The 41,475-nt window shown below is 40.3% G+C and carries 33 protein-coding genes, 1 tRNA gene, 1 other RNA gene and 1 pseudogene; 26 read left to right on the top strand and 10 right to left on the bottom strand.

The annotated features are described in order from the left end of the window. Positions 1-390: 390 nt before the first annotated feature. Positions 391-615 (bottom strand): hypothetical protein, encoded by a 225-nt coding sequence (locus A2294_00215; GenBank protein ID OGH85668.1) that lies wholly within the window; start codon positions 613-615, stop codon positions 391-393. After that, entirely contained in the window at positions 585-1,007 is a 423-nt protein-coding gene (locus A2294_00210; protein OGH85667.1) for a hypothetical protein, read from the bottom strand. The genes A2294_00215 and A2294_00210 overlap by 31 nt, the downstream gene beginning before the upstream one ends. Between A2294_00210 and A2294_00205 the strand changes: the two genes are divergently transcribed. The 18 genes from A2294_00205 (at position 987) to A2294_00120 (ending at position 26,472) form a co-directional block, all read left to right on the top strand. After that, positions 987-1,553 (top strand): hypothetical protein, encoded by a 567-nt coding sequence (locus A2294_00205; GenBank protein ID OGH85666.1) that lies wholly within the window; start codon positions 987-989, stop codon positions 1,551-1,553. The genes A2294_00210 and A2294_00205 overlap by 21 nt on opposite strands. A gap of 45 nt (positions 1,554-1,598) precedes the next feature. Then, positions 1,599-2,225, top strand: coding sequence for a signal peptidase I (locus tag A2294_00200; protein OGH85665.1), 627 nt, complete (start codon positions 1,599-1,601; stop codon positions 2,223-2,225). A 101-nt stretch (positions 2,226-2,326) separates the two neighbouring features. Further along, positions 2,327-3,574 carry a histidine--tRNA ligase gene (locus A2294_00195; GenBank protein OGH85669.1) on the top strand — a complete coding sequence of 416 codons (1,248 nt, stop codon included), beginning with the start codon at positions 2,327-2,329 and terminating at the stop codon, positions 3,572-3,574. A 46-nt stretch (positions 3,575-3,620) separates the two neighbouring features. Then, complete coding sequence (locus A2294_00190; GenBank protein OGH85664.1) at positions 3,621-3,869, top strand: hypothetical protein; 249 nt, start codon at positions 3,621-3,623, stop codon at positions 3,867-3,869. A gap of 36 nt (positions 3,870-3,905) precedes the next feature. After that, positions 3,906-4,364 (top strand): hypothetical protein, encoded by a 459-nt coding sequence (locus A2294_00185; protein OGH85663.1) that lies wholly within the window; start codon positions 3,906-3,908, stop codon positions 4,362-4,364. Positions 4,365-4,422: 58 nt separating this feature from the next. Then, positions 4,423-6,396 (top strand): hypothetical protein, encoded by a 1,974-nt coding sequence (locus A2294_00180; GenBank protein ID OGH85662.1) that lies wholly within the window; start codon positions 4,423-4,425, stop codon positions 6,394-6,396. A gap of 7 nt (positions 6,397-6,403) precedes the next feature. Next, complete coding sequence (locus A2294_00175; protein ID OGH85661.1) at positions 6,404-15,190, top strand: hypothetical protein; 8,787 nt, start codon at positions 6,404-6,406, stop codon at positions 15,188-15,190. A 41-nt stretch (positions 15,191-15,231) separates the two neighbouring features. Further along, positions 15,232-15,948, top strand: coding sequence for a hypothetical protein (locus A2294_00170; protein OGH85660.1), 717 nt, complete (start codon positions 15,232-15,234; stop codon positions 15,946-15,948). A gap of 20 nt (positions 15,949-15,968) precedes the next feature. Next, entirely contained in the window at positions 15,969-17,117 is a 1,149-nt protein-coding gene (locus A2294_00165; protein OGH85659.1) for a hypothetical protein, read from the top strand. Position 17,118: 1 nt separating this feature from the next. Beyond that, complete coding sequence (locus A2294_00160; protein OGH85658.1) at positions 17,119-17,544, top strand: rRNA maturation RNase YbeY; 426 nt, start codon at positions 17,119-17,121, stop codon at positions 17,542-17,544. Next, the gene (locus tag A2294_00155) at positions 17,528-17,887 is read left to right on the top strand and encodes a hypothetical protein (protein OGH85657.1); all 360 of its coding nucleotides are present in this window, start codon (positions 17,528-17,530) and stop codon (positions 17,885-17,887) included. Before A2294_00160 ends, A2294_00155 begins: the two co-directional genes overlap by 17 nt. Positions 17,888-17,889: 2 nt before the next feature. Beyond that, positions 17,890-19,155, top strand: a complete 1,266-nt coding sequence (locus tag A2294_00150) for a cell division protein FtsA (protein OGH85656.1) — start codon at positions 17,890-17,892, stop codon at positions 19,153-19,155. A gap of 136 nt (positions 19,156-19,291) precedes the next feature. Beyond that, a complete protein-coding gene (locus A2294_00145) occupies positions 19,292-20,542 on the top strand; it encodes a cell division protein FtsZ (GenBank protein ID OGH85655.1) in 1,251 nt (416 codons plus the stop codon). A 30-nt stretch (positions 20,543-20,572) separates the two neighbouring features. After that, positions 20,573-21,076 (top strand): transcriptional regulator NrdR, encoded by a 504-nt coding sequence (locus tag A2294_00140; GenBank protein OGH85654.1) that lies wholly within the window; start codon positions 20,573-20,575, stop codon positions 21,074-21,076. 49 nt (positions 21,077-21,125) lie between these two features. Then, on the top strand, positions 21,126-22,385 hold the full coding sequence (locus A2294_00135) for a hypothetical protein (GenBank protein OGH85653.1): 1,260 nt from the start codon (positions 21,126-21,128) through the stop codon (positions 22,383-22,385). Between the two features lie 88 nt (positions 22,386-22,473). After that, positions 22,474-23,916, top strand: coding sequence for a pyruvate kinase (locus A2294_00130; GenBank protein OGH85652.1), 1,443 nt, complete (start codon positions 22,474-22,476; stop codon positions 23,914-23,916). A 7-nt stretch (positions 23,917-23,923) separates the two neighbouring features. After that, positions 23,924-26,281, top strand: a complete 2,358-nt coding sequence (locus A2294_00125; GenBank protein OGH85651.1) for a phosphoenolpyruvate synthase — start codon at positions 23,924-23,926, stop codon at positions 26,279-26,281. Positions 26,282-26,394: 113 nt separating this feature from the next. Further along, positions 26,395-26,472 (top strand) — tRNA-Asp (locus A2294_00120). A gap of 142 nt (positions 26,473-26,614) precedes the next feature. On the opposite strand, the gene A2294_00115 is transcribed toward A2294_00120, so the two are convergent. From A2294_00115 to A2294_00095, 5 genes are all read right to left on the bottom strand, one after another. Next, positions 26,615-26,950: a 50S ribosomal protein L20 gene (locus tag A2294_00115; GenBank protein ID OGH85650.1), complete on the bottom strand. Its 336-nt coding sequence runs from the start codon at positions 26,948-26,950 to the stop codon at positions 26,615-26,617. Positions 26,951-26,991: 41 nt separating this feature from the next. Further along, entirely contained in the window at positions 26,992-27,192 is a 201-nt protein-coding gene (locus tag A2294_00110) for a hypothetical protein (protein OGH85649.1), read from the bottom strand. Positions 27,193-27,197: 5 nt separating this feature from the next. After that, positions 27,198-27,761, bottom strand: a complete 564-nt coding sequence (locus A2294_00105) for a translation initiation factor IF-3 (GenBank protein OGH85648.1) — start codon at positions 27,759-27,761, stop codon at positions 27,198-27,200. Positions 27,762-27,776: 15 nt separating this feature from the next. Continuing rightward, positions 27,777-28,179: a transfer-messenger RNA gene (gene ssrA / locus A2294_00100) on the bottom strand. A 21-nt stretch (positions 28,180-28,200) separates the two neighbouring features. After that, complete coding sequence (locus A2294_00095) at positions 28,201-28,641, bottom strand: SsrA-binding protein (GenBank protein ID OGH85647.1); 441 nt, start codon at positions 28,639-28,641, stop codon at positions 28,201-28,203. Positions 28,642-28,712: 71 nt separating this feature from the next. On the opposite strand from A2294_00095, the gene A2294_00090 reads away from it, so the two are divergent. The 6 genes from A2294_00090 (at position 28,713) to A2294_00065 (ending at position 37,516) form a co-directional block, all read left to right on the top strand. Continuing rightward, complete coding sequence (locus A2294_00090) at positions 28,713-29,753, top strand: hypothetical protein (protein ID OGH85646.1); 1,041 nt, start codon at positions 28,713-28,715, stop codon at positions 29,751-29,753. Positions 29,754-29,762: 9 nt separating this feature from the next. Continuing rightward, a complete protein-coding gene (locus A2294_00085; GenBank protein OGH85645.1) occupies positions 29,763-30,521 on the top strand; it encodes a hypothetical protein in 759 nt (252 codons plus the stop codon). 39 nt (positions 30,522-30,560) lie between these two features. Continuing rightward, complete coding sequence (locus tag A2294_00080; protein OGH85644.1) at positions 30,561-31,757, top strand: hypothetical protein; 1,197 nt, start codon at positions 30,561-30,563, stop codon at positions 31,755-31,757. Between the two features lie 16 nt (positions 31,758-31,773). Next, positions 31,774-32,376, top strand: a complete 603-nt coding sequence (locus A2294_00075) for a hypothetical protein (GenBank protein OGH85643.1) — start codon at positions 31,774-31,776, stop codon at positions 32,374-32,376. A gap of 15 nt (positions 32,377-32,391) precedes the next feature. Next, a complete protein-coding gene (locus A2294_00070; GenBank protein ID OGH85642.1) occupies positions 32,392-32,709 on the top strand; it encodes a hypothetical protein in 318 nt (105 codons plus the stop codon). A 97-nt stretch (positions 32,710-32,806) separates the two neighbouring features. Then, a complete protein-coding gene (locus A2294_00065) occupies positions 32,807-37,516 on the top strand; it encodes a hypothetical protein (GenBank protein OGH85641.1) in 4,710 nt (1,569 codons plus the stop codon). A 73-nt stretch (positions 37,517-37,589) separates the two neighbouring features. On the opposite strand, the gene A2294_00060 is transcribed toward A2294_00065, so the two are convergent. After that, positions 37,590-37,988, bottom strand: a complete 399-nt coding sequence (locus A2294_00060) for a hypothetical protein (GenBank protein ID OGH85640.1) — start codon at positions 37,986-37,988, stop codon at positions 37,590-37,592. 436 nt (positions 37,989-38,424) lie between these two features. Next, positions 38,425-38,736 carry a hypothetical protein gene (locus tag A2294_00055; protein ID OGH85639.1) on the bottom strand — a complete coding sequence of 104 codons (312 nt, stop codon included), beginning with the start codon at positions 38,734-38,736 and terminating at the stop codon, positions 38,425-38,427. Positions 38,737-38,802: 66 nt separating this feature from the next. Here A2294_00055 and A2294_00050 point away from each other — a divergent pair, with 66 nt between their 5' ends. Together A2294_00050 and A2294_00045 are read left to right on the top strand one after the other, a co-directional pair. After that, positions 38,803-39,759, top strand: coding sequence for a hypothetical protein (locus A2294_00050; GenBank protein OGH85638.1), 957 nt, complete (start codon positions 38,803-38,805; stop codon positions 39,757-39,759). A 112-nt stretch (positions 39,760-39,871) separates the two neighbouring features. Next, positions 39,872-40,825, top strand: a complete 954-nt coding sequence (locus tag A2294_00045) for a hypothetical protein (protein ID OGH85637.1) — start codon at positions 39,872-39,874, stop codon at positions 40,823-40,825. Positions 40,826-41,017: 192 nt separating this feature from the next. Here the strand turns inward: A2294_00045 and A2294_00040 are convergent. Then, positions 41,018-41,475 (bottom strand): annotated as a pseudogene (locus A2294_00040) (hypothetical protein).

The raw sequence follows: 41,475 nt of genomic DNA, 5'->3' as shown, positions 1-41,475 counted from the left end.
CCCTGGATCCCAGGATACCTGGTTCCTGAACCTTTAACCCTTGCGTAAGTAACCTTACCCCATAGCAGATGAACTTCTGTCTATGGGGATTTTTTAATTGTCAGAGTCGAGCCCAAAAGAAAATTTTTTCTTTTGGGCTCGACGAAATTTCAGGCTTAGCTTATAATATATTTGGATAGTAAACGATACAGTCCACGGCTATGGCTTTGGGCGGTTGAAATCTGGATTATCCAAAAAACCAGAGTAGCATCGGCTACTGGCTTATGCTAGTGTGTGATGGATAAATCCTAAAAATGAAATACTTGGTGCAAGATAGTAGGGAGATAACGTCTCCAAATGCGATTCAACCCTAAGTCAGCTAACCAGTAGAGGCGGACAAGGAGTAGTGTTCTAGAAGCTGTCTTGCATATATGTGGTGGCTCGGTCTGGCGCAACTTCAATGGCAACCTGCATGTCGCCTACCTCAACAGGAACGACTCCAAACGCAACCTCAACCTGAACTGGATCAGCAACAACTGGAACGGCAACTGCCGATTCCTGGCTGTCCGCCAGTCTTTCATTCTCCTTCAATTTTTTGAAGGAGTTTATTTTTGAAGGGTAAAAAATTGTAGCCATTTACCTAATTTTTTTCCAATCTGGTCTAATTTGTCCGAAAGGGTAATGTACTTAGTATTATTGAGGGCTTTTATCTCCCAAAGCAGTTTAAGAAAATATTTTAAAACATCAAATTTTCTGCTGAATTTTTCTAACAGGGGTAGTTTTTCTTTGCCTTTTGTATAACCAGCGTTTAATATTATTTCAATTAAATCAGTAAACAGATTATCTATTCTTGCTCCGATTGTATAACGTGTCATTTTGGGCAAGTGCGCTAAATATTCTTGCCATAACTTGTAGGCCTCGCTAAGTTTACTTAAAATTGGTATTTCCTCTCCAATGCGTAAAAAAAGGGGGGGGGGGGTTAAAGGAAAATTTTTTTGATTTTGATTATGAAAAGTATTTTCCATCATACGTATAATGATATTATTAACTTAGATAATTTATTATATGCTTGGCAGGAGTTTATTGTTGGTAAAAAGATGAAAGAAGATGTTCAAATTTTTGAACGTGATCTGTTAGATAATATTTTATCACTTCAACGTGATTTAGCCAATCATATTTACCATCATGGCGACTATGAAGATTTTTATGTTAATGATCCTAAGCGTCGGCATATTCACAAGGCCTCTGTCCGTGATCGTCTACTCCATCACGCTGTCTATCGTCAGCTTTATCCTTTCTTTGATAAAACCTTTATAGACGATTCTTTTTCTTGTCGTAAAGATAAGGGCACTCATAAGGCTTTAGACAAATTTAAGAGAATGTCCCACAAGGTAAGTCAGAATTATGCCCGCACCTGCTGGGTGCTAAAGTGTGATATACAGAAATTCTTTGCCAGCGTCAACCATAAAATACTTTCAGACATTTTATCTAGTGGAAAATTTAGCTTAAATAAGCTGTATTTATCAGGCCTTGCTTTTTCTCTTAAATTAGACTACAATGTCTTCAGTAAATAAGGCTGCTCAAAAAACACCTAATTTTTCTTTTACCTAATTAAAAACATGAATAAATTTTGGCAAAGATTTAATCCGGCTAATTGGTTTAAAAAACAGCAAGAAGAAACCCTTACTCCTCAAAGCAACATAAAATTATTTATCCTGGAAATAATCAAACTGGGTTTTTTTGCTATCGTGACAATTTTTTTAGTGCGCTATTTTTTGTTCAAACCTTTTTATGTCAAAGGTGCTTCCATGGAACCAAACTTTTTTGATAAGGAATATTTAATCATTGATGAATTAAGCTATCGTTTGCGCACACCGCAAAGGGGGGAAATTGTAGTTTTTCATTATCCAGGCAATAGGAGCGAATATTTTTTAAAACGCATTATTGGCTTGCCTGGCGAAAGAGTAAAAATTAAAGACGGCCAGGTAATTATTTATAATGATCAAAATCCGGACGGCTTGGTTTTAAAAGAAAATTATCTGCCCGCCGGATTACAGAATAAACCCGATGTTATTTATAATTTAGATGCCAATCATTTTTTTGTGTTGGGAGATAATCGCAATTCCAGTTTTGATTCGCGTTTTTTTGGTCCGATTGATCAAAACGAAATTGTGGGCAGAGTTATTTTGCGCGGGCTTCCTTTGAGTCGCGCCCAAATTTTTAACACCCCTTCTTACGGTAATTAATCTTTATCCATATGAAAGAAAAAAAAGTAGAGAAAAATAATAAGGAAGCGACAGCGGAGCCGATTAAAAAAACCATTCAGACTCCGCAACCCTTGCGTGGCATGAAAGATATTTTGCCATCCGATCAAGGTTACTGGTGGCTGGTTTTTGATAAAGTCCGTGCTTTGGCCAAAACCTATGGTTTTGAAAAAATAGATACACCTCTTTTAGAAGAGGCTACACTTTTTTCCCGTTCTATCGGCAAAGAAACAGATATTGTAGAAAAAGAAATGTACATTTTTGAAGATTTGGACGGTCAAAAATTGGCTTTACGTCCAGAAGCTACCGCTTCTATCATGCGCGCCTTTCTAAATCATGGTATGTGGAATTTACCCCAACCTATCAAGGCTTGGTATTGGGGTCCAATGTTTAGACATGAGCGTCCGCAATCTGGTCGCTACCGCCAATTTCATCAATTTGGATTTGAGATTTTAGGAGAAGACGGTCCTGTGGCCGATGCCATGATCATAATGATTGCTTACAATTTTTATGCGGAGATGGGTGTTAATGCTTCTATTCAAATAAATAGTTTGGGCTGTCAAGTTTGTCGTGAAAATTACAAAAATGAATTAGTGCAGTATTATAAAACCCATCGTTCCAAAATTTGCGAGACTTGTAAAAAAAGAATGCAAAAAAATCCCCTGCGTCTTTTAGATTGCAAAGAGCCAGGTTGTATTTCAATTAAAGAAGGCGCTCCCCAGATGATTGATTTTTTATGCGATGATTGCCGCAATCATTTTATGAGCGTTTTGGAGTATTTGGATGAATTGGGCTTGCCTTACTTTTTAAATCATAATTTGGTGCGCGGGTTGGATTATTATACTAGAACGGTTTTTGAAATTTATTCCACGGGTGAAGATGAGGGTTCCCAATCAGCCCTGGGCGGTGGGGGACGTTATGATTTGCTTTCCGAAGCCTTGGGTGGAAAACCTGTGCCGGCTTGCGGTTTTGCTCATGGAGTAGAGCGCGCGGTTAATAAAATAAAAGAAGCCGGTCGCATAGTACCTGAAACTTTTAAAGCCGAAATTTTTATTGCTCAGCTTGGGGAACAGGCTCGTCGCAAAGCTTTTACTTTATTTGAAAAATTCAAGCATTCGGGAATCAAAGTGGCTGAAGCTTTTTGCCGCAACAGTTTAAGAGCTCAATTGGAACAGGCGGATAAATTAGGAGCGCGTTATGCTTTAATTGTGGGGCAAAAAGAAGTACAGGACGGGTCTGTAATTATCCGCGACATGGAGTCGGGCGTTCAGGAAACAATTGATGTTAATAAGGCCGTGGCGGAGATTCAAAAAAAGATGTTGCTAGTTTAGGCAAAATAAGATATAATAAATTAATAATTAAGCTAACACCCGGGAGGTGAATAATGTGTCAGAAGTCAAAAGAAAAAAAGGCGAAAGTTTTGAAGCGTTAATGCGTCGTTTCCAGAATCGCATGAAGGAATCTGGAAAGATTTTGCAAGCCAAAAAAGTCCGTTTTTTTGCCAAGGACTTGAATAAAAATCAGCGCCGTAAATCCGCTTTGGAAAAAAATCGCCGAACAGAGACTCTGGGCTATCTTAAGAAAATCGGCCGTTTAAAAGAAGAAAAGCCTAAGGGTAGAAGATAAAATCAAAAGCTCAAAGGGAGGAGTAAAAGAATAGCCATGAATACCAAAGAAAAAATTGAGCAAGATGCAGTTGTGGCTTTAAAAAATAAAGAAAGTCGTCTTTCTATTTTAAGAATGCTTAAAACTGCCTTGCAGAATGCCATTATAGAAAAAAGGGGTAAGGAAAATAATCCTCAGGTAGAATTGACAGAAGAAGAAGTTTTGTCTATTATTCGTCGTCAAATCAAACAACTTAAAGATGCTTTAGTTGATTTTGCCAAAGCCAATCGAACAGAACTTTTAGAAAAGGCGCAAGAAGAAATAATAGTTTTAGAGCAATACTTGCCTGCTGAGTTAACAGTAGAAGAAGTGGCTAAATTGGTTGATGAAGCAATAAAAGAATTATCTGCTACAGCTAAAGATTTGGGCAAGGTAATGGGTTTGGTAATGAAAAAAGCCGGCGGCCGAGCCGAGGGAAATACAGTAAAGGAATTGGTTTCTAAAAAGTTGGTTTGACGGTGGTCCAAAGGTTTTCCGGCGATAAATTTTCAATATTCACAAGAATATTGATTTTATGGAGGATTTTAAATTTACAATTAGTAAGTTTTTAAAAAGAACCGCCTTAGTTCTTGTGTTTTTGTTGGCGGTTCTTTTTGTTTTTGCCCCTTCTTTTTCTTTGGCGCAAGTTAATACAGGCATAGAATTTGGCGCCTATACCGGATTGGCGCAAACCGATGTTCGGATTATCATTGCTAAAATAATCAGGGTATTTTTTGGAGTTTTGGGAATTATAGCTGTGGGTTTTACTTTGTACGGCGGCTATATGTATATGACCTCCGAGGGCAATGAAAAAAAATTGGAAACCGCCAAAGCGATTTTAAAAAATATGGCTATTGGCCTAGCCATTATTCTTTCGGCCTTGGCCATTGTGCAGTTTGTTCTTAATACGTTGTTAAATGAATATCAGGCCGGTCCAACTGGAGAAACAACGCCGCCAATAGGCGGAGAAACAGTCTGCGCCGATTGCGGATTTTTAGGATCGGTCATAGAAAGCCATTACCCGGGACGAGGAGCCATGGGTATCCCCAGAAATACCAAAATCGTGATTACTTTTAAATATGATATTTTGGCCGGCAGTTTAATCCAAGATAGTAATAACAATGGTCAATTTGGCGATACTTTGGGAGGCGGAAATAATGATCGTCCCTCCGCCGCCTTTAAGATTTATCCCACAACTGGAGGAGAAAGCGCCGCTATGGCACCCAATCAATTTGATGTTTTTTTATCTGTTGATAAAAGGACTTTTATTTTTAAACCCAAAGTTTTACTGGGTTCTGCTTTGCAAGATACCAATTATACCGTTAAATTAACCGATGCTGTTAAATTGGCTGATGGCAGTTCGGCTTTTGGAGCTATCGGTGCTTATTCTTGGGGCTTTACTGTCAGCACGGTTGCGGACTTGACTCCACCGCAAATAGAAAGCATTATTCCCACTCCTTCTTTAGATAAGTACGCTCGCAATATAATGGTACAGATAAATTTTAACGAACCGGTTGATCCTTTATCGGCCAGCGGCTTTTTTGAATTAGCTTCCGGCGATCCAACTAAAAATTTTCAAAATATTAATTTGGCTATTGATGAAGGAACCAAGCCTTTAATTTCCGGTAATTTTAAAATTACTAATCAATATCGTACGGTGGAATTTAAAACAGCTGATGAGTGCGGCCATAATCCTTGCGGTCAAACAATTTATTGTTTGCCTGGAGATAAACAAATTTTGGCTACGGTAAAATCGGCTAGTGTTGATTCTTCTAACAAACCACAAGCCCAAATTACCGCCAATTTTTATGATGGAGTGGTGGATATGGCTGGCAATTCTTTAAATGGCGGCGGCGAGTTAAGAATAAATGGGCAGAATAAAATTGTTTTGGAGCCGGGAGTTAAAACATTAAACCAATGGCAGGCGGCCAGTGGAAAAATCCTGGATGATTTTTCTTGGAGATTTTTAACTTCGGCAATTTTAGATACTACAGCTCCCAAGTTAACCGTTATCACACCTGGTTCTTTGGCGGAAAAAATTGATGTTGCCGCGCCTTTAAATATGGCTTTTGATAAACCAATGGCCATAGGAAGTTTTAAAGAAATTGTCTTAAAGACCAATAAGGATTTTAATATTAACTATACTTATTTTGGGACTTCTTATGATGCTTTGGGCCAAAAAGTGATTTTGCCAACTCAAAAAGCCGTTAGGACAACTGCGGAAATTGCGCATGGTGATTTTTGGCAAAAATCTCCCACTGCCCCGGCTGATACGGAAAGTGCAATTTATTATCCCTTTGCGCCATCTTTATTAAACGATATTTATCAAAATTGTTTTTATCCTGCGGTATTGCAAAATAGTCCCAGGTGCGTGGTTGGGGATATCTCCGAATCCAATAAATTAAATGATAACACCCCCAGCTGTTTTGATTTACAAAATACCAATTATGAAGGTTATTGTTCAATGGGAGAACCCTGTCCTTTGGTTCCCGCGCCTCACAATCCTTAAATAGTCTATGCTTTGGCTAAAGAAAAATAAAAATTTTAAAATAAAACTTTTCGTATTGGGTTTTTTAGCCCTGGGTCTTTTTGTTGCTTTGCCGGCTTTGGCTCAGATTAATACCGGCATAGAATTTGGCCAGTATACCGGTTTGGTTAATACTGATATTAGAATAATTGTGGCCAAAATAATCAGAGTAGCCCTTGGTCTTTTAGGAATTGTGGCCTTGGGCTTTCTTCTTTATGGCGGTTTTATATATATGACCTCGGAAGGCAATGAAAAAAAATTGGAAGAAGCCAAAACAATAATCAAAAATGCCGTAATAGGATTGGTAATAATTTTATCGGCTTTTTCCATCGCCCAATTCGTCATTACCAGATTAACCAATTCCATTATTGATGATTTTTGTACTCAAAATCCAGAGGCCTGTGTTAATTGTTTAACTAATCCGTCAGATCCAATTTGTGCGCCGCCTTTTTGCGCTGATCCAATCATCTGCCCCGTGGGTGGAAATACTTTTTTTGCTTCCGTTATTCCGCAAGGCTCTCTTCCTTTATATAATGTGGTTGTAAATATTGGATTTTTTAATGGTTTTGGCAGTGCGGGAGTAAACAGAACAACCATTAACTCCAGTACCGTTTCCATTGTTAAACAGTTGCCGGACGGAACCTATGATACTGATAATTATCCGGGATTTTTTGAATTTTTAAGTGACAGCTCGGTAGCTTTTCATCCGCAGGGAAATTGCGGATCGGGCAATCCCGCTACTGATTGTTTTGCCACTAATACTCTTTATCGCGTCACTTTAAGCCCCAGTATCAAAAGTTCCGGCGGTGCGGATTTAGATTGTGTTAATCATGTTTGCGTTAGCACTTTTACTACCGGTGATAAATATGATGCCGCGGCGCCAGGTGTGGAAATGGTTTTGCCTGGTCTTTGGGCGATAGTGGGGGACAATCGCGCCACTACAATTAGCGCTAATTACTCTGATGATTCCGGAGTTAAACAACTTGATTTTATCACCAAACAAAATCAAGTTATTAGTACTATTGCCCAACTAACAATTAATCCTTTTGAGGCCAATGGTTCCAGGGAATTTAATTTGTGGATTCCGCATTTAACAAATTTTGAAAAAGCGGAAACAGCCACCTTGGCGGCCAGAGCTTATGATTTAGACAATCATCGCACAACCTCTACCATACAAAATATCAAAATAATTCCCTCTTATTGTTTTAACGGAAATTTAGATACTGATAAAAAAGAGGAAGAGGCGCATAGCGCCGATGGAATAACACCGGATTGCGGATTAAATAGTGAATGCGGCGCCTGCGCGGGACAAAGGTGCTATACCAATTTTAGTTGCGCCGGCGGGTATTGCGATTTAACTACACACCAGTGTTTAATCCGTCCTAAGATTTTAAATGTGGCCCCTCTGCAGGCAGGAGCGGGCAGTTTGATTACTTTAAAAGGCTTAAATTTCGGCTCTTCCGAAGGCCAAATTTTATTAAACAATATTCCGGCGCCGGCGGTGGCCTGTCCCTTAACCGGAAACAACCCAACTTGGAATAATAATTCTGTTGTGGCAAGAGTTCCAATCGGTAATACCAGCGGAATCATTGAAATTAGAACAACCGGTTATAGTGGCGGGGCGGATTTGGGTCATTTTGACAAAACCGATGATACGGATTGGGGGTTTAAAGGAATTTTTTCCGCTACAGCCGAAGTTTTGCCAGGTTTAATTTGTGTAAGCCCTGCTACCGAAGCGCCTTTTAATAATGTAACTTTGGCCGGGGAAAATTTTGGTGTTAAGATTGGTAAAGTAAATTTTTCTTATTTACCTATTAACGGCAATAGCATTGTAGATTGGCAAGCTAACGGACAGAGAATTACAACTAAAGTTCCGCAAATGCCTGGTCAGACGCTTTCTATTTCTGTCAACACCTTTGAAAACAAGGTTAGTAATTCTGTACCCTTTACTATAAAATCCGTAGCGCAAAATTTGGTGCCGCGTATTGATTCAATAGATCCGGAAAATGGTCCTGTTGGTACTTATCTAACTATTTCCGGAGCCAATTTTGGAGAATCCGGTTCGGTTGTTTTTAAGGTTAATCCTGCAGATGAAAACGAGACAAGAATTTTAGCCGATTTGCCGCCAAGTTACTGTTCTAATTCTTGGAAGCCTACTCAAGTGATTGTAAAAGTTCCAGCTGCTCTTTCTTCCGCTATGGACGGGGTAAGTACAGCCGATTATTATGTTCAGGTAAGAACAGGTTCCGGTTCGGCTGTCTTTACCAGCAATTGGCAAAAATTTACAATTAATAAAAATCCTCTTCAGCCCGGTCTTTGTAGTGTCAGCCCTAATAATGGGCCGATAAGTACAATTATTACCTTGCAAGGTGAGGGTTTTGGTCCTGCGGCAAATAATGGAGCGGTGGAGTATTGGCAGAATGTCACCAGTAGTTTTTCCAATGCGGTTTCTCCCAGAATTTGGGAAAATTTAAAAATAATAGATGCTGTTCCTATAGGTGTCAAAACCGGTAAAATCAAAGTCTGGTCTAATGAAAAAAATCTTTATAGCCGTAACTCAATAAACTTTAAAGTTCAAAATTGTAAAGAAGAAATAAGCGCCGGTAAAAAATTAAATGAAATCTGCGGAGATGGACAAAAATGTTGTGACGGTGGTTCCTGTATAGATGCAACCGCAGCTTGTCCGGAAGAAACCGGCCTTAAATCTTCAATGTTTGCCTGGTCTTTTAGCACCGGTCAATTGCCTGTTGTGCCAAGGGTAGTGGAGGAATGTGTAAGCGGCAAAGTTCCCAGCCCCACTCCTTCCCAGCTTTGGGATGATTCTACAAACGTTTGTTTAAATACTCAAATTAAGGTCAGATTTACCAGTTTAATTAAACAAAGCACCATTATTAAAGGCAATTCTTTTATTATTCAAAAATGTACCGGTGGTACTTGCCCTGCTTCCGGATGGGTTGAAGAAATCGGAGGAAATTTGAGTTTTGAACTATCTGATGGAACCTTGGACCCTGGATCTGGTGGATATGATACCATCATCTTTTCTCCGGATAGCGGTCTTTTGAATCAAAATACCTGGTATAGAGTTGTTTTAACCACTCAAATTAAAAGTTTTGTGCCCACAGATTCTCTTTTAGAAAAAGAAATGCTTCCTTCTCCAACCGGAATTTGTCCTACCGTAGGCGGCTCTTCAGCTTCTTATTGTTTTAATTTCAAGACAAAAAATAGTACTGAATTATGTAAATTGGGTAGCGCGGTTGTAATCCCTCATCTTTTTACCGCTAAAGATTTTAACACTCTTTATTATCCAGGCACTAAAATTTTGTACAATGTTTCTGCCGTTGCCTCTGATAACAAATGTTGGTTAATTGACGCCAATGCCTACAATTGGCAATGGAATGCCGGATTTAATGTTGGTGATACTAGCATTTATGCTTCAATTACTAATGACAAATGGCCTGCGGGTGACCCTAATGTTGGCAGAGGAAAACCTAATCAAGATTTAACAACTTTAGACAAAATTACTCCTGTTAGTGGAGAAAAAGTTTGGGTTAAGACAGAGAGCGGTGGAAGCTCTATAAGAGATAATGCCATTTTGTATGTTTTTCCCTCCAAGCCAAAGATAATAAGTTACAAGCCAATTTGTAATACCGCCTGTATTAACAGCTCTATTGAAGTTAAATTTGATATAAGAGTGAAGGGTGTTGAACAGAATCTGCAGATTTATCAATGTCCGGATGAAAATTGTAATGTTCAAACTAATAATCTTTTGGGTAGCGTTGTTAACTCCAGTGACTGTAATCAAGAGGTTGGCGCAAATAAAGCTTGCCGTAATTTTAATATTTCCTTGGCTCCTTTAGGAACTAATTTATTACCAAACACTTATTACCGCATTAAATTAAGCGCTAAAAATAATGTTAAGAGCGAGGGCGGGGTTCCTTTGGCTGATGAAGATTTGAATTATAATTGCGGAGGCGGTAATTATTGCGCTTTTTCTTGGACCTTTCGTACTAAAAATGATTCTAATGTTTGTAGGATTGAAAGAGTTAAAATTTCACCCGCCACCTCCACTGTTTATTGGATTGGTAGCCAAAGCGCTTTGGTAAGCTCTGCTTTCGGTACTCCGGATAATTGTTTGGCTGAAGGCCAGCAATTAAATGCCTTTGCCTATAATTGGTCTTGGCAATCGCAAAATTCTAACGTGGCCTTTGTTTCCAATTATGATTTAGGTGTTAGAAGGGGAGGCAGCTCTGCTTTAACAAATTATTGCGGAGACGGGGCTATTCAAAGCAATGCTTTGGAAACTTGCGATAACAATACGGCCAACTGCTCCACGGATTGTCAAATTTTACCTCGCCTTAAGTTAGGCACCAGTGCGTGTTTCAATAGAACTGATCCTAATTGTTGCGGCAACGGCGGACCTTATAGTACCCCGGAAAAAAATGAAGAATGTGATTTAGGTGCGGAAAACGGTTTGCCTGGTAGTACTTGTACGGCCGGTTGTTTGTTTACTACAGCTAATCCCATTAGTTTGGCGCATTGCGTTGCTACCATTGGCGGTTCTTCTACTACTAAAGAATCAAGGTGTCTTAACCAATATCGCGCTGTTCCTGTTTGCGGCAACGGGGTAATAGAAAATAATGAAGAGTGCGATGGAGGGGCCAACTGCGCCAACAATTGTCTGTTAACTACCGGCTTTGAAACAGCTTTGGGAAACGGCTTAATTGATCCTCTGCAATACGCCACGGCTATTGGGCAAGGCACGCCGGATTCTAATAAACACCAAAAAACTCAAATTTATGCAGATACGGAAGGGAAGAGAGGGGTGGCGGATTTTGTTTTGCAGTGCGGCTACACTCCTGTTGATTCCAGTTGTCCTTTAGGTGATGCAGATAAGGGGGCAGGAAAAAATTCTTGTTGCTATGAACGTCCCGCTGTGGTGGAGGATGTAGATACCTTGCCGCGAAATGGCTTACAAACAAATATTTGCCCTAATGCTCTTTTATCAGTCAAATTTGATCAACCAATGGAAGAGAACAGCTTTACCAGTACTACCTTGGGATATTTTAATATTGCCTTAGCTAAAACCACCAGTACTCCTAATTGTGCGCAAGGCACCTATTTGTTGGGACAAAAAGAAGAAGAACCTCATAATTTTTGGCAAAAGATAAAATTCGCCGCGCGCCGCTTTTTTGGCCGGCCGGTACAGGCAGAGTATTTTTGCGCCGGAGATATTATTTATGATTTAAAAATTCGGGAGATTTCAACTGTAATAGGCGGCGTTAATGCCACTACTACCCAAGCGATTTTAGAATTAAAACAGCCTTTGGCGGAAAATACCAATTACCGGTTGGTTGTTTTTAAGGAATCGCGCAATATTGAAGGAGTGCGAATGCAGAATACTAGAATAATTGATTTTAAAACCGCTGGTAATCTTTGCAAAATTGATCATTTGTCTCTTGATCCTGCCGTTCAAATTTTTACCAGGAAAGATGAAACACATCAATTTAATGCCAAACCGCAGTTTGTTGCTCCGGGGACTTCTTTGGTGCAAGAGCTTATGCCTATGCCCGGTGCTTATAATTGGGAGTATGGTTGGATTGATGGAGATTTTCCGCCCCCCGATATTATAGGTATTACTTCCATTAACGATAGCGCTGATGTTAAAGCTTTGGGCAAAAACGGTGATACTGCTATTGGCGCGTTTACTAGAATTACCGAAGACACCTCCAGGGATACCACGGTAGGACGGGTTTTTAGCGCCACCGGCACCATTTCCGTTTTTCTATGTGAAAATCCCTGGCCGTCTTTTAATCCTTATAGTCCTGGTTTGGGCTTGGGGTATTTTGATGCGTTAGATAACAAAAATGCCATAAGTGAAGGCAACGGCTGGACTAATTTTAAACTTTTATATTGCCGCGACACAGGTAAAAGTAATGATATAGCTGATGATTTGGGCGCTTTAAATTTAAATACCCCTCTTTATCATCAAACCGGCGGACATCAAGATTCTTCCGGTATCTTTAAAGAATTTTTCTTTACTTTTGCCAATTCTGTTAATAGGGACAGTATTGGTCTGCGTGTTTATCCTAATCCTAATTATTTATCTACTAAAGATTGGTATAATTCCCAACCCTGGATTCCTAAGGGATCAACTAATGCCGTTAGAATCGGATCTGATGATCACGTTTATCAAGCCTTGCAAGAAGGCCGAACTTATTATGTTAACGGTTTAAATATCAGTCTGGATAACAAGATTTATTCCAATGTTTATGTTTTTTCTTTCAGTGATAATCCCAGCAGTGAAACTTTAAATGTTGTCACTCAGCTTTTAAATAACTTTACTTTAAATGTTAATTTTACCGGTAAAGCAAGGCTTGCACAGATAAACCGCGATTTTGTCCGTTTTAAAGATTTAAAGGCTGTCAGTGAAAAATTGGCAGGGTATTACGCTACTAAAGGTTTTTTTCCCAAACTTACCGAAAGTACGGAGTATGGTACATTTTTGCCATCTTATACCAATAGTAAATGGAAATCCTGGCAACTTTTAAGCAATTCCTTGGGTTTTGGCATGCCAATCGACCCTCTTAATAATTTTTATGAATGTGGCAACAGTGAGGTGTTTGCTGACGGAGAAAATTTAGGTCCTTATAATGCCGACACTTGTTGGAATGAAGCTAACTCCACCTTTATTTGTCCCGGCGGTTCGCATGTTTATCAGTATCAAACCATTGCCGGAGCCTCTTCGGTTATCAAAGCCGATTTGGAAATTGTCTCCGGATTAACTTGGGCTCGTAATTTAAATGATTTTTTAAATATCAAGCTTTGCAGCTTAAACAAAAATGTTTGCAAAACCGATACGGATTGCCTGCCTGGCGGGGGAAATTGTTCAATAAGCGGCGTTGATTTTCAATTGTACAATTCTTGCAATAATGTGATACAGACAGCCCAAACTCAGTGCGGTGTTTGTACTCCCGGGGAAACTAGATTGGTTTCTTGCTTACCCGTCAATGATCCTTTAACATCAGCGGATGAAAGCAAATACCCTGGGCAGAAACTTGAAAAATGCAAGACTGATTGCCTGGGGTGGGATTCGGATGTTTCCAGTCTAATAGGCCGGTGGACTTTTGATACTGCTGATGTGAGCGGCAACACAATTTTAGATAAAAGCGGTTATGGTAATAATGGTAAGCTAATTAACACAGCTGAGTTTTTACAAGGCAAAATTAGTAACGCAATAAAGTTTCCTGCTCCAGTAAGCAATCCACCCTATATTACCATCCCGGCTAATAATCAGAGCATTAAAGATTTTCAAAATAATGGCAGTTTTACTTTTGCCCTTTGGTTTAATATTAGTAATTATCCCGCTGATAGTACCGCAAAGTTTTTAATCTCTAATTTCCGCGGTGGTTATCCGGGTTCCGGGGTGTATATAGCCATTAGGGGCAAAAAAATTATGGCCAGTATTAGAAATCAGCCAACTGATTCGTCAAAATGCACCGGTTCCGGTAATGCCAGCGGTTGCGCGCCCAACACTGAAATTGGGTTTCCTTCCAGTCAACCGGATCTTAATAAAGATCAGTGGTATCATTTGGCTGTTGCTGGCGATTGGGATGGAATACATTCTTCAACCACTTTGTTTTTAGATGGTCAGAAAATAAGCCAAGTGGTTAATGGTTATAGAGTTAAAGCAAGTGGCGACTCGCTGGCTTTAAATAATTCATTAACAAGTAATCCTGAACACTATTTTGAGGGTCTTTTAGACGACGCCCGTATTTATAATAGGGCTTTAACTGGAGAGGAAATTAGTTTTATTTATACGCACACTTCTTCTCAAACAGGATCTTGCGTATCTGCAGGCTTTTGCGGTGACGGTATTGAAAATGGACCAGAAATTTGTGATGATGGGTTTAATAATGGCAAATATGGATATTGTAAAGCCGATTGTACTTTAAATACCGCCAATAAATGCGGGGATCAATATTTTACAAAAGGAAATGAGGTTTGCGATTCGTCGGCGTTTAAATATGAAATTTTCACTTCAGGTCCTCTTTCTTTTTACTTATGGGCACAAAAAGAAAATAATTTTAGTGAGATAGATTCTTCAAATAAGGGCTGGTGTGATAATGATAATTTATATTTTTGCAGTAGTAGCAATGAATGTCCCACCGGCGGTAATTGTATTAGGAGCGGAGCTAAGTATAATACAGTAAAAGAAGGTTCTTGCGCTTATGATTGCCAAGGCCGCGATTATTGCGGCGACGGATTAATAAATCCCGTTTATGAAGAGTGCGAGGCTAGTGAAACTTGCCAGATAGGCAGTTGTAGCGGTGGCCTATCGGTGAATAAGTATTGTGAAAAAGACCAAGATTGTCAAAGTGGACAGTGTGAAAATTATCAACCAGGCAAAAAATATTGTCAGATGACGAACGAAGTAAAATCTGTGAAACAAGCCAGCGCCACCGGCTGGCCTTACTACGTTGATAATACTTCTGCCACTAAGAATTTTTCCAATGATTCTTGTTCTTGGGATAATAATTCTCTGGATTTGGCCTATTTTTCCTCCCCTGACATTTCTTGTCTGCCGTTTAAGGCTCCGGAGTTACCGGTTTATTTAGCTAATTGCGGCATTGATTCTGATAATGATGGTAATTATAAAGATCAGGGCGAGGAATGTGATTTTGGTCCGGCCAATGGCGATGCCTGCGTTCCGCAACAAGGCGCTCCGAGTTGTACTTATTGTGCTTTTGGCTGTAAAATAATGACTATCTCACAATAATTTTTTGATTAAAATAAAATAAACAATTAAATTATAAGAATATGTTTGATGACATCGCTCCTCAAAATCCTAATGAACCGGAAGACATTTTAGCCAATGCCGAACCGACTGGCGGACCCTTAGAATTAAAATCAGCTTTGGCTAATCAAAAATTAAAACCGGTAAAACCTGCTTTAACAGGGCCCAACCCCATCCCGGTTAGAGAGGAAATGAGTACCTTTGCCACTTCGGGTCAAAATCAAGAAAAACAAATAGAAATTACTCCCCCTATTTTAAATAAAAAAAATTTTTTTATTTTTTTAGGCTTTATTTTAATTGTCGCCTTGGGCGGTTTAACAACTTGGGGAATTATGAAAGCTACTAAAAAAACTTCCCCAACTGTCAGCAACCTCACGAATACAGTAGTTCCTTTGGTTAATGAAAATACTAATATACAGGTTAATGTAAATACCCCGGAGCAGGTTAATGATTCTGTCAATGTCCCTGCCGCAGTCATTATACCCGCCACCTCATCTGTTGCAATAACAGACACTGACGGCGATGGTCTTATAGATGAAGAAGAAAATAAATATGGAACAGACTCTCAAAAGACAGACACTGACGGCGACAGTTTAACAGATTATGAGGAAATTATGATTTGGAAAACCGATCCTTTAAAAACAGACACTGACGGCGACGGGTTTAATGACGGCGAAGAAGTAAAAAATGGTTACAACCCTTTGGGTGCCGGTAAATTATTGGAATTACCAACACAGTAAATTTAAAATGTTGCGGTAAAATGACCCTCTTTATTTCTTTAAGGAAAAGCCAAGAAGAATTTAATTATACTAATATGCCGGAAGAAAATTTAACAAGCACTAACGATTCGGAAATTTACATCATACCCGAAGAATTTTACGGCGCTGTTTCTAAACCGGTTAAAAAAAAATCTTCTGTTGCGGAAAAAAGTTCGCCAGTGGCGGTTTCTTCTAAACAATTTGCACCCGCTTTTCCTTTCGGAAAGGTGATTTTTTCCTCCCCTAAAGTTTTCATTGGTGTAATTGCGGCCGTTTTGATTATGGTTACGGGTATTTTTTCTTATTATTATATTCATCAAGCACAGGTTGCCCGTCAAAAATTATTAGAAGCCGAACAAATTAAGAATTCTGCAGTAATTACGCCCGGCGTCTCCGCTCCGGCTACTTCCACTGTGGAAAATATTGTTCAAACTGAGCCGGTTATTGAACAAGCAACATCTACTCCCACAATTTCCGTTCAATTTTCCGGCTTAGCTGTTTTTCCATTTAAAAATTACGCCCCTGCCGAAGATACAGATAATGATAGCTTAACTAATCAAGAAGAATCTCTTTATGGAACTAATCCCAGTAAGCCCGATAGCGACGATGATGGATTTTCTGATTCTTTAGAAATTTTAAGCCTTTATAATCCAATTGGATTTAAACCGGTTCGGTTGCTTGATTCCGGTAAAGTGGCAACTTATTTCAATCCAAATTTTGGTTATTCAATTTTTTATCCCGTTCAATGGATAGCCCAAGCTTTGGATTCCAATGCCGAGGAAGTTATTTTTTCTTCAGATACTGGAGAATTTGTTGAAGTTTTAGCTGTGGATAATGTTTTAAAACTTAAAGTTGAGGATTGGTATTTGGCGCAATCTCCCGGTGTTAGCGCCGCTGATTTAAAAATAATTAAAACCAAAGAAGGGGTAGAAGGAATTTTGAGCCCTGACGGTTTAACCGCTTATTTGCCATTTGAAGACAGAATTTTTGTTATTAATTACGACATTGGCATAAAAACGGAAATTAATTTTTTGACCACTTTAAAAATGATGGTCGGCAGTTTTAAGGCTCAAGGAGAAATAGAAAATTTGTCACCGGAAATAACTACTAGTACTGTAGAGAATTTTAATACCACTTCTTCTAATCCTTGATATGTCTTTGGAAATTTTTAATTTGACGCAAGATCAAAATGTCCTTGTTTGGCTTAAAGAAATAGCCAAAAAAGTTTCCCAAAATTTGAAAATCAAAAAAGATTTTTCTGTTATACTAGTAGGGGATAAAAAAATTAGACAATTAAATTGGCAATATCGAAAAAAAAATAAAATTACCGATGTCCTGTCTTTTGAGGGTGAGGCGGATTTTTTGGGGGAAGTGGTGATTAGTTTGCCCGAGGCCAAGCGTCAAGCTAAAAAATATAAGTTAAACTTAAAAATAGAAATGAGCCGGCTTCTAATCCATGGAATTTTGCATCTTTTGGGGTTTGATCATGAAAAAAACGCAAAAGAAGCTGAAAAGATGTATGCTTTGCAAGATAAACTCTTGATTGGAATTTTTAAAAAATATGTTTTATCTTCGTAAAACCGTTAAAAGTTTTTATTACGCCTTAAAAGGTTTGTCTTTAATTATAAAAGAGGAGCAAAGTTTTAGAATTCAATTAGTGGTGGCGGCTGTGGTATTTTTTTTAATGTTTTATTTTCCCTTGCGTAATTACGAAAAAATGGTACTAATACTTGTGGTAGCTTTTGTTTTAGTGTTAGAATTGATAAATAGCATCTTTGAAAGATTTGTGGATTTGATGAAGCCGCGTTTGCATTTTTATGTTGAATCCATTAAAGATGTTATGGCGGCGGCTGTACTCTTAGCTTCATTGGCAGCGCTTTTAATCGGCTTAATAATTTTTATTCCTTATTTTAAAAGTTAACTATGGTGTTTAGACGTAATTCCAAACAAGACGAAATAATTGCCGGCTTGGATGTAGGATCTACCGCTGTGCGTTTGGCTGTGGGACAGATTGTTCCGGTCAATGATAAAAAAGAGTTGCATATTATTGGTGCCGCCGAAGCTCCGGCAGAAGGTGTGCATCGGGGAGTGGTGACCAGTATTGAAGATGCTGTTTCTTCTATTTCCGCCTGTTTAGAAAAAGCCGAACAAATGACGGGTGTGCCCATAAGCCGGGCTTGGGTAGGTATTTCCGGTAGTCATATTATTTCCGAAGAAAGCAAAGGAGTGATAGCCGTAGCTAAGGCTGACGGAGAAATTTCAGAAGAAGAGGTAGAAAGGGCTATAGAGGCCGCCAGAACCGTAGCTACGCCCCTTAATTATGAAATTTTGCACGTTATACCTAAAAGCTATACTGTTGACGGGCAAGTAGGCATTAAAGATCCCATTGGTATGACCGGCGTTCGGTTAGAAGTGGATACTCAAATTATTCAAGGCCTTTCTTCACAGATAAAAAATCTCACTAAAGCTGTTTATCGTACCAGTTTGGAAATAAATGATTTGGTTTTATCAATTTTAGCCACGGCCGAAGCTGTGGCTACAGATAAGCAAAAGGATTTGGGTGTCGCTGTGGTTAATTTAGGTGGAGCTACTACCAGTGTGGTGATTTTTGAAGAAGGCGACATCTTGGATACGGCGGTTTTACCCATTGGTTCGGAACATATCAGTGCGGATTTGGCCATTGGCCTGCGAACTTCTATTGATGCGGCTGACAGACTAAAGTTAGAATACGGATCGGCCGTTTCCAAAGACATTGGTAAAAAGGAAGAAATAGATTTGTTTGATTTGGGGTCTGCTGAACACGAATTGGTTTCATTAAAATTTGCCAGTGAAATTATTGAGGCGCGGGTGGAAGAAATAATGGATAAAGTTGAGAGCATCTTTAAAAAAATTGGGCGTAGCGGCGTTCTGCCGGCCGGTGTAATTTTTACCGGAGGGGGAGCAAAATTAAATGGTTTAATTGAAGTAGCTAAACGTAAATTAAGATTGCCGGCCACGTTAGGCTACCCTTTAAATATTACCAGTGTTACTGATAAAGTTAATGATTTATCTTTTACCACCGCTATCGGATTGGTTAAGTGGGGGATGATGTCAGAATTAAGTCAGGAGAAAAATAATTTTGGAAATTTAGTTTCCCGTTTTGGTAAGGTCAATCCTTTAAAAAGATTGATTGGTTTTTTTAGATTTTAATCTATTTTTAAGGGTTAATTTAGCTTATCCACATTTAGATTGACATTAAAAATCCGAATCTATATAATGGAAGGTGAAAGACAATTCATCTTCTTTTTTGAACAAAAAATGTGTTCAATAACTAATTTGTAAAATTATGCCAGAAGTAAAACCAGCGATAGAAACACTTGCAAAAATTAAAGTGGTGGGCGTGGGAGGAAGCGGCGGCGCCGCTATTAACAGGATGATGCAAAGTAAAATTAAAGGAGTGGAATTCATTGCCATCAATACCGATTTGCAGGCTTTGCATTGTTTGCAGGCGCCGGTAAAAATTCATATAGGCAAAACCATTACCCGAGGATTGGGCGCCGGTATGAATCCCGATATCGGCTTCAAAGCCGCTGAAGAGTCTCAAGAAGAAATTCGTGAAGCCCTTAAAGGGGCGGATATGGTTTTTATAACTTGCGGGCTTGGCGGGGGTACCGGTTCCGGTGCCGGGCCGCTAGTGGCGGATATTGCCAAAAGCAGTGGCGCGCTTACCATTGCTGTGGTGACTAAACCATTTTCTTTTGAAGGTCGTCAAAGAAGGGAAATAGGGGAAAATGCTCATCAACAATTTTTAGAAAAAGTAGACACTATTATTACTATTCCCAATGACAGGGTCATGCAAATAATAGATAAAAAAACTCCCTTAATAGAGGCTTTTCGTATTATTGATGATGTTTTGCGTCAAGGTGTGCAGGGAATTTCGGAAATTATTACCGTTCCCGGTCTGATTAATGTTGATTTTGCCGACGTCCGAGCAATTATGCAAGATACAGGTTCGGCCTTGATGGGAATTGGTTATGGCAGTGGAGAATCCCGCGTTGTGGATGCGGCCAAATCAGCTATTGCCAGCCCTCTTTTGGATCTTTCCATTGATGGAGCTAAAGGGATTTTGTTTATTGTAACGGCCGGCAGTGATGTGGGTATGCATGAAATTGCCGAAGCGGCTAAAATTGTCACCGGCAACGCAGATGAAAATGCCAAAGTAATTTGGGGCACGGTAATTGATGAAAGTTTAAAGGATGAGGTTAAAATTACTGTTATTGCTACGGGCTTTGAAAAGAAGTCTGACAGCACCTTTATGAATCGTATGGGTAAGTCGGCTTTTTCTTCATCTTTTAATACTTTAACTGTTCCGGAAAATCCCAAGACGCCAGAAAAAAAACCCATTAGCTCTCTTCGTCCCGAACCGGAAAAAAACAATGTAGAATTTAACAGAACTGATTTCTCCTCCACTCCTTTGCAAAAAAAATCGGTTAAAAGATTGGATTTGGAAAAAGAAGAAAACGTGCCGGTAATCAATAAAAAAAATGAAGAGGATGAATTGGAGATCCCCGCTTTTATCCGTCGTAAAATGACTTAGTTGGTATTGTTGGCTGTTTAAATTTTTAATATGCACTGTCCTGTTTGTAATTATAAAGACACTAAAGTAATAGATTCGCGTTTAAGCCAAGACGGGTCTACTATTAGGCGTCGACGCGAATGTTTTAAATGTCAATATCGCTTTTCCACCTTGGAGGAGACGGAAATTTTGGATTTAACCGTAGTTAAGCGCGATGGTCGCCGTGAGCCTTATAGCCGTGAAAAAATTACCAAAGGTTTGTTTAGGGCTCTGGAGAAAAGATCTTACACTAACGATTCTTTGGCTTCCCTAATCCATTCCATAGAAAGAGATATTCAAAAAAAACGTAAAAGGGAAATCAAAAGCGCAGAAATAGGGGAAATAGTAGCCAATCGTCTTAAAAATTTTGATAAAGTCGCTTATATTCGTTTTGCTTCCGTTTACCGCGCTTTTGAAGATGTGGATACTTTTAAAAAGGAATTGGAAATACTTTCTCGCCATAAAAATCAATTGCAGAAGAAAATTGTAAGAAAAAAACGCGGCAAAATGTTATAATTATTATAATAGTCAGCTTTTTAAAAGCATTTTAATGTAAATTAAACCTATGAAAAATTTAAGGCCTTTTTTATTGGTAGTAATAACCATAAGTTTAATTGTAGGAGGTTTATCAGGCTTGGTAACCGGAATTTTAATAAATGATTGGCTGTCTTTGGACAGTAATTATCAATTTTTTAAATCAAGCAGTTTGGTAAAAAATTTGATTAATTTGCCGGTGAATGAAAAATTAGTTTTGCCTTTGACAGAAAGTGAACAAACAATTGCTTTAGTTAAAAAAATTTCACCGGCTGTGGTTTCGGTTATCGTCACTAAAAATTTTAATTTAAGCGTTAAGCAAAAGTCTCCTTTGGATGATTTTCTAAACAATTTGCCTTTTGATTTAAAAATAGAGGTATTGGAAGGTGAGGATCCGTCAAATGGCAATAAAAACAATAAGCAAGAGGTGGAAGCGGGGAGCGGTTTTATTGTGCGTTCCAACGGCTTGATTTTAACTAATAAGCACGTGGTTGAAGACATCACCGCCGAATATTCAATTAAGACAACCGATGGTAAAACTTATCCTGCCACCGTGATTGCCCGTGATCAATTTTTGGATATTGCCTTACTTAAGATAGAAGCTGAAAATTTACCTTTTATTTCTTTGGGCAATTCGGACAAATTAGAAATTGGCCAGACTGTTGTAGCTATAGGCAATGTTTTGGGACAATATCAAAATACGGTTACGCGTGGCATTGTCTCTGGCATTAAAAGAAGGGTGGTGGCCGATGCCGGCCGCGGTTCCAGTGAGGTGATAGAGGCGGCCATTCAAACGGACGCCGCTATCAATCCGGGCAATTCCGGCGGTCCTTTGTTAAACTTGCGTGGTGAAGTTATCGGAATCAATACCGCTGTTAATCTTGGTGGCCAATCAGTGGGTTTTGCTTTGCCCATCAATAGCGCCAAAAATATCATTGAAAGCGTGGAAAAATACGGTCGGATTATTAAACCATGGCTTGGGGTGCGTTATATTGTTATTAACAAAGGTGTAGCCGCCAAAAACAATTTAACTTTTGATTATGGCGCCTTAGTTGTAAAAGGGGAACAAACGGGCGAGTTAGCCGTTATTCCCGGTTCACCTTCGGATAAAGCCGGTATTGTAGAAAATGATCTTATTTTAGAAATTAACGGGCAAAAAGTGACGGAAGAAAATGGTTTGGGTATTTTAATTAATAAATATAAAGTTGGGGATGAAGTGAGTTTAAAAATAGTACACAAGGGGGAAACAAAAACAATCAAAATAAAATTAGAAGAGGCTATAAGCAATTAAAAGTTAATAGTAGTAAGTTAAAAAAGCGGTAAAAATCTTGAATCTTTCCCGCTTTTTAAGTATAATTAAAGCATATTAATTTTTATTTATGACCAAAAGAACCAAAATAGTTTGCACCATAGGGCCGGCCTCTTTTAAGACAGCTGTTATAGAGAATTTAATTAAAGCAGGGATGAACGCGGCGCGTATTAACTTTTCTCATGGTACTCACGAAAGCAATGGAAAAATGATTGATCTAATCAGAAAAGCGGCCGATAAATTAAAAGTGCCCGTGGTTATTATCGCTGATCTGCAAGGCCCTAGAATTCGCGTTGGAATTCTACCCAAAGAGGGATTGACTCTTAAAAAAGGTCAGTTGGTTAAATTAAGTGTCTCGGAAAAGAAATTGGGCGCCAATATGATTCCGGTCACTTATAAAAATTTAGTCAAAGATGTTTCTTCCGGAGAAAGAATTTTATTGGATGACGGAAAAATTGAATTAGTGACTAAAAAAATCCAAAGTGAGGTGGTGGAGGCAGAAGTAAGGGTGGGGGGAGTACTTACTTCTAATAAAGGAATTAATTTGCCCGATTCCGTTATCTCTATTAATGCTTTGACAGAAAAAGATAAAGAAGATTTAAAATTTATTGTTAGAAAAGATGTTGATTTTGTGGCCTTGTCTTTTGTTAAAAATGCGCAAGATATTTTAGGCTTACGTTTTTTAATTAAAGATTTGGTGGGTGGAGAAGCCGGTAAAAAAAATAAGATTGAAATAAAAATTATTGCTAAAATTGAAAAACACGAAGCGATTAAAGAAATTGATGAAATAATTTACGCTGCTGATGCCATAATGGTAGCGAGAGGAGACTTGGGTTTGGAAATGCCGGCGGAAGAAGTACCACTACTTCAGAAAAAAATGATTAGTAAATGTTTGGAAGCGGCTAAGCCGGTAATTGTAGCCACACAAATGCTAGAATCTATGACACATAACCCCAGGCCTACCAGGGCGGAAGTTAGTGATGTCGCCAATGCGGTAATTGACCACACTGACGCGGTGATGCTATCGGCCGAAACGGCTAACGGTGAATATCCCGTGGAAGCGGTGCAAACAATGTCCAGAGTGATTATTAAAACCGAAGCTTCTATTTTTGACGATTTGCCTTACAGTCAATCTTTAATGGCGGATCAAAAAACAGATGTGGTAATGAGCGGTTTATCCAGACTCTTGGCGGAAAAAATAAAAGCCAAAGCTATTTTAGCCGCTTCTTTAACCGGTGAGACCGGTAGACAAATTTCCAGATTTAGACCGGAATTATTAATTTTTGTGGCTACGGATAATGAAAAAGTGCGCCGCCAGCTTAATTTATCGTGGGGTATTGTGCCTTTTATTTTACCTACCTGCAAAACAGTAGAGGAACTGATTGAAAGATCTTTGGTTTATTTGCGTAAAGAAAAATTTATTAAAAAAAGTGACAAGCTAATCATTATCGCTGGTGAACCTGTAGGCGCGGTCGGCGGTGTAAATTGGGTGGAAGTAAAACAGGTAAATTAAAATAAATATGTACATAAAATGGTTTAAAGAAATTTCTATTAAAGATATACCTTTAGTGGGTGGAAAAAATGCTTCATTGGGCGAGATGTACTCCAATTTAACTCAAAAAGGAATTAACATACCCAATGGCTTTGCGGTTACGGCTGAATCTTTTAGATATTTTTTAAAATATAATAAATTAGATGACAAGATTAAAGAAATTTTAAAAGATAAAAAAATAGCGGAAGATGTTAAAAAATTATCAGCCGCTGGCAAAAAAATACGAGAATTGATGCTATTGGCCAAGATGCCGCGGGATTTGGTAGCTGATATTTTAAAGGCCTATAAGGAGCTTGGTAAAAATGTAGATGTGGCTGTACGTTCTTCAGCCACAGCCGAGGACTTGCCTCAAGCATCCTTTGCCGGCCAACAGGAATCTTATTTAAATGTTTCCGGCGAAAAAGCTCTTCTGGAGGCAATTCAAAAATGTTATGCGTCTCTGTTTACTGATCGGGCAATTTCTTACCGCAATGAACAGGGCTTTGATCACGAGGTCGTGGCCTTATCAGCCGGCGTACAGAAAATGGTAAGATCAGACTTGGCTTGTTCCGGTGTAATGTTTACTTTAGATACGGAATCCGGATTTAGAGATGTAGTTTTAATCAATGGTTCTTGGGGCTTGGGAGAAAATATTGTTAAGGGCAGGGTTAACCCCGATCAGTTTATTGTTTTTAAAAAGACTTTGGAAGAGGGGTATAAATCAATTATCAGCCGTAATTTAGGTTCTAAGGAAATGAAATTGCTTTACGCCGGAACCAATCGCACTTTACAAAAAAAAGTGACAGCCAGGGAACAGCATTCTTTTGTTTTAAATGATGAAGAAATTTTACAACTGGCTAAGTGGGGGATGGAAATAGAAAGGTACTATGGCCGACCGCAAGACATTGAATGGGCTAAAGACGGACGAACAAAAAAATTGTTCATTGTACAGGCGCGTCCAGAAACAATTCACGCTCTTAAAAATACCAATGTAATAGAGGATTATCGTTTGGAGAAACGCGGAAAAATTTTGACGGAAGGATTAGCTGTTGGAGAAAAGATTGGTCAGGGCAAAGCACATATTATACAACTGCCCAAGGAATTAAAATATTTTAAAAAAGGCGAGGTTTTGGTCACTCGTATTACCGATCCGGACTGGGAACCAATTATGCGCATGGCCAGCGCCATCGTCACAGAACAAGGTGGCAAAACATCACACGCGGCCATAGTATCCAGAGAGCTTGGTGTGCCATGCGTAGTGGGGACCGGTAATGCGCGTAAGACTATTAAGAATGGCCTTAATGTCACAGTCTCTTGTGCCGAAGGTGAAAGAGGTTTTATTTATGAAGGACTTTTGTCTTTCAAAATAAAAAAAGAAGAAATAAAAGAAATGACCAGGCCGCAAACAAAAATCATGATGAATGTAGGTACGCCGGACGAGGCTTTTAAATTTTCTTTTTTGCCCAATGACGGAGTAGGGCTGGCGCGAGAGGAATTTATCTTCACTAATTTTATCAAGATTCATCCTGAAGCGTTAATAAATTATGACAAACAGCCGCGCGATGTTAAAGAAAAAATAAATCATTTAACGGTTGGCTACAAAGAGAAGAAACATTATTTAATTGATAAACTGGCCGAAGGTGTTGCTTTACTTGCCGCCGCTTTTTATCCCAAAGACGTTATTGTTAGATTTTCTGATTTTAAGACTAATGAATACGCCTCTTTAATTGGCGGTAAAGATTTTGAACCCAAAGAAGAAAATCCGATGATTGGTTGGCGCGGTGCTTCCAGATATTATGATAAGAATTTTGAAAACGCTTTTGGATTAGAATGCGCGGCTATGAAAAAAGCGCGTGAGGTGTGGGGTTTAAAAAATATTATAGTAATGATTCCCTTTTGTAGGACAGTGGAGGAAGGTAAAAAAGTTTTAGCTACGATGGAGAAGTTTGGTTTAAAAAGAGGAGAGAACGGTTTAAAAGTTTACATGATGGTAGAAATTCCCGCTAATATAATTTTGGCCGATCAATTTGCCAAAATATTTGATGGATTTTCCATTGGCTCCAATGATTTAACGCAGTTGACTTTGGGTGTGGATAGAGATTCTGCTTTGGTCAGTCATATCTATAATGAAAGAAATGAAGCTGTGACAACTTTAATAAAACAAGTTATTAAAGTTGCTAAAGAAAACAATGTGAAAATCGGTATCTGCGGACAAGCCCCCAGTGATTATCCGGAGTTTGCCGAGTTTTTAGTGAAAGCGGGAATAGACAGTATCTCTTTAAATCCCGATACGGTGGTAGCCACAACCAAAATAATTGTGGAAATGGAGAAGAAAATTGGAAAATAAACCGGCATCGGGATAGTTCCGGGCGCTTGACAGGAGGTTTATTTAGTAGTAAAATCAGAGCATGCCATTTAGGTATTTTAAAGGGTATTAAAATTAAAGGCTTCATTTAAAGTGGGCCGGTAGTTCAGTCCGGTTAGAATGCCTCCCTGTCACGGAGGAGATCGCGGGTCCGAATCCCGTCCGGCCCGCCAGTATAAAATAAAAACACGGACCAAAATCCGTGTTTTTGTATTTTAAAACCCCCGGAAATTAGTTTGGACAAAGGCTATCCATATAAAGGAGGGTCTATACGGGAGCTCTTATCCAAACGCATTTTAGGGGGTTTAAGATTTTTTATCCAACAATCGCTTTGAAGACTTCGGGATATTTTTTGGCTATTTCTGCCAAAACTTTTCTGTCTAAAATCACTTGGGATTTTTTAAGTTTACCCATTAATTTGCTGTAGGTAGTGCCACACAGACGGCAAGCGGCGTTGATTTTAATCTGCCAAAGAGCGCGAGCGGCTCTTTTTTTGTTGCGTCTGTCGCGATAAGCATTAACACCGGCTTTTAAAATAGCTGTTTTAGCCAATGTAATTTTGCTTTTTCTGCCCCAGCGATATCCTTTGGTCTGTTTAAGAATATTTTTTCTGTGTTTCAAATGTGACTTTCCTCTTTTAACTCTGCTCATAGTATTTTAGATCCTTCGTGTCGTTTTAGGATGACAATAAATTAAGAATTAGGTAAGGCAACATTAAAAGTTTTTTCAAAGGCTTTGGAAAAAGAAATATCGCGTCTTTTGTTGCGCGTAGTTTTTCCGGATTCGCGGGAATTAAAATGATCCTGTCCCGCTTTGCGTTTTAAAAATTTGCCTGTTTTGGTTTTAATAAACCTTTTGGCTGTTGCTTTGTGTGTTTTAAGTGTAGAGGCCATAATGATTATTCTTTCTTTTCCCCCGCAAGGATGGCGCTGATTCTGCCACCTTGGTTTTGTGGCAGTTGTTCCAGCTTAATATTGAATCCTTGTTTTAAAAAATTAATAAAATTATTGAGTAAAGTAAAAGCTATATCCATATGTTGTCTCTCGCGTCCGCGCAGTATGATTTCCACTTTTATTTTATTGCCGTCTTCTAAAAATTTTACAGCTTGATTTTGACGCATTTCCAAATCGTGTTGACCGATTCTGGGCGTTAACCTTATACCTTTTATTTCCACTTGCTTTAGGGCCTGTTTTTGTTTTTTTAGTTCTTTTTCTTTTTCGTATTTATATTGGCCCAAGTTTAAAAGTTTGGCTACCGGAGGTTCAGCCACAGGGTTAACTACCACTAAATCATAACCTCTTTCCTCGGAAATTTTTAAAGCTTCTTTAGTTGGCATGACATCTAAATAAACTCCTGTTTCATCAATGACGCGCAATTCCGGCACCCTAATAAATTCGTTAGCCTGAAAATTTATGGTAGGCTGTTGCTGTTGTCTTTTGTGATGATAACGTGAAATGCGCATTGTTTTAAAATTAGTTGGTGGAGGTGATGGGAGTTAAACCCATGTCCAAGAAGTTTCCTATAAACCTTTTACATTTATTAGTTTGTTTTAGTTTAATTTGAACGTTCTAAACAAACAAAATAGTCCAAATATGCTTCTAATGTTTTGCCAAACAAAGCCGAAGCGGGCAGTCTTGGCTAAGCTCAATTATATGACACCCCTTAAGTTTTATTGAGCATCAAACACGGGATGTGATTGCTTGCTATTAAGCGACAACCATAGCGAATGAAGGCATGCGGAAAGCATTAGCTACCGCGGTCTTCATTCTATTGTAGATGTTGGCATCTATAATTTGATTGCTTACAGGATTAACGAGGTTGTAAGCAGCCTCGAAATGTAGGTTTAAAAGGTACGCAACTTGTCGAAATCCGGCACCCCCAAATTGACGCTTAGGTTCTTTTTAAAATTCTCCTCGTTTCAGCTCTCTTTCTATATCCTTCTTTTTAATCTGTTCTTTTTTTTCAAATTTCTTTTTTCCTTTGCCTAAGCCGATTTCTAGCTTAATCCAGTGATGTTTAGTATATACCTTTAAGGGGACTATTGTCAAGCCTTGAGTGGTTTTAAGGCCAATTATTCGGTCAATCTCCTTTTTTTTAAGCAAAAGGCGGCGGCTTTGGGTAGGGTTATATCCCTTAATATCTCGACTTTTTTTATAAGCAGAGATATTGGCGTTAATTAAAAAAAGTTCGCTGTTTTTAATAGTGACATAAGACTCTTTTAGGCTAATTTGACCATCTCTAATAGATTTAACTTCGTCACCGGCAAGCTCTATTCCCGCCTCCCATTTTTCTAGGATATTATAGTCAAAAAAAGCTCGTTTGTTTTCCGCGTGCATATTCATAGATTAATTTTACTCTTGTTGACCTTATTTTTCAAGAAAGGTATAATGTAAGAGAAAATAACTTTTATTTTATGCAAAAACAATTTATTACCATCAGCACCTCTTCTTTTTTAAAAGCGGTTTTAATTTTAGTAATTATAGGTTTAGTTTATTTAATTTGGGATATTTTACTTTTATTTTTTGTGGCTTTGCTTTTGGCCGCCTTGATTATGCCCTTGGCCGATTGGGCCTCGGCTAAAAAAATACCCCGCGGGTTAACTGTTTTTTTGGTTTATTTGTTCGCTTTAAGTTTGGTGGTAGGGGTGGTGGCCTTGCTGGTTCCTCCAATTATTAATCAAATTACTCAAGTATTTGGTAACTTTGATCTTTATAAAGACAAAACCATTGGCTTTTTATCTTGGGCCAAGGATTTGGCCGTTCATTACAAAGTTTGGGATCCAGTTTCCAAAATCATTCCCAGCACTTTAGCCGACGGTGTGGGCACGGCGCAAAAAGTAGTGGGTACGGTTTTTGGGTTTCTTGGCGGTATTGGTTCTTTGGTTTTAGTTTTGGTAATGGCTTTTTATATTGTAGCCGAAGAAAATAGTTTTAAAAAATTAGTATGCTATTTTACTCCACCGGAATATCAGCCGTATTTTGGCAGTCTGTGGCATAGAATTAAAGAAAAGTTAGGTTATTGGTTAAGAGGTCAGTTGTTGCTAGATATTATTGTGGGCGCGACCAGTTATATTGGTCTTTTGATTATTGGCGTACCTTACGCGCTTCTTTTGGGGTTACTCGCTGGAATTTTTGAAACCGTTCCTTATGCCGGTCCAATTTTTTCCGCTGTTTTGGCCATTGCTTTAACCGCTCTGCAGACCGGTAGTTGGGCGCTGACACTTTTTGTCCTGGTTTTATTTGTGGCAATTCAACAGTTAGAGAATAATTTTTTAGTGCCTCAAATAATGAAACGAGCTATTGGATTAGATCCTATTATCAGCATCCTTTCTCTATTAATTGGTTATCGTTTACTGGGAGTAACTGGAGCAATTTTGGCCATTCCTTTAATGGCTGTTCTAAGCGTAGTTTGGAGTGAGATATTGGCTTGGCGTGGCAAGCAAGTAAAAAAATAGTAAAAGATTATGAATTTTAAATCGCTAATTGCCGTTTTGTTGGCTTTAATTTATTTTATTATTTTAGAATTAGCCAATTACTATGGAGCGGGCGTTCTTTGGTTGGGTCCTCTCAGTTTATTTTTTGGGGTATTCTGTTTATTTTTTTTACGCCGCTTTTTTTTAAAAGAGAAAGACGAGAATGAAAGTATTTTTTTTCTTTCACCTTTTTTATTTTTTTTGGGTGTAATTTTTATTTTTGTTTTTTTAGACAGATCTTTTTTTAGACAGATCTTAATTTTTTCTTCCGCCTGGCTTTTTTTTATTTATTTTTTTTACGCCATAAAATTTTTAATCAGCAAAGAAAGCTACGCGCGGGAAAATTTGCTAGTTTTGCGGGAGATTTTTCCCGCCCTGTCTTTTTTCTTTTTGACTAGTGGATTTTTTGGCTGGCTGGTTTTTTTAAACAAAATTTTTTGGGTATTTTTTCTTCTAGTCATTTTAATTTCTTTTTTAACCGCTCGAGAAATTTTCAACGCCGGTAAAATTAAAAAAATCGCCCCCAATTTACTAATCTCTTTATTAGCAGGTGAATTTTTTTGGAGCCTTTATTTTTTACCTATTGGTTTTTTGTCCCGCTCCTTCATCTTAACTGTCGTTTGGTTAGCTTTAATTAAATTATCCATTGAGTTTTTGCAAGAAAAAAAATCGGTTAAACGCATCGGCTTTATTTCTTTTTTTTCTTTATTTTTAATAATTTTAGCGCTTTTGATTTCACGTTGGATTTAATAAGTTGCCGACTAGTATCCTTTTATTTAATTTTAAAATATGCTCAATAAAAAAACAGAAGAAAAAAAGGTCGCTCCTCATTTACCCAAAGAAGTAAGACTAAAAGGTCAGGATGCAATAGTTAAAGAAAATTGGTTTTTACAGCTTTTTATTTTAGCGGTTGTTTTTGGTTTTGTCTCCGGCCTTGTCGGCGGTATGGTAGTTAATTCTCGTTTTTTTGATAATTGGCTGTGGGGACAAGATGGGTTGGGAAATCCCGCCACCACTTCCTCCAGAATCGAATCCGGCAATTTAAGTTATGAGAATTTAAAGAGGGAGTCCTTTTCCGCCGTTTTTGATTTTTATCCCGCTGCGGCTTTAAATAAAGACGGCTTTTTAGATCCTTCACTTAAGGTGGGCAGCGGCTTTTTCCTTACCTCAAATGGTTACGCCGCCGCTTCTAAAATAATTTTAGAAAAATTCAATCGCAAAGATTTAGTTGTTGTTGATCAGGATAAAAAAATTTATACTTTGGAAAAGGTAGCAGCTGATCCTGTTTCTGATTTGGCCATAGTTAAAGTTAATAGAGAAGGGGCCTCCACTCTTTCTTTCGCCGGCGAGGACGATGTTTATTCTGATTTGGATGTTTGGCTGCCTTTTTTAAATAGCGGTCTTTATCAAACAAAAGTTTTAGACGCCGATTATTGGATACCCCGTATTCATGCCGATTATTATTTAAATTCGGAAAAAATTTATCGTCTGGGTCTTCTTAAAAATTCGTTAGATAAAAAAAGTAGCGGTATTCCGGTAGTTAACTTGCGCGGACAGACGGTGGGTATGCTTTTAGGAATTGATGCCAGCTCTAATTTTAATTCTTTTGTTAAATCAGCGGTTATTTCTTCGGCTTTAAAACAGGTTTTGGAAAATGGAATCATCAGAAGAAATTATTTAGGCTTGCAATATCAGGAGGCTGGGGAGGTCACCGGAAATAAAAAAACTAATCGCAATGGTGTTATTTTAGTTAATAATCCTTTTACCGGGGCCGGTTTTGTTGATAAAAAAAGCCCTCTTTTTACCGTTGGGTTAAAAGCCGGTGACAATGTCTTAAATATAAATGACGAAGTTATTTCCTCGGTGCGTTCTTTACCGGAAATACTTTTAGATTATTCCCCGGGTAGCAAAGTAAAGATAAAATATTCTCGTGATGGGATAGAAAAAATAGAAGAAGTGATCCTGGGTCAAATTTCTTCCAAATAAAAATTAAAATTTTAATATGACCTATTCTGCTTTATTTTTGCACTATCGTTTAAAAATTTTTTGGGGTGCCGTTTTGGGCCTGGTAATTTTTTTGGCCGCCAGTTTTTTCTTTACTTGGCAATACAGCGCTACGGCTCGGCTTTTAATTATTCCTGGTTCTTCCCCGGGGGTTGATCCATACACTGCCATTAAATCCGCGGAAAGAATCAATGAAAATTTGTCTCAAGTGGTGCATACCTCTTCTTTTTACGATCGCGTAGTTAAAACAGCCCCGCAATTTAATTTTAATCCCACGGAATTTAACAATTTAAATGAAATCAAGCGTCGCACGGCTTGGGATAAAGCTGTAATTACCGAAGTTGTTTCCGGTACGGGTTTTTTAAACATCACGGTTTATAATGAAGATAAGAATCAAGCAGTGAGTTGGGCCAATGCTATTTCTTACGCTTTATCCACCCAGGGTTTTGAATACATCTCTGGTAATGTACAAATAAAAATTGTGGATGCACCCGTTTTTTCGCGTTTTGTCACTCGTCCCAATTTTTTGCTTTTAGGTTTTTTGGGGATAATTATTGGCGGATTGGTGGGGGCAATTTATGTTTTATTTAAGTATGAATAAATAATATAAAGTCATATGGATCCTATTTTAACTCAAAACATTGCTGCGGAATTAGGGTTGGAGGATATGCCTGTGAAAGAGCGCGATAGTATTTTATTAAAAATCGGCCAGATTATTTTTCAGAGGATAATGATGAGGGCGCTGGATGAAATGAATGAAGAGGTTAAGGAAAAATTTGATCAAGCGTTGGGGGAATCCAAAGGAAATCCTGAATCCATTTTAGATTTTTTGCGCGCCAATATTAAAAATTTTGATGAATTGGCGGGTGAGGAGATTGCCGGCTTTAAAAAAGAATCCATAGATTTGCTTAGAGCGGCTAAAAAGGGGCTATAGGTTTTTGATTGTTTTAAGGTGTTTCACGGGTTCCTAGAGTGGGTATTGACAAAAACTCAATTTTGTGCTAAAATAAGGAGTTTAAAATTATAAAAATATGGCTTTAAGGGGAGATGGCGAAAAGCCGGGACAATTACATACAGCCACAGAGACAAATGAAGAAGAGGCTTTAAAACAAATAATCAGAGAAACCTCTGACTATAAAGATTTTGTTAGAAGTTTTGAAGAATTAAAAAAAGCCAAAAAAAAAGGAATTAAAGAAGCAGATCCCTCTGATTGGCTAAGACTTTTAGCTGAAGCAATTAAAAAATGGCCGGAGGGTGATAAAAAAACTGTCGCGCAATTATTTATTATTGATCAAAAATCGGGATCTGGTGCCGGCGAAACAAAAAAAACAAAAGGAAGTAAAAAAGGAGTTGAGGATTTAAAAGCCATAGCGCGCCAAGAAGGCGAGACGGAATTTTCCAATGACGAGGCTAGGAATAAGCCGGGAAGAGAAAAAGCAAAAAAAACAAAAGGAATGTTAGGTGTGGCGGAAGTTTTAGAAGTAACAATTCCGGAAAAAACAATTGACGGTGTTCCTGCGGCGGAGAAAACAGAAAAAAAAGTTGAATCCGTAGTGTCTTTGCCGGTTTTTACAGAAGAGGCTTTAAAGCAAGATTTGGCCACGGAGCCGGAGGTTGTTCCTTCGGCAACAGAACCAACTGTGGAAGCAATTCATCATGTAATAGAAGAAGTGGCAGAAAGACAACAAGAAACAGGTCAAGTTTTTGATTTGGCTTTTTATCGCCAAGCCTTAAGAGAATGGTTTCCCAGTTTGGCTGTCCGCAAGGGTTTTGAAGAAAAAGACACTGGAAAAAAATATAGCAACATGGATGGCAATGCCTGTTTGTTTTTCTTTAGGCATATTTTAGGTTTTGAAGAGGGAACCGAGGAAGAAAAAAATTATGTTAATAAGGACGTGGTTTATGTGGCTCCGGGAAAATTTCAAGAAGGGGCTTTAAATTTGGATACTTCTCCCGGAGTACACGGAGGTTTGGCCGAGGCCGGTACGGGATTCATTGATCATCATGGTCCGGAGTCTGAAAGACAAACCAGCGCTTTTCAAATTTTATATGATCAGTTTAGAGAAGCGGGCGCTTTAGATAAATTATCCGCTCAAGAAAAACAAGCTCTGGAAAAATTATCCCAGTTTGTCACCTTTATTGATTCTTACACTTTGCCTACGGGTTTTAGATGGAAAGAGGCTTGGGAAAATAGTCCCAACAGTATTTTTGGTTTGTCTTTGGCCTATCAAAACAACATTCCCATTGCCGCTTTGTTTGAATTTTTTAAAACCCATCCTTTAGAGGATGCTTGGAGGGGTTTGGAAAAATTTACCGAACCCTATTTAGAAAAGTTTAAAGATTCCCGCGAGGGTTGGAAAAGAGAAAAAGACAAAACAGACAGATTTGTTAAAGAGATAACGGAAAGGCCCAATCCGTTAGGTTTTGTTGTAGAAACAAAAGCCCTGGGAAAAATTTTAGTGCAAATTCAAAAAGATTTTAAAGAAAAAAAATCCGCTTTGCAATTTTCCGCTTTAGCCAACGGATTGGACGGAATTTTGGTTTGGGAACCCGGTTCCGGAACTTTCTTTTTAGCCACGGGTCCTCAAAAAGAAGTGACGCCGGAATTAATGAATAAAATTGGCGAGGGGGTTTTGGTAAGAAAAAGTTTGGTTAAGAAGGGCGGCAAGGATAGAAAAAATACCCTCGGATCGCTTTTACAATCTTTAGGGGTTATGGAATTTACGGCCGATGTTAAAAAAATAGTTGAACAGACTGAAACAGCTACTGGCAATGTAGCTGGGGCGCCAGAAGTTGCCACTCCTCAAGCCTCACCCGAGTCAAAAGAGAAACAAGAAAGAGAAGAATTTAAGCAAGCTATTAGGATTCAACTTAAAGCTAATAACGGCCGCCTACCAGATAGTGTTTATAACTGGAACTTTGTTAAAAAATTAGTTGCTAACTGGTATGTTTTGGGCGATGCCATTTATGAATATTACACTCAGGATGTTCAATCAGAGATGATAACGCATAGAAATTTTAATGGAACCTATGATGAAATAGAGGGAAAATTATTTTTAGTTTTAGAAACTCATCCAGATAAAACTTTAGCTGATCCGGATTTATCTCGTTGGTTTGGTCTTCATATCAAACGCCCTCTTTCTGAAGCAGAAGCTGGAGTATCATCTGTGCCTGAATCTTCACCAACCGAAGCGGAAGCGGATGGAGAAACCTTTAGACCAGAAGAACCGCCAACTCAGGAAGAGGAAGAAGATGGGGAAGAAGATGGGGAAGAAGAATATCGTCCCGATTTGGAAAAATTAAGAAGTTGGAGTGAATCCAGCGAAAACACGGAAGACACCAGTGCCAGGCTGGATGAAAAACGAGCGGAATATGTTAGGATTTATCAAGATTATTTAAAAGCTAAAATAAATGTTGGCAGACTGGAAAAATTAAAAATTTTATTTAAATTGAACAAGAAAGAGGCAAAACCGTCTTTAAGCGAGGAAGAAAAAGGGGAATTGAAACAAAAATTAATAGATGTTCGAAACAGCTATCTTTCGGCCAAGCAGGATCATGCCAGGGCTTTGTTTCAAGAAAAGGCCAAAGAATTGGCAGAGTCGGGTTTATCACCGGAAGAAGTGACAGCCGAATTGAACAGATTCAGCCAAAAAGAATTATTTGAAAAATTAATTGTCGGTGAGGAATTGGCCTTGCAGGCGGCGCAATCGGCCGAATGGCCGCCTAAGGAAAAAGGTATCCTGCGCAAAGGGTTAGATTGGTATTTGCATCAACATTGGACAGTGAGGACTTTAATTAATGCCGGTATTTTAACCGGCGCTTTGTTTGCTTTTTCTTCCATTTCAGTTGGCGCCGCCGCCGGATATTTTGGCAAAAAAGTTTTAGTTAGCGGTACGGCCGCTTTTACCGGTTTAAGCGTGGGCAAGGGGGTGGATATGTTTCTTGGAAGAAGTACGCAAAAATTTGTTGAAAATGAATTAAAAAAAACAGTACAGCGAGCTTTGGAACACGGCGAGGCGGGATATGTTTATAATGTTTTTGAAAGAATGTGGATGAGACAAAACAGAGTGTATGAGCAAAAGAAATATAATGAAAAATTAAATAAGAGCGTGAAGATTTTTACTTCAGTTGCTACCTCTGTAGGCGTTGCTTTATTTTTGGGAGGTATGTTGTTTCCCAAGGCAGGCGCGGCGGCAGAACAAGCGGCTAGTGTTGGAAAAGGCGTTGGACATCCAACCGAAGCTACCGGAGACAAGGCGGGATTAGCAAAAGTCCAGACAACGGGTGCCAAAGAAGCGACTCTGCAAGGCAAGGGTGCTGTGGCAGAACAAGGAGCTGGTGCTGCAAAAAGTGCGGCAACTACAGCGGCAGAAACAGGTACGCCTTCAACTGGTCAGGGTGCAGAAGCTGAACCAACTGTGTCTTCTGGAGCACGAGCTGGAATTAATGAACCTCCGGGTGCGGGAGGGACACCTAAAGGAGCAGTAGAAACTTTAAGTGGTGAAGCGGCAAAACATCTAGAAAAAATTTCCACTTTGGGTGAAAAACAAGGAATGATTTCCCTTTTACGTCAACAATTGGAAGACAACCCCGCCAAGTTTGGTTTTGACGGAGATGTTAATGACGGCGCAACAGTGCATAGTTGGGCAGAACATCAATCCTCGCAAGCTGCTATTCAAAATAATTATTGGGATCCTCAAACAGGGGATCAGACTTGGTTTAGATGGGACGCTAATCATCCAATGCGTTTTGTTTTAGAAGGAGATGCCAAACATGGTTTTAAAGTGCAAGAGATTGGGACTGAGGGGCGTTCTTTTATTCATTATGGAGATGCGGGAACTCCACATCCAGCCCCTTTGCCCGAAGTACACCCGGCTCCAACTCCAGCCCCAACTCTAGTACACCCAATACTAGAAAGTGAACCAGCTTTAGCCCAGCCAGAAGTTCCAGTTGTTGAGGCACCTCTTTCGCCTGAACCAATTGTGACGGCACCAGAAGTACCAGTACCTCAAGATTTTTCCGACGTAGCTTTTTATCCCAAACCCGTGCAACCCTATGCTCAATACTTAACTGATGAAATAAAAGCGGCTCAAAAATTAGCTGCTAAATATGCCCAGGATTCGATTTTTGGTGATGCTACCAGTAGCGTTTTAAATAGATTGGCAGATGAAGCGATTGAATTTCAAGAGGCTATTGACAGAGGTGATTTTCAAGATTATCTTACTGCTCCTAAAATAAACGCCACAGAACATATTCGTGATTTGATAGAAGGGAGAGCGGGGGCGTCTTTGCCAGAAGCGGGAGCTGTTGAGGCTGAAGGACATCTCGAAGGAGCGGTTGTTTTTCTTGCTCCTCAAGAATTTTATATAGGAGAGGCTTTAATAAAATTAACATCTGATTTAACTGGGGTGCATTTGGCTTCTGAAATTCCAGCCTATTTAGAGCAAGCTTATGCCCAAGCCTCACAACTTGTTTCCAAAGGTTTTTTTGTTACTGATTATAAATTTGATGACCCCGAATTATTTTTTAGAGGTATTACTACTCCGAGTGTGCGTTTAGCTTTGACCCAAATGGATATATGGCAAAAAGCTTTGGAACAAGTACCAGAAGGATCGGCCTATGCCAAGGCTTTAAAAGAAGGCATTAGACAAAAAATGGAAAGTATTGTTAATCATTCCAGTGTCCATGATGTTAACAAAATTTTTAATTATAATTGGATTGATAAATTTTGGAAAAAGTAAATATGGCTACGTGCTAAAAGTGCGGAATGCTGGGGTGATAAAAAAATCCTTTCTTTAAGAAAGGATTTTTTTATCACCCCACCGCTTCTAATTTTGCTATTCTTTTATCTAAATCTTTTAACCTGCTACGCAAGAATAAAATATCTTCAGCATATACATCTAAGTCTTCTTTGGAAGATTTTTCCAGCCGCTCTAATTTTCTTTTTACTTCTTCCAAATCAATTTTAATGGAGTTGATTTCTGTATTTATGCTACTTATATTTTGAGATATGTCATTTATTTTATTTTCTATAACATCAAACCTTTTATCAATTGCTTCAAATTTTCTATCAACCGTTTCAAACCTTTTATCAATTGCTTCAAATCTTTTTTCAACGTCATCAAAACCGACCTTTACGGTTTCAGTTAATTCTGCGATAGCTTGCAGAAAAAATTCTTGGGTTAATGGTGTATTGTTAGAATTTTCCTCCATATTTTTAACTAAAAAATACCTTAAATTAGCTAAAAATTATTATAACATAGATATTATGTCTTGACAAATTTTGTAAAATGTGCTATACTTTCTTGTTAGAATGAAAGAGTAAAAACACAATTTAACTTAAATTAGCTTTAACGAGGGAGGGCGTTTTAGCTGATAATTGAGAGCCAAAGCGGTTCGATGAGATGTTCCTTTTGTCCTCCTCCTTCAATCGGATACATTTTATCGAACCACTTTGGCTTTTAAAGAGTCTTTCTCTAAAAGCTTTGCTCTTTACATTTTGCACTGTTTTTTCCGCGCTTTCTAAGTGGATTTGTTTTTTGATAATGATTTGATGCTACAGATTTTACTGATTGAAGTCACAAATATACGCAGTAACGAGGATTGAAGAATTGTTAAAGCGAGTTCACTTAGAAAGTGCGGAAAGTGTTTAAAAAAGTTTCTTAAAAGGCCAGTGTCCAACTTTTTTGTCCCGCGGGGACAGGAGGGAACGATGAAGAGCTACACCAACATCCAGTTCACGGATCTGGTGCTGGACATGACGGTGAAGGTCACCGTCAGCACCCTGGACGAAGCTCACCCCGTGCGGACCTGCGAAGGGCGCGTGGTGCGCCTGTGCCCGGACATGTTCGGCTTGGAGGTGATGGAGGAGGATTGCTCCTACATCATCGACAAGGACGACATCGTCTTGCTGGAGAAGGTGGAGGACAAGCCGCAGGGCTAGTCCAAGGTCAACCAGCAAGATGATTGGTGTTTAGGCACGGGTAAGACAAACATTTTTGCCCCGTAGGGGGCAAGGAGGCAAATCATGATGAGAGACGGAGTGGGGACGAAGTTCAGGTGGCGCTTGCGCAAAGGAGCGGAGAAGGTGGGGCGGTTGCTCTACCTGACCCCCGACAAGAGCGTCTTCTGGGTGGAAGTGGCGGGCGAGGGAGAGATTCCACTCCCCGCTGGCGACATTTTGGATCAGTCGCCCGAGTACAAGGGCGAAGTGGTGTGCGTTTTCGGGTGGGACGGCACCACCATGGGCGGGAAGGTACACGACATCACCCCTGGTGGTGACATCGTGTTCGCTCACCCGTCGGATCCTCGTGGTCCTGATGATCCCCTGATCACACGGGCCATCACCCCGGCCGCCGAGATCAAGAAGATCGTGGTGCCCCTTAAGGCCCGGGATAAAATCCTGGTGAAACATCCGGATGGGACGCAGGTGAAGGGTGAGGTCGTCGGCGACGACGGGCTCACCATCCGCCTGAAGAAGTCGGACGGGTCCGAGGAGGACGTGACGGTTCAGGAGGGTGACCTTTTGGCAGTCTCGTCCCCCATGCGGGAGCTGGAAACCGTCCAGATCCCGCTCGGCCAGATCGGTCGACAGGACCCCCCCCAGCTTCCCGAGGAGGAGGATCCCTGGGAGCTGATCGAGGGGCCCGAGGAGCGGACCGAAGGGTTGGTGCCGCCGCCGCGTCCGGAGCCCCAGCGACCCGTGCGTCGGCCCAAGTGGCAGCTGAGCGCCGATGAGAAGGATAGGATCATCAAGGGCTTTATCAGGAGCATGCTGGTGACCCTGACCGGTCTGGTCTTAATCATCCTGATCTGGTCCTTCCTGTCAAGCAAGAAGGACGAAGTCCAGCCCCAGCCGACGACCCCCACCTTCATGGTGGACAGGGTCGCCGCGGTGGAGCGTTGCGTCAAGACCAGCGAGGGCCGGCTGACGCAGGCGGACTGCGAGAAGGAGGTGGGCGAGCTGGTGAAGGCACGCAACTAGGGCGGCCACCGGCCACCGGCAACCGGCCACAAGAGTGCTACAACCGGGGGAGGGTGAGAGTTCCAAACGCTCGCTCTCCCCCCTCACCCTGGAGGAACCAAGCATGAAGAGGATGTTGATCCTGCTCCTGGTGCTCGGGCTGTGGACTACGCAGGTCCAGGCCCAGCAGTTGCCCTTCTCCGCCACGGACGTGGTGGGGGACACATCAGCGGCGGTGGGCATGTCCCGCCACGCCTTTGACATGAGCGATGGCGCCAACAAGAAGGTAGAGGATCTCAAAGGTCGGATCTCCGACCTGGAGAAGGTCAAGGCCGAACTGCAGAAGGCCAAGGAGGCCCTGGAGACGGCCAACTCCGGCAACCAGACCCTGATCCAGCGTATGGCCACGGTGGCCAGGCTGGAGAAGGAGTTGCCAGAGCTCAAGGAAGATTTGAAGCGCGCACTCCTGGTTTCGGAGGATAGGTTCGGGACGCAACTTGGCCAGATCGCCGACACCCTGGGGCGGAGCATCGACACGACCAACCAGGAAATCAAGGCGTTGAAGTTGCGGGTGGAAGGCCTGGTCACGCGCCTGAAGACGGTGGAGAATGAAGTTGACACGCTCAAGAGCGCCAACACCATCCTGGACAAGCGCCTCGGCACCGTGGAGGACAAGGCGGGGGTCAACCTGATCCCGCAGTTCTACTTCAGTTGGGTGCCCGCAGGCCTCGCCTGGCTGGTGGGAACCGAGTTGTTCCTGCCAACCAAGACTGACTGGATGATCGCGCTCCATGGCAACGTGGGCGGGGTCATGACGGGGAGCCAACCGCTTCTCGGTTCGGTCGGCGTGGGTGCTCTCAAGCACAGAGGCGAGCGGTGGCAGTGGGGCTTCGGTATGGATACTACCTTTACGGACACCAGCCTGCCGGGGGTGATCAGCCTAATGCCCACGGTGGGCGGCCTGGCCAAGTACAAGGTGTGGCGGGTGGAGCTCATCGGTTCCCTGGGCTTGGGCGTTAACTTCGGGCAGGATAAGACCGGCTTCGGCTGGAACTTGGCGCTCGGAGTCGGTCTGCCCTTGTTCTAGGGCCGGTGAGCATCATCCCTAGAGTAGCTAGGATGATGTAACAACCAACAGTGCATAACCGGTGTTCAGTAGTTTGGCTAACCCCGAATTACTGAACACCTTCTTTCAGTCATCATCTTCTAAAAGGTGGTGAGCGAAGGAAGAAATTCTAGCCCCACAAGGTGTGGGGATCGGCAAAGGGTCTTTGTCAATTCATTGATGCGCGAAAGCGCGAAGGAGGGTGTTATGGGCAAGCTGACGCTGGTGCTGGTGCTGACGGTGGTCATGGCCTGCGGCTACGAGCAGAAGGTCGGGTCGGACCCCGACACCACGGGCTGCGTGGCCCAGTGCGCGGGCAAGACCTGCGGCGACGACGGCTGCGGCGGCGAGTGCGGCGTGTGCCAGAACGACCAGTTCTGCCAGAAGGGCAACTGCCAGTTCCTGCCCGAGTCCAACCCCGAGGTCACCGAGACCACGACGGAAGTCGCGGCGGAGGTGGAGCCGGAAACCACGGCCGAGGAGGAGGCCGTGCCGGAGACGACGGAATGCGTGACGGACCGGGACTGCGACGACCACAACCCCTGTACCCTGGACAAGTGCGTCCTGGGCGTGTGCGACCACACGGCCATCGACTGCACGGAAGCACAGCCGGAAGTCCAGCCCGAGGTCAC

It is taken from the genome of Candidatus Magasanikbacteria bacterium RIFOXYB2_FULL_38_10 (assembly GCA_001783145.1).
Taxonomy (GTDB): domain Bacteria; phylum Patescibacteriota; class Patescibacteriia; order Magasanikbacterales; family UBA10003; genus GWC2-40-17.
Note: the sequence above shows the minus strand (reverse complement) of the source record. Positions and strands in the feature narration are given on the sequence as shown.

Bases quoted from the DNA above. Each gene is read 5' to 3' on its own strand.
- A2294_00075 (OGH85643.1), top strand. From the start codon at position 31,774: ATGACCTATTCTGCTTTATTTTTGCACTATCGTTTAAAAATTTTTTGG.
- A2294_00205 (OGH85666.1), top strand. From the start codon at position 987: ATGAAAAGTATTTTCCATCATACGTATAATGATATTATTAACTTAGAT.
- A2294_00160 (OGH85658.1), top strand. From the start codon at position 17,119: ATGTCTTTGGAAATTTTTAATTTGACGCAAGATCAAAATGTCCTTGTT.
- A2294_00105 (OGH85648.1), bottom strand. From the start codon at position 27,761: ATGCGCATTTCACGTTATCATCACAAAAGACAACAGCAACAGCCTACC.
- A2294_00215 (OGH85668.1), bottom strand. From the start codon at position 615: ATGGCTACAATTTTTTACCCTTCAAAAATAAACTCCTTCAAAAAATTG.
- A2294_00050 (OGH85638.1), top strand. From the start codon at position 38,803: ATGATGAGAGACGGAGTGGGGACGAAGTTCAGGTGGCGCTTGCGCAAA.
- A2294_00110 (OGH85649.1), bottom strand. From the start codon at position 27,192: ATGGCCTCTACACTTAAAACACACAAAGCAACAGCCAAAAGGTTTATT.
- A2294_00155 (OGH85657.1), top strand. From the start codon at position 17,528: ATGTTTTATCTTCGTAAAACCGTTAAAAGTTTTTATTACGCCTTAAAA.
- A2294_00060 (OGH85640.1), bottom strand. From the start codon at position 37,988: ATGGAGGAAAATTCTAACAATACACCATTAACCCAAGAATTTTTTCTG.
- A2294_00080 (OGH85644.1), top strand. From the start codon at position 30,561: ATGCTCAATAAAAAAACAGAAGAAAAAAAGGTCGCTCCTCATTTACCC.
- A2294_00130 (OGH85652.1), top strand. From the start codon at position 22,474: ATGACCAAAAGAACCAAAATAGTTTGCACCATAGGGCCGGCCTCTTTT.
- A2294_00170 (OGH85660.1), top strand. From the start codon at position 15,232: ATGTTTGATGACATCGCTCCTCAAAATCCTAATGAACCGGAAGACATT.
- A2294_00165 (OGH85659.1), top strand. From the start codon at position 15,969: ATGACCCTCTTTATTTCTTTAAGGAAAAGCCAAGAAGAATTTAATTAT.
- A2294_00180 (OGH85662.1), top strand. From the start codon at position 4,423: ATGGAGGATTTTAAATTTACAATTAGTAAGTTTTTAAAAAGAACCGCC.
- A2294_00135 (OGH85653.1), top strand. From the start codon at position 21,126: ATGAAAAATTTAAGGCCTTTTTTATTGGTAGTAATAACCATAAGTTTA.
- A2294_00185 (OGH85663.1), top strand. From the start codon at position 3,906: ATGAATACCAAAGAAAAAATTGAGCAAGATGCAGTTGTGGCTTTAAAA.
- A2294_00065 (OGH85641.1), top strand. From the start codon at position 32,807: ATGGCTTTAAGGGGAGATGGCGAAAAGCCGGGACAATTACATACAGCC.
- A2294_00150 (OGH85656.1), top strand. From the start codon at position 17,890: ATGGTGTTTAGACGTAATTCCAAACAAGACGAAATAATTGCCGGCTTG.
- A2294_00115 (OGH85650.1), bottom strand. From the start codon at position 26,950: ATGAGCAGAGTTAAAAGAGGAAAGTCACATTTGAAACACAGAAAAAAT.
- A2294_00145 (OGH85655.1), top strand. From the start codon at position 19,292: ATGCCAGAAGTAAAACCAGCGATAGAAACACTTGCAAAAATTAAAGTG.
- A2294_00085 (OGH85645.1), top strand. From the start codon at position 29,763: ATGAATTTTAAATCGCTAATTGCCGTTTTGTTGGCTTTAATTTATTTT.
- A2294_00125 (OGH85651.1), top strand. From the start codon at position 23,924: ATGTACATAAAATGGTTTAAAGAAATTTCTATTAAAGATATACCTTTA.
- A2294_00045 (OGH85637.1), top strand. From the start codon at position 39,872: ATGTTGATCCTGCTCCTGGTGCTCGGGCTGTGGACTACGCAGGTCCAG.
- A2294_00090 (OGH85646.1), top strand. From the start codon at position 28,713: ATGCAAAAACAATTTATTACCATCAGCACCTCTTCTTTTTTAAAAGCG.
- A2294_00070 (OGH85642.1), top strand. From the start codon at position 32,392: ATGGATCCTATTTTAACTCAAAACATTGCTGCGGAATTAGGGTTGGAG.
- A2294_00200 (OGH85665.1), top strand. From the start codon at position 1,599: ATGAATAAATTTTGGCAAAGATTTAATCCGGCTAATTGGTTTAAAAAA.
- A2294_00095 (OGH85647.1), bottom strand. From the start codon at position 28,641: ATGAATATGCACGCGGAAAACAAACGAGCTTTTTTTGACTATAATATC.
- A2294_00210 (OGH85667.1), bottom strand. From the start codon at position 1,007: ATGATGGAAAATACTTTTCATAATCAAAATCAAAAAAATTTTCCTTTA.
- A2294_00140 (OGH85654.1), top strand. From the start codon at position 20,573: ATGCACTGTCCTGTTTGTAATTATAAAGACACTAAAGTAATAGATTCG.
- A2294_00175 (OGH85661.1), top strand. From the start codon at position 6,404: ATGCTTTGGCTAAAGAAAAATAAAAATTTTAAAATAAAACTTTTCGTA.
- A2294_00195 (OGH85669.1), top strand. From the start codon at position 2,327: ATGAAAGATATTTTGCCATCCGATCAAGGTTACTGGTGGCTGGTTTTT.